The 57,671-nt window shown below is 60.7% G+C and carries 46 protein-coding genes and 1 riboswitch (1 of these 47 running past the window's edge); of the genes, 24 read left to right on the forward strand and 22 right to left on the reverse strand.

Annotation, left to right across the window (positions count from 1 at the left end):
- Positions 1 to 268: 268 nt before the first annotated feature.
- The 9 genes from M2416_RS21935 to yegS all read left to right on the forward strand — a co-directional run bounded on the left by M2416_RS21935 (position 269) and on the right by yegS (position 14,845).
- Entirely contained in the window at positions 269 to 1,516 is a 1,248-nt protein-coding gene (locus M2416_RS21935; protein WP_259226739.1) for an MdtA/MuxA family multidrug efflux RND transporter periplasmic adaptor subunit, read from the forward strand.
- Positions 1,516 to 4,638 (forward strand): MdtB/MuxB family multidrug efflux RND transporter permease subunit, encoded by a 3,123-nt coding sequence (locus M2416_RS21940; RefSeq protein WP_195710830.1) that lies wholly within the window; start codon positions 1,516 to 1,518, stop codon positions 4,636 to 4,638. Before M2416_RS21935 ends, M2416_RS21940 begins: the two co-directional genes overlap by 1 nt.
- Positions 4,639 to 7,716, forward strand: coding sequence for a multidrug efflux RND transporter permease subunit MdtC (gene mdtC, locus M2416_RS21945; RefSeq protein ID WP_259226742.1), 3,078 nt, complete (start codon positions 4,639 to 4,641; stop codon positions 7,714 to 7,716).
- A 1-nt stretch (position 7,717) separates the two neighbouring features.
- Positions 7,718 to 9,133, forward strand: a complete 1,416-nt coding sequence (gene mdtD / locus M2416_RS21950) for an MFS transporter (RefSeq protein WP_259226743.1) — start codon at positions 7,718 to 7,720, stop codon at positions 9,131 to 9,133.
- Entirely contained in the window at positions 9,130 to 10,629 is a 1,500-nt protein-coding gene (gene baeS / locus M2416_RS21955) for an envelope stress sensor histidine kinase BaeS (RefSeq protein ID WP_259226745.1), read from the forward strand. The genes mdtD and baeS overlap by 4 nt, the downstream gene beginning before the upstream one ends.
- Positions 10,626 to 11,348, forward strand: a complete 723-nt coding sequence (gene baeR, locus M2416_RS21960; RefSeq protein ID WP_045855766.1) for an envelope stress response regulator BaeR — start codon at positions 10,626 to 10,628, stop codon at positions 11,346 to 11,348. The genes baeS and baeR overlap by 4 nt, the downstream gene beginning before the upstream one ends.
- 391 nt (positions 11,349 to 11,739) lie before the next feature.
- Positions 11,740 to 12,162, forward strand: coding sequence for a hypothetical protein (locus M2416_RS21965; protein WP_195710824.1), 423 nt, complete (start codon positions 11,740 to 11,742; stop codon positions 12,160 to 12,162).
- Positions 12,163 to 12,315: 153 nt separating this feature from the next.
- The gene (trhP, locus tag M2416_RS21970; RefSeq protein WP_259226754.1) at positions 12,316 to 13,677 is read left to right on the forward strand and encodes a prephenate-dependent tRNA uridine(34) hydroxylase TrhP; all 1,362 of its coding nucleotides are present in this window, start codon (positions 12,316 to 12,318) and stop codon (positions 13,675 to 13,677) included.
- Positions 13,678 to 13,951: 274 nt separating this feature from the next.
- Positions 13,952 to 14,845, forward strand: coding sequence for a lipid kinase YegS (yegS, locus tag M2416_RS21975; protein ID WP_041146411.1), 894 nt, complete (start codon positions 13,952 to 13,954; stop codon positions 14,843 to 14,845).
- A gap of 38 nt (positions 14,846 to 14,883) precedes the next feature.
- On the opposite strand, the gene M2416_RS21980 is transcribed toward yegS, so the two are convergent.
- From M2416_RS21980 to dalD, 10 genes are all read right to left on the reverse strand, one after another.
- Positions 14,884 to 15,657 (reverse strand): ABC transporter ATP-binding protein, encoded by a 774-nt coding sequence (locus M2416_RS21980; protein WP_041146412.1) that lies wholly within the window; start codon positions 15,655 to 15,657, stop codon positions 14,884 to 14,886.
- 10 nt (positions 15,658 to 15,667) lie between these two features.
- Positions 15,668 to 16,531, reverse strand: coding sequence for an ABC transporter ATP-binding protein (locus M2416_RS21985; protein WP_259226757.1), 864 nt, complete (start codon positions 16,529 to 16,531; stop codon positions 15,668 to 15,670).
- Positions 16,503 to 17,408, reverse strand: a complete 906-nt coding sequence (locus tag M2416_RS21990; RefSeq protein WP_041146413.1) for an ABC transporter permease — start codon at positions 17,406 to 17,408, stop codon at positions 16,503 to 16,505. The genes M2416_RS21985 and M2416_RS21990 overlap by 29 nt, the downstream gene beginning before the upstream one ends.
- Positions 17,405 to 18,442 (reverse strand): ABC transporter permease, encoded by a 1,038-nt coding sequence (locus M2416_RS21995; protein ID WP_041146414.1) that lies wholly within the window; start codon positions 18,440 to 18,442, stop codon positions 17,405 to 17,407. The genes M2416_RS21990 and M2416_RS21995 overlap by 4 nt, the downstream gene beginning before the upstream one ends.
- The gene (locus M2416_RS22000) at positions 18,439 to 20,061 is read right to left on the reverse strand and encodes an ABC transporter substrate-binding protein (RefSeq protein ID WP_259226758.1); all 1,623 of its coding nucleotides are present in this window, start codon (positions 20,059 to 20,061) and stop codon (positions 18,439 to 18,441) included. Before M2416_RS22000 ends, M2416_RS21995 begins: the two co-directional genes overlap by 4 nt.
- 128 nt (positions 20,062 to 20,189) lie before the next feature.
- Positions 20,190 to 21,344 (reverse strand): mandelate racemase family protein, encoded by a 1,155-nt coding sequence (locus M2416_RS22005; RefSeq protein WP_041146416.1) that lies wholly within the window; start codon positions 21,342 to 21,344, stop codon positions 20,190 to 20,192.
- Between the two features lie 316 nt (positions 21,345 to 21,660).
- Positions 21,661 to 22,323 (reverse strand): hexitol phosphatase HxpB, encoded by a 663-nt coding sequence (hxpB, locus tag M2416_RS22010; RefSeq protein WP_259226760.1) that lies wholly within the window; start codon positions 22,321 to 22,323, stop codon positions 21,661 to 21,663.
- Positions 22,324 to 22,374: 51 nt separating this feature from the next.
- Complete coding sequence (locus M2416_RS22015) at positions 22,375 to 23,652, reverse strand: RbtT/DalT/CsbX family MFS transporter (protein ID WP_041146418.1); 1,278 nt, start codon at positions 23,650 to 23,652, stop codon at positions 22,375 to 22,377.
- A 133-nt stretch (positions 23,653 to 23,785) separates the two neighbouring features.
- Entirely contained in the window at positions 23,786 to 25,249 is a 1,464-nt protein-coding gene (xylB, locus tag M2416_RS22020; protein ID WP_259226764.1) for a xylulokinase, read from the reverse strand.
- A 9-nt stretch (positions 25,250 to 25,258) separates the two neighbouring features.
- The gene (gene dalD / locus M2416_RS22025; RefSeq protein ID WP_076945697.1) at positions 25,259 to 26,626 is read right to left on the reverse strand and encodes a D-arabinitol 4-dehydrogenase; all 1,368 of its coding nucleotides are present in this window, start codon (positions 26,624 to 26,626) and stop codon (positions 25,259 to 25,261) included.
- Positions 26,627 to 26,853: 227 nt separating this feature from the next.
- Between dalD and M2416_RS22030 the strand changes: the two genes are divergently transcribed.
- Positions 26,854 to 27,795 carry a sugar-binding transcriptional regulator gene (locus tag M2416_RS22030; protein WP_076945698.1) on the forward strand — a complete coding sequence of 314 codons (942 nt, stop codon included), beginning with the start codon at positions 26,854 to 26,856 and terminating at the stop codon, positions 27,793 to 27,795.
- Positions 27,796 to 27,809: 14 nt separating this feature from the next.
- Here M2416_RS22030 and M2416_RS22035 read toward each other — a convergent pair whose 3' ends face one another.
- Positions 27,810 to 28,820 (reverse strand): LacI family DNA-binding transcriptional regulator, encoded by a 1,011-nt coding sequence (locus M2416_RS22035; RefSeq protein WP_076945699.1) that lies wholly within the window; start codon positions 28,818 to 28,820, stop codon positions 27,810 to 27,812.
- Between the two features lie 267 nt (positions 28,821 to 29,087).
- On the opposite strand from M2416_RS22035, the gene M2416_RS22040 reads away from it, so the two are divergent.
- Together M2416_RS22040 and M2416_RS22045 are read left to right on the forward strand one after the other, a co-directional pair.
- Positions 29,088 to 29,837, forward strand: a complete 750-nt coding sequence (locus M2416_RS22040) for an SDR family oxidoreductase (protein ID WP_041146423.1) — start codon at positions 29,088 to 29,090, stop codon at positions 29,835 to 29,837.
- Positions 29,838 to 29,869: 32 nt separating this feature from the next.
- Positions 29,870 to 31,477: an FGGY-family carbohydrate kinase gene (locus tag M2416_RS22045; protein WP_259226772.1), complete on the forward strand. Its 1,608-nt coding sequence runs from the start codon at positions 29,870 to 29,872 to the stop codon at positions 31,475 to 31,477.
- Positions 31,478 to 32,167: 690 nt separating this feature from the next.
- On the opposite strand, the gene fbaB is transcribed toward M2416_RS22045, so the two are convergent.
- Entirely contained in the window at positions 32,168 to 33,220 is a 1,053-nt protein-coding gene (fbaB, locus tag M2416_RS22050; protein ID WP_259226774.1) for a class I fructose-bisphosphate aldolase, read from the reverse strand.
- 250 nt (positions 33,221 to 33,470) lie between these two features.
- Between fbaB and M2416_RS22055 the strand changes: the two genes are divergently transcribed.
- The 3 genes from M2416_RS22055 to M2416_RS22065 are packed head-to-tail and all read left to right on the forward strand — an operon-like array spanning position 33,471 to position 36,711.
- The gene (locus M2416_RS22055) at positions 33,471 to 34,748 is read left to right on the forward strand and encodes a nucleoside permease (protein ID WP_259226776.1); all 1,278 of its coding nucleotides are present in this window, start codon (positions 33,471 to 33,473) and stop codon (positions 34,746 to 34,748) included.
- On the forward strand, positions 34,745 to 35,749 hold the full coding sequence (locus tag M2416_RS22060) for an ADP-ribosylglycohydrolase family protein (protein WP_259226778.1): 1,005 nt from the start codon (positions 34,745 to 34,747) through the stop codon (positions 35,747 to 35,749). Before M2416_RS22055 ends, M2416_RS22060 begins: the two co-directional genes overlap by 4 nt.
- Complete coding sequence (locus M2416_RS22065; RefSeq protein WP_259226781.1) at positions 35,746 to 36,711, forward strand: PfkB family carbohydrate kinase; 966 nt, start codon at positions 35,746 to 35,748, stop codon at positions 36,709 to 36,711. Before M2416_RS22060 ends, M2416_RS22065 begins: the two co-directional genes overlap by 4 nt.
- On the opposite strand, the gene M2416_RS22070 is transcribed toward M2416_RS22065, so the two are convergent.
- The 4 genes from M2416_RS22070 to M2416_RS22085 all read right to left on the reverse strand — a co-directional run bounded on the left by M2416_RS22070 (position 36,685) and on the right by M2416_RS22085 (position 39,905).
- On the reverse strand, positions 36,685 to 37,431 hold the full coding sequence (locus M2416_RS22070; protein ID WP_195710807.1) for a GntR family transcriptional regulator: 747 nt from the start codon (positions 37,429 to 37,431) through the stop codon (positions 36,685 to 36,687). The genes M2416_RS22065 and M2416_RS22070 overlap by 27 nt on opposite strands.
- 41 nt (positions 37,432 to 37,472) lie before the next feature.
- Positions 37,473 to 38,273, reverse strand: a complete 801-nt coding sequence (gene thiD / locus M2416_RS22075) for a bifunctional hydroxymethylpyrimidine kinase/phosphomethylpyrimidine kinase (protein ID WP_259226784.1) — start codon at positions 38,271 to 38,273, stop codon at positions 37,473 to 37,475.
- Positions 38,270 to 39,046, reverse strand: a complete 777-nt coding sequence (thiM, locus tag M2416_RS22080; protein ID WP_259226785.1) for a hydroxyethylthiazole kinase — start codon at positions 39,044 to 39,046, stop codon at positions 38,270 to 38,272. The genes thiD and thiM overlap by 4 nt, the downstream gene beginning before the upstream one ends.
- Positions 39,047 to 39,080: 34 nt before the next feature.
- A riboswitch (TPP riboswitch) is annotated at positions 39,081 to 39,177 on the reverse strand.
- Positions 39,178 to 39,563: 386 nt separating this feature from the next.
- A complete protein-coding gene (locus M2416_RS22085; protein ID WP_259226787.1) occupies positions 39,564 to 39,905 on the reverse strand; it encodes a putative T6SS immunity periplasmic lipoprotein in 342 nt (113 codons plus the stop codon).
- Positions 39,906 to 40,543: 638 nt separating this feature from the next.
- Between M2416_RS22085 and M2416_RS22090 the strand changes: the two genes are divergently transcribed.
- Complete coding sequence (locus M2416_RS22090) at positions 40,544 to 40,984, forward strand: Shiga toxin A subunit (protein WP_259226947.1); 441 nt, start codon at positions 40,544 to 40,546, stop codon at positions 40,982 to 40,984.
- A gap of 468 nt (positions 40,985 to 41,452) precedes the next feature.
- On the forward strand, positions 41,453 to 43,429 hold the full coding sequence (locus tag M2416_RS22095) for an alkyl/aryl-sulfatase (protein ID WP_195710771.1): 1,977 nt from the start codon (positions 41,453 to 41,455) through the stop codon (positions 43,427 to 43,429).
- A gap of 39 nt (positions 43,430 to 43,468) precedes the next feature.
- On the opposite strand, the gene M2416_RS22100 is transcribed toward M2416_RS22095, so the two are convergent.
- A complete protein-coding gene (locus M2416_RS22100) occupies positions 43,469 to 44,104 on the reverse strand; it encodes a helix-turn-helix domain-containing protein (protein ID WP_259226790.1) in 636 nt (211 codons plus the stop codon).
- Between the two features lie 211 nt (positions 44,105 to 44,315).
- Between M2416_RS22100 and M2416_RS22105 the strand changes: the two genes are divergently transcribed.
- Both M2416_RS22105 and M2416_RS22110 read left to right on the forward strand, forming a co-directional pair.
- Positions 44,316 to 46,292: an alkyl/aryl-sulfatase gene (locus M2416_RS22105; protein ID WP_076945711.1), complete on the forward strand. Its 1,977-nt coding sequence runs from the start codon at positions 44,316 to 44,318 to the stop codon at positions 46,290 to 46,292.
- 195 nt (positions 46,293 to 46,487) lie between these two features.
- Positions 46,488 to 46,910 carry a universal stress protein gene (locus M2416_RS22110; protein ID WP_259226794.1) on the forward strand — a complete coding sequence of 141 codons (423 nt, stop codon included), beginning with the start codon at positions 46,488 to 46,490 and terminating at the stop codon, positions 46,908 to 46,910.
- A gap of 28 nt (positions 46,911 to 46,938) precedes the next feature.
- Here M2416_RS22110 and M2416_RS22115 read toward each other — a convergent pair whose 3' ends face one another.
- Positions 46,939 to 47,862 carry a LysR family transcriptional regulator gene (locus M2416_RS22115; protein WP_076945712.1) on the reverse strand — a complete coding sequence of 308 codons (924 nt, stop codon included), beginning with the start codon at positions 47,860 to 47,862 and terminating at the stop codon, positions 46,939 to 46,941.
- Between the two features lie 124 nt (positions 47,863 to 47,986).
- On the opposite strand from M2416_RS22115, the gene M2416_RS22120 reads away from it, so the two are divergent.
- A complete protein-coding gene (locus tag M2416_RS22120; protein WP_259226799.1) occupies positions 47,987 to 49,792 on the forward strand; it encodes an adenine deaminase in 1,806 nt (601 codons plus the stop codon).
- 2 nt (positions 49,793 to 49,794) lie between these two features.
- Positions 49,795 to 51,138 carry an NCS2 family permease gene (locus M2416_RS22125; RefSeq protein ID WP_041146443.1) on the forward strand — a complete coding sequence of 448 codons (1,344 nt, stop codon included), beginning with the start codon at positions 49,795 to 49,797 and terminating at the stop codon, positions 51,136 to 51,138.
- Here the strand turns inward: M2416_RS22125 and M2416_RS22130 are convergent.
- Complete coding sequence (locus M2416_RS22130; protein WP_259226948.1) at positions 51,128 to 52,042, reverse strand: LysR family transcriptional regulator; 915 nt, start codon at positions 52,040 to 52,042, stop codon at positions 51,128 to 51,130. The two genes, M2416_RS22125 and M2416_RS22130, sit on opposite strands and share 11 nt — an antisense overlap.
- Before the next feature lie 176 nt (positions 52,043 to 52,218).
- Between M2416_RS22130 and M2416_RS22135 the strand changes: the two genes are divergently transcribed.
- Positions 52,219 to 52,536: an RcnB family protein gene (locus M2416_RS22135; protein ID WP_259226801.1), complete on the forward strand. Its 318-nt coding sequence runs from the start codon at positions 52,219 to 52,221 to the stop codon at positions 52,534 to 52,536.
- Between the two features lie 99 nt (positions 52,537 to 52,635).
- On the opposite strand, the gene apbC is transcribed toward M2416_RS22135, so the two are convergent.
- Complete coding sequence (gene apbC, locus M2416_RS22140) at positions 52,636 to 53,745, reverse strand: iron-sulfur cluster carrier protein ApbC (protein WP_041146445.1); 1,110 nt, start codon at positions 53,743 to 53,745, stop codon at positions 52,636 to 52,638.
- 153 nt (positions 53,746 to 53,898) lie between these two features.
- Between apbC and metG the strand changes: the two genes are divergently transcribed.
- Together metG and M2416_RS22150 are read left to right on the forward strand one after the other, a co-directional pair.
- Complete coding sequence (gene metG / locus M2416_RS22145; RefSeq protein WP_259226950.1) at positions 53,899 to 55,932, forward strand: methionine--tRNA ligase; 2,034 nt, start codon at positions 53,899 to 53,901, stop codon at positions 55,930 to 55,932.
- Positions 55,933 to 56,083: 151 nt separating this feature from the next.
- On the forward strand, positions 56,084 to 56,545 hold the full coding sequence (locus M2416_RS22150; RefSeq protein ID WP_259226802.1) for a YehR family lipoprotein: 462 nt from the start codon (positions 56,084 to 56,086) through the stop codon (positions 56,543 to 56,545).
- Positions 56,546 to 56,595: 50 nt separating this feature from the next.
- On the opposite strand, the gene M2416_RS22155 is transcribed toward M2416_RS22150, so the two are convergent.
- Both M2416_RS22155 and btsR read right to left on the reverse strand, forming a co-directional pair.
- Complete coding sequence (locus tag M2416_RS22155; protein WP_045855829.1) at positions 56,596 to 57,066, reverse strand: YehS family protein; 471 nt, start codon at positions 57,064 to 57,066, stop codon at positions 56,596 to 56,598.
- A 53-nt stretch (positions 57,067 to 57,119) separates the two neighbouring features.
- On the reverse strand, positions 57,120 to 57,671 hold the 3' portion of the coding sequence (gene btsR / locus M2416_RS22160; RefSeq protein ID WP_259226807.1) for a two-component system response regulator BtsR. 168 nt of this gene lie beyond the right edge of the window; the window shows 552 of its 720 coding nt (coding positions 169-720); its start codon lies beyond the right edge, outside the window — the gene reads right to left on this strand; its stop codon occupies positions 57,120 to 57,122.

The raw sequence follows: 57,671 nt of genomic DNA on the forward strand, positions 1-57,671 counted from the left end.
TCATGTGGACGCTCCTCATTTTCAGGACGTATTGCAACGATCCAGTCTGGTACTTTGATGCCGCAAAATCTGGAGCGTCCATCTCATTATCCCTGGTGATGGAGTACGCATCACCGAGGCCTGCACTTACACTAGCCAGCGAGTCCACTTTTGGAGTCAATCCAGACATATCTCAACAGTCTTTTCATAATTCCTCCATTTTTGCGAGGCGTTCCCTCACTAAACTAGTATCATTTCGCGAAACGTTTCAGGATGAGATAGCAAAATAATGAAAGGCAGTCACACACTTCGTTGGGCAACCGCCCTGGCGGTCGTCATCGTTGCCGGCACCGCATACTGGTTTTGGCAGGGTCGTGATACGGCGGGTGAAGCGGCTCCGGCGGCGGCAGGACAAGGTGCGCCCGCTGCGGGCGGCCGTCACGGCCGCTTCGGCGCGCCCCTGGCACCGGTCCAGGCGGCTACGGCCACCAGCGAATCGGTGCCGCGCTATCTCAGCGGCCTCGGCACGGTCACCGCGGCCAATACGGTCACCGTGCGCAGCCGCGTCGACGGCCAGCTGCTGGCGATCCACTTCCAGGAAGGCCAGCAGGTAAAAGCCGGCGATCTGCTGGCGGAAATCGACCCCAGCCAGTTCAAAGTCGCGCTGGCACAGGCCCAGGGCCAGCTAGCCAAAGATAAGGCGACCCTTGCCAACGCCAGGCGCGACCTCGCCCGCTATCAGCAGCTGGTCAAGAGCAACCTCGTTTCGCGTCAGGAGCTGGATACCCAGCAGTCGCTGGTCAGCGAAACCAACGGCACGATTAAAGCCGACGAAGCGGCGGTGGCCAGCGCCCAGCTGCAGCTCAACTGGAGCCGCATCGTCGCGCCCATCGACGGGCGCATCGGCTTAAAGCAGGTAGATATCGGCAACCAGATCTCCAGCGGCGATACCACCGGCATTGTGGTATTAACGCAAACCCAGCCGATCGATCTAGTTTTCACGCTGCCGGAAAATGACATCGCGGCGGTGGTTCAGGCGCAGAAGGCGGGTAAAGCCCTGCCGGTTGAGGCTTGGGACCGCACCAACAAGCAGAAAATCGCCAGCGGCGCGCTGCTCAGCCTGGATAACCAGATTGACGCCACCACCGGCACCATCAAGCTGAAAGCCCGCTTCAGCAACCAGGACGATGCGCTGTTCCCCAACCAGTTCGTTAATGCCCGCATGCTGGTGGATACCGAGCACAATGCGGTGGTGATCCCTGCCGCCGCCCTGCAGATGGGCAACGAGGGTCACTTCGTGTGGGTGCTGAACGCCGACAATAAGGTCAGCAAACATACGGTGACGCCGGGTATTCAGGATAGCCTGAAGGTGGTCATTAGCGCCGGGCTTTCCGCCGGCGATCGCGTGGTCACCGACGGTATCGACCGCCTGACCGAAGGCGCGAAGGTTGAGGTCGTCGAGCCGCACAGCGCATCCGCCGCCGCGCCGGAAAAAGCCACCAGCCGCGAATACGGTAAAAAAGGAGCGCGCTCCTGATGCAAGTCCTACCGCCGAGCAGTACGGGCGGCCCTTCCCGTCTCTTTATCATGCGCCCGGTGGCCACCACGCTGCTGATGGTGGCTATCCTGCTGGCCGGGATTATCGGCTACCGCTTCCTGCCGGTCTCGGCGCTGCCGGAAGTGGATTATCCGACCATTCAGGTAATCACCCTCTACCCTGGCGCCAGCCCTGACGTGGTGACCTCCGCGATCACCGCGCCGCTGGAGCGCCAGTTTGGCCAAATGTCCGGCCTCAAGCAGATGTCGTCGCAAAGTTCGGGCGGCGCCTCGGTGGTGACCCTGCAGTTCCAGCTGACGCTGCCGCTGGACGTCGCCGAGCAGGAGGTGCAGGCGGCGATTAACGCGGCCACCAACCTGCTCCCCTCAGACCTGCCTAATCCACCGGTCTACAGCAAGGTGAACCCGGCCGATCCGCCGATTATGACCCTCGCGGTCACCTCTTCCGCCATTCCGATGACCCAGGTGGAGGATATGGTGGAAACCCGCGTGGCGCAGAAAATCTCCCAGGTCTCCGGCGTCGGCCTGGTGACCCTCGCCGGCGGCCAGCGTCCGGCGGTGCGCGTGAAGCTCAACGCGCAGGCGATTGCCGCCCTCGGCTTGACCAGTGAAACCATCCGCACCGCGATTACCAGCGCCAACGTCAACTCGGCGAAAGGCAGCCTCGACGGCCCTTCGCGGGCGGTGACGCTCTCCGCGAACGACCAGATGCAGTCGGCGGAAGAGTATCGCCGGCTGATCGTCGCTTACCAGAACGGCGCGCCGATTCGTCTCGGTGACGTCGCTACCATCGAGCAGGGCGCGGAAAACAGCTGGCTGGGCGCGTGGGCGAACAACCAGCGGGCGATCGTCATGAACGTTCAGCGCCAGCCGGGAGCGAATATTATCGCCACCGCCGACAGCGTGCGCCAGATGCTGCCCCAGCTGACCGAAAGCCTGCCGAAGTCGGTCAAGGTGCAGGTCCTTTCCGATCGCACCAACAACATTCGCGCCTCGGTGAGCGATACGCAGTTTGAGCTGATGCTGGCGATTGCCCTGGTGGTGATGATCATCTACCTGTTCCTGCGCAACGTCCCGGCGACCATTATCCCCGGCGTCGCCGTGCCGCTCTCGCTGGTAGGCACCTTTGCGGTGATGGTGTTTCTCGACTTCTCGATTAACAACCTGACGCTGATGGCCCTGACCATCGCCACCGGCTTCGTGGTCGATGATGCCATCGTGGTTATCGAAAACATCTCGCGCTATATCGAAAAGGGCGAAAAGCCGCTGACCGCCGCGCTCAAGGGCGCCGGCGAGATCGGCTTTACCATCATCTCGCTGACCTTCTCGCTGATCGCGGTGCTGATCCCGCTGCTGTTTATGGGCGATATCGTCGGCAGATTATTCCGCGAATTTGCCGTCACCCTGGCGGTGGCGATCCTGATCTCCGCCGTGGTGTCGCTGACCCTGACGCCGATGATGTGCGCGCGGATGCTGAGCCACGAATCGCTGCGCAAGCAAAACCGCTTCTCTCGCGCCAGCGAACGCTTCTTCGAGCGGGTGATTGCCGCCTACGGCCGCCTGCTGAGCCGGGTGCTGAACCACCCGTGGCTGACCCTCAGCGTGGCGCTGGGCACCCTGGCGCTGTCGATTATGCTGTGGGTGTTTATCCCAAAAGGCTTCTTCCCGATCCAGGACAACGGCATTATTCAGGGCACGCTGCAGGCCCCGCAGTCGGCCTCTTTTGCCAGCATGGCCCAGCGCCAGCAGCAGGTCTCGGCGCTGATCCTCAAGGACCCGGCCGTGGAGAGCCTGACGTCGTTCGTGGGCGTCGACGGCACCAACCCAGCGCTGAACAGCGCCCGGCTGCAGATCAACCTCAAGCCGCTGAGCGAGCGCGACGACCGCGTCCAGACGGTTATATCTCGCCTGCAGCGCTCGGTGGACGGCATTCCGGGCATCGCGCTCTATCTCCAGCCCACCCAGGATTTGACCATCGATACCACCGTCAGCCGCACGCAGTACCAGTTCACGCTGCAGGCCAACTCGCTGGATGCGCTCAGCAACTGGGTTCCGCAGCTGCTGACCCGCCTGCAGGCGCTGCCGCAGCTCTCCGACGTCAGCAGCGACTGGCAGGATAAGGGCCTGGCGGCCTACATCAACGTCGACCGCGACAGCGCCAGCCGCCTTGGGATCAGCATGGCCGATGTCGACAATGCGCTGTACAACGCCTTTGGCCAGCGCCTGATCTCAACCATCTATACCCAGGCCAACCAGTACCGGGTAGTGCTGGAGCATGACACCCAGGCCACGCCGGGGCTCGCCGCGCTCGACGGCATTCGCCTCACCAGCAGCGATGGCGGCATCGTGCCGCTGAAGTCAATCGCCACCGTTGAGCAGCGCTTTGCCCCGCTGTCAATCAACCACCTCGACCAGTTCCCGGTGACTACCATCTCCTTTAACGTCCCGAACGGCTATTCCCTCGGCGATGCGGTGGAGGCGATTCAGGCCGCCGAACAGGCGCTGGATTTACCCACCGATATTCGCACCGAGTTCCAGGGCAGCACCCTTGCCTTCCAGTCGGCGCTGGGGAATACCGTCTGGCTGGTAGTCGCCGCGGTGGTGGCGATGTATATCGTCCTCGGCGTGCTGTATGAGAGCTTTATCCATCCGATCACCATTCTCTCCACCCTGCCGACCGCCGGCGTCGGCGCCCTGCTGGCTCTGTGGCTCGCCGGCAGCGAGCTGGACGTGATCGCCATTATCGGCATCATCCTGCTGATTGGCATCGTCAAGAAAAACGCCATCATGATGATCGACTTTGCCCTCGCCGCCGAGCGCGAACAGGGCATGCCGCCGCGCGAGGCCATTTATCAGGCCTGCCTGCTGCGTTTTCGCCCCATTCTGATGACCACCCTGGCGGCGCTGCTCGGCGCGCTGCCGCTGATGCTGAGCACCGGCGTCGGCGCGGAGCTGCGGCGTCCGCTGGGGATCGGCATGGTCGGGGGCCTGATGCTCAGCCAGGTGCTGACGCTGTTTACCACCCCGGTCATCTATCTGCTGTTCGACCGCCTGTCGCTGTACCTCAAAAGCCGCTTCCCACGGCGTGAGGAGGAGGCGTAAATGAAGTTTTTCGCTCTCTTCATTTACCGCCCGGTGGCGACGATTTTGATTTCGCTGGCCATCACCCTGTGCGGCATTCTCGGCTTCCGCCTGCTGCCGGTCGCCCCGCTGCCGCAGGTGGATTTCCCGGTGATAATGATCAGCGCCTCGCTGCCCGGCGCCTCACCGGAAACCATGGCTTCGTCGGTGGCCACGCCGCTGGAGCGCTCCCTCGGGCGCATTGCCGGGGTCAATGAGATGACCTCCTCCAGCTCGCTGGGCAGCACGCGCATTATTATGGAGTTCAACTTCGACCGCGATATCAACGGCGCCGCCCGCGACGTGCAGGCGGCGATCAATGCCGCGCAAAGCCTGCTGCCCAGCGGCATGCCGAGCCGTCCAACCTATCGCAAGGCCAATCCGTCCGATTCGCCAATCATGATCCTGACGCTCACCTCGGATACCTACTCCCAGGGCGAGCTGTACGATTTTGCCTCCACCCAGCTGGCGCAAACGATCGCCCAGATTGACGGCGTCGGCGACGTTGACGTCGGCGGCAGCTCCCTGCCCGCGGTGCGCGTGGACCTCAATCCGCAGGCGCTGTTTAACCAGGGCGTGTCGCTGGACGCCGTGCGCACGGCGATTGATAACGCCAACGTGCGCAGGCCGCAGGGGGCGCTGGAGGACGGCAGCCATCGCTGGCAGATCCACACCAACGATGAGCTGAAAACCGCCGCGGAGTATCAGCCCGTCATCGTGCACTACAGCAACGGCGCGGCGGTGCGTCTCGGCGACGTTGCCAACATCAGCGATTCGGTACAGGACGTGCGCAACGCCGGGATGACCAATGCCAAACCGGCAATTCTGCTGATGATCCGCAAGCTGCCGGAAGCCAATATCATCCAGACGGTGGACAGCATTCGCGCGCGCCTGCCGGATCTGCAAAAAACCATCCCGGCGGCGATCGATCTGCAAATCGCCCAGGACCGCTCCCCGACGATCCGCGCCTCGCTGGAGGAGGTCGAGCAGACGCTGGTGATTTCGGTGGCGCTGGTGATCCTCGTGGTGTTCCTGTTCCTGCGCTCCGGCAGAGCCACGCTGATCCCGGCGGTGGCGGTACCGGTGTCGCTGATCGGCACCTTTGCCGCCATGTACCTCTGCGATTTTAGCCTCAACAACCTGTCGCTGATGGCGCTGACCATCGCCACCGGCTTCGTGGTGGATGACGCCATCGTGGTGCTGGAGAATATCTCCCGCCACCTTGAGGCGGGGATGAAGCCGCTGCAGGCGGCGCTGCAGGGAAGCCGGGAGGTAGGCTTTACGGTGCTGTCGATGAGCCTGTCGCTGGTGGCGGTCTTTTTACCGCTGCTGCTGATGGGCGGCCTGCCGGGGCGTCTGCTGCGCGAGTTCGCGGTCACCCTGTCGGTGGCGATTGGTATATCGCTGGCGGTGTCATTAACCCTGACGCCGATGATGTGCGGCTGGCTGCTGAAGAGCGGCAAGCCGCACGAGCCTACGCGCAACCGCGGCTTTGGCCGCCTGCTAATCGCCGTTCAGGGCGGCTACGGCAAATCGCTGAAGTGGGTGCTGAGGCACAGCAGAATGACCGGCCTCGTCCTGCTGGGCACGATTGCCCTTAGCATCTGGCTCTATATCTCGATTCCGAAAACCTTCTTCCCGGAGCAGGATACCGGCGTGCTGATGGGCGGCATTCAGGCGGACCAGAGCATCTCCTTCCAGGCGATGCGCGGCAAGCTGCAGGACTTTATGAAAATCATTCGGGAAGACCCGGCGGTGGATAACGTTACCGGGTTCACCGGCGGCTCGCGGGTCAACAGCGGGATGATGTTTATCACCCTTAAATCCCGCGACCAGCGCCACGAAACGGCGCAGCAGATCATTGACCGGCTGCGGAAAAAGCTGGCGAAGGAGCCGGGGGCAAACCTGTTCCTGATGGCGGTGCAGGATATCCGCGTCGGCGGACGCCAGGCCAACGCCAGCTACCAGTACACCCTGCTGTCGGACGACCTGGCGGCGCTGCGCGAGTGGGAGCCCAAAATTCGCAAAGCGCTGGCGGCGCTGCCCGAGCTGGCTGACGTCAACTCAGACCAGCAGGACAACGGCGCGGAGATGGACCTGCTCTACGATCGCGATACCATGTCGCGCCTCGGCATCAGCGTGCAGGACGCCAACAGCCTGCTCAACAACGCCTTCGGCCAGCGGCAGATCTCCACCATCTACCAGCCCCTCAACCAGTACAAGGTGGTGATGGAGGTTGACCCGGTCTATACCCAGGACGTCAGCGCGCTGGATAAGATGTTTGTTATCAACAGCGAAGGCAAACCGATCCCGCTCTCCTACTTCGCCAAATGGCAGCCGGCTAACGCCCCGCTGTCGGTGAACCATCAGGGACTTTCGGCGGCTTCCACCATCTCCTTTAACCTGCCGACCGGTAAATCCCTGTCGGAGGCCAGCGAGGCCATCAACCGTGCTATGACCCAGCTCGGGGTGCCCTCCAGCGTGCGCGGCTCGTTTGCCGGAACCGCGCAGGTTTTCCAGCAGACCATGAATTCGCAGATCGTGTTGATTCTGGCGGCGATTGCAACGGTCTATATCGTGCTGGGGATCCTCTACGAAAGCTACGTGCATCCGCTGACGATCCTCTCCACCCTCCCCTCGGCGGGAGTCGGGGCGCTGCTGGCGCTGGAGCTGTTCGGCGCGCCGTTCAGCCTCATCGCGCTGATCGGAATTATGCTATTAATTGGAATAGTGAAGAAAAACGCCATCATGATGGTCGACTTCGCGCTGGAGGCGCAGCGTAACGGCAACCTGCCGCCGGAAGAGGCCATTTTCCAGGCCTGCCTGCTGCGTTTTCGCCCGATTATGATGACCACCCTCGCGGCGCTGTTCGGCGCGCTGCCGCTGGTGCTATCCGGCGGCGACGGCTCGGAGCTGCGCCAGCCGCTGGGGATTACCATCGTCGGCGGCCTGGTGGTGAGCCAGCTGCTGACGCTGTACACCACGCCGGTGGTGTATCTGTTCTTCGATCGTCTGCGGCTGCGTTTTTCCCGAAAAGCCCGGCAACCGGTAAGCGAATAACATGACCGATCTCCCGTCCAGCGTACGCTGGCAGCTATGGATAGTGGCATTCGGCTTCTTTATGCAGTCGCTGGATACCACTATCGTCAATACCGCCCTCCCCTCGATGGCCAAAAGCCTCGGGGAGAGCCCGCTGCATATGCATATGGTTATCGTCTCCTACGTGCTGACGGTGGCGATTATGCTGCCCGCCAGCGGCTGGCTGGCGGACCGGTTGGGAGTGCGCAATATCTTTTTCAGCGCCATTATCCTCTTCACCCTCGGATCGCTGTTTTGCGCCCAGGCCAATACCCTCGACCAGCTGGTGCTGGCCCGGGTGCTGCAGGGCGTCGGCGGCGCCATGATGGTGCCGGTTGGCCGCCTGACGGTGATGAAAATCGTCCCCCGCGCGCAGTATATGGCGGCGATGACCTTCGTCACCCTTCCCGGCCAGGTCGGGCCGCTGCTGGGCCCGGCGCTCGGCGGCGTGCTGGTGGAATATGCCTCCTGGCACTGGATTTTCTTAATCAATATTCCGGTCGGCATTATCGGCGCTATCGCCACGCTCTCGCTGATGCCGAACTACACCCTGCAGACGCGGCGCTTTGACATGCTCGGTTTTATCCTGCTCGCCGCCGGCATGGCGACGCTGACCCTCGCCCTCGACGGCAAAAAGGGCCTCGGCATCTCTCCGCTGCTGCTGGCGGCGCTGGTGGCCATCGGCATCGCCTCCATCGGGCTCTATCTGTGGCACGCGCGGGGCAACGACGGGGCGCTGTTCAGCCTCGATCTGTTCCGCAACCGCACCTTCTCCCTCGGGCTCGGCGGCAGCTTTGCCGGGCGCATCGGCAGCGGCATGCTGCCGTTTATGACCCCGGTATTCCTGCAGATTGGCCTCGGCTTCACCCCGTTCCACGCCGGCCTGATGATGATCCCGATGGTGCTCGGCAGCATGGGCATGAAGCGCATCGTGGTGCAGGTGGTGAACCGCTTTGGCTACCGCCGGGTGCTGATCGTCGCTACCCTCGGCCTCGCGCTGGTCAGCCTGCTGTTTATGGCCGTTGCGCTAGCGGGCTGGTACTGGCTGCTGCCGGTGGTGCTGTTTTTACAAGGCATGATCAACTCCAGCCGCTTCTCGTCAATGAACACCCTGACGCTGAAGGATTTGCCGGATCCGTTGGCCAGCAGCGGCAACAGCATGCTGTCGATGGTGATGCAGCTGGCGATGAGCATTGGCGTGACCATCGCCGGCATGCTGCTGGGGATGTTCGGCCAGCAGCACCTCAGCGCCGATGCGGCGACCGCGCATCAGGTCTTTCTCTACACCTATCTGAGCATGGCGGTCATTATTGCGCTGCCGGCGCTTATTTTTTCCCGCGTGCCGGATGACATCGAAGGCAATACCGTCATCGCCCGCCGCAAAAGGAGTGAACCGTGAAGTTTTGGCGTCCCGGCATTACCGGCAAACTGTTTCTCGCCATCTTCGCCACCTGTATCGTGCTGCTGATCAGCATGCACTGGGCGGTGCGGATCAGCTTTGAGCGCGGATTTATCGACTACATTAAGCGCGGCAACGAGCAGCGGCTGACGATGCTCGGCGACGCCCTCAGCGAGCAGTATGCCCAGCACGGCAGCTGGAAGTTCCTGCGCAACAACGACCGCTTTATTTTCCAGCTGCTGCGCACCTTTGAACGCGACAACGACGACCGCTCCCCCGCCGGCCACGGCCAGGGACCCGGGCCTGACGGAGCGCGCGGGCCAGGCCCCGGCTCGGACCGCGGACCGCCGCCGGATGACGGGCCGCGCGGTCCCGGGCCGGATATTCCGCCGCACGGCTGGCGGACGATGTTCTGGGTGGTGGATCAGAATGGCCGGGTGCTGGTCGGCCCGCGCGAACCGGTGCCCGAAGACGGCACCCGCCGCGAGATCCTCGTTAACGGCGCCGCGGTGGGGGCGGTCATCGCCTCGCCGGTGGAGCGCTTAACCCGCAATACCGATATCAACTTCGATCGTCAGCAGAAGCGCACCAGCTGGCTGATTGTGGCCCTGGCAACCATCCTCGCGGCGCTGGCCACCTTCCCGCTGGCGCGCGGCCTGCTGGCGCCGGTCAAGCGGCTGGTTGAGGGCACCCATCGCCTCGCGGCGGGGGATTTCTCCACCCGCGTCACCGCCAGCGGCGGCGACGAGCTTGGCCGCCTGGCGCAGGACTTTAACCAGCTCGCCAGCACCCTTGAGCGCAACCAGCAGATGCGCCGCGACCTGATGGCGGACATTTCCCACGAGCTGCGCACGCCGCTGGCGGTTCTGCGCGGCGAGCTGGAGGCCATTCAGGACGGAGTGCGCAAATTCACCCCGGACTCGATCCCCTCCCTGCAGGCGGAGGTCGCCACCCTGACCAAGCTGGTTGACGATCTGCACCAGCTGTCGATGTCGGACGAGGGCGCGCTGGCCTATCAGAAAACCTCCGTGGATATCATCACCCTGCTGGAAGTCGCAGCGGGAGCCTTCCGCGAGCGCTTCGCCAGCCGTGGGCTGGAGATCGGCGTATCGCTGCCGGAAAGCGCGATGATTTTCGGCGACGGCGATCGCCTGATGCAGCTTTTCAACAACCTGCTGGAAAACAGCCTTCGCTACACCGACAGCGGCGGCAAGCTGCTGATTAGCGCCGCGCAAAGCGGCCGGATGCTGATCGTCGACTTCGCCGATAGCGCCCCTGGCGTCAGCGACGCCCAGCTGGAGCGCCTCTGCGAACGCTTCTACCGCGCGGAAGGCTCGCGCAATCGCGCCAGCGGCGGCTCCGGCCTCGGGCTGGCTATCTGCGTGAATATCGTCGCCGCCCACGGCGGCACCTTACGGGCCGGCCATTCGCCTTTTGGCGGGGTTAGCATTAAAGTAGAGTTACCTCTGGAACGCGATTTACCGAGAGACGTATGACTGAATTACCTGTTGATGAAAACACTCCGCGTATTCTTATCGTGGAAGATGAACCCAAGCTCGGCCAGCTGCTGATCGACTATCTGCTTGCCGCAGGCTACGCGCCGACGCTGATTAACCACGGCGATCGGGTGCTGCCCTACGTGCGCCAGACGCCGCCGCACCTGATCCTGCTGGATCTGATGCTGCCGGGCACCGACGGCCTGACGCTGTGCCGCGAAATTCGCCGTTTCTCCGACGTTCCGGTGGTGATGGTGACGGCCAAAATTGAGGAGATCGACCGCCTGCTGGGGCTGGAGATCGGTGCCGACGACTATATCTGCAAGCCCTACAGCCCGCGCGAAGTCGTGGCGAGGGTGAAAACCATCCTCCGCCGCTGCCGGCCGCGCCCGGAGCTGCAGGCGCTGGATGCCGACAGCCCGCTGATCGTCGATGAAGGGCGCTTTCAGGCCTCGTGGCGCGACAAGCTGCTGGACCTCACCCCCGCGGAGTTTCGCCTGCTGAAAACGCTCTCCCAGGAGCCGGGCAAAGTGTTCTCGCGCGAGCAGCTGCTGAATCATCTCTACGATGATTATCGCGTGGTCACCGACCGCACCATCGACAGCCACATTAAAAACCTGCGCCGCAAGCTGGAGTCGCTGGACGCCGAGCAGTCGTTTATCCGCGCCGTCTACGGCGTCGGCTACCGCTGGGAGGCGGACGCCTGCCGGCTGGCATAGCCCCGCCGTTTATACGCTTGCCATCACCCGCCTGCCGGCGGGTTTTTTATGCGCAGAACGCCCTCAGCGCTAAGCCCAATATAACGCCTGAATCATCCGCCCGGCAGAAAAGGTTACGCCGGCCTGAAATAGCGCGGCGATATCAGGAAAATAAAGAAGTAGCGTGATTAATACCAACAGAGTAGGGCACCGATAATATAGCCGAGGCTTTATTAAGCCATTGCCAATAATAAAACTTCCGCACTAGTTCGGTGCCCCTTCGGGAGTATATTAAGATCGTTAGTAAATAGAATATCATCGAGGCGCTTGCGTCATTCCCTGAGCTTAACACCCGCATACTATGCTACCACTCACCCGCCGCAGATGGCCCTCAGCATAAAAGTAATACGTGATGAATAATAATACTGATTTAGATACACAAGCTGCGCTTATTTACCAAAGAAAAGTCCACATGGATAAACTGTGGAATACCTACACGATGGATTTGATTCAGACTATCACCGCCAGCGAACGGCGCTATCACCATCAGGTTATTCCTTACCAACAGAATCGGCTGGTGGTAAAGCTGTTTGGCAAAATAAATATAGAGATCGTCCGCGAGGAGTGTTTCGGCCCGATCCAGATTGCCTATCATGTTTATCCCCAGGATTTCGCCAGCGCCGCCGTTCCGCCCTCTTCTATCGACCGCCACGGCATGCTGGACGGCACGACGCCGGTCGGCGACAGGCAGCAGGTCTTTGCCCATTATCTGACGAAGCTGCGGCTTATCTACGATCGGATTATCGAGGTCTCGTTTGCCGACGAGCAGCCGTAATCGCCGTCATTGACCCGCCGACCGGCGCAGGCGGCGGGAAAGGGTTTACCTGCCTGCCCCACGGCGCTACAATGCCCGCCCTTAATGTGGGGACACTCCCCAACTCGCCCACCAGCTGCGGCGAATCTGACCTGTCATCAGAACGAGAAAATCATGTTTAAACCGGAACTCCTTTCCCCGGCGGGAACGCTGAAAAATATGCGTTACGCTTTCGCCTACGGCGCAGATGCCGTTTATGCTGGCCAGCCGCGCTACTCTCTGCGCGTGCGCAACAACGAATTCAACCACGAAAACCTGCAGCTCGGCATCAACGAAGCCCATGCGCTGGGGAAAAAATTCTACGTGGTGGTGAATATCGCGCCGCATAACGCCAAGCTGAAGACCTTCATTCGCGATCTGCAGCCGGTAGTGGAAATGGGACCGGATGCGCTGATCATGTCCGATCCGGGCTTAATCATGCTGGTACGGGAAAACTTCCCCGAGATGCAGATCCACCTCTCGGTCCAGGCCAACGCCGTCAACTGGGCAACGGTAAAATTCTGGCAGCAGATGGGGCTCAGCCGGGTCATTCTCTCGCGCGAGCTGTCGCTGGAAGAGATTGCCGAAATTCGCCGCCAGGTGCCGGAGATGGAGCTCGAGATTTTCGTTCACGGCGCGCTGTGCATGGCCTACTCCGGCCGCTGCCTGCTCTCCGGCTATATCAACAAACGCGACCCGAACCAGGGCACCTGCACCAACGCCTGCCGCTGGGAATATAACGTCCAGGAAGGCAAGCAGGACGACGTCGGCAATATCGTCCACAAGCATGAGCCAATCCCGGTACAGAACGTTGAGCCCACTCTTGGGATTGGTGAGCCGACCGATCGGGTATTTATGATTGAAGAAGCCAAGCGTCCGGGCGAATATATGACCGCCTTCGAAGACGAGCACGGCACCTACATCATGAACTCGAAGGATCTGCGCGCCATCGCTCACGTTGAGCGCCTGAGCAAGATGGGCGTGCATTCGCTGAAAATCGAAGGCCGCACCAAGTCCTTCTACTACTGCGCCCGTACCGCGCAGGTCTACCGCAAGGCGATCGACGACGCTGCCGCCGGCAAACCGTTCGACGAAAGCCTGCTGGAAACCCTCGAAGGGCTGGCCCACCGCGGCTATACCGAAGGCTTCCTGCGTCGCCATACCCACGATGACTATCAGAACTACGAGTACGGCTACTCGCTGTCAGAGCGCCAGCAGTTTGTCGGGGAGTTTACCGGCGAACGTAACGGCCAGCTGGCGGCGGTGGCGGTGAAGAACAAATTCACCCTCGGCGACAGCCTTGAGCTGATGACGCCGCAGGGCAACGTCAACTTCACCCTCGAGCATATGGAAAATGCCAAAGGCGAAGTGATGCCGGTCGCCCCCGGCGATGGCTACACGGTCTGGCTGCCGGTACCGGAAGATATGGTGCTGCAGTACGCCCTGCTGATGCGCAACTTCACCGGCCAGAGCACCCGAAACCCGCACGGCAGCTAGTTTATCAGGGTTATTTTTTCAGGATGCACGGATATTAGAAACGGATCACATACCGTTTCGCTTAAAGTCGTTATCATCCATTTCGCTGAAAAACATAACCCATAAATGCTAGCTGTACCAGGAACCACCTCCTTAGCCTGCGTAATCTCCCTTACGCGGGCTTATTTTTTTAATCCCGCCGCCCGCGCGCTATCCCCACGATTTTTCGCGTAAAATTTTCATCGCCGCCAACCTGAGATACACTGTCTGCATCTTGTGCAATGAGGCAACCATCATGTCAACGTTTCCGTCCAGCTTACTGATCCTGAATGGCAAAGGCGCTAATGAGCCGCAGCTGCGCGAAGCGATAACGCTGTTACGCGACGAAGGCGTCGATATTCACGTCCGCGTCACCTGGGAAAAAGGCGACGCCGAGCGCTTCGTCGATGAGGCCGAACGGCTTAACGTCGGCACGGTGATTGCCGGCGGCGGCGACGGCACCATCAATGAAGTCGCCACCGCGCTGGTGCAGAGTGGCAGCAAGGCGGCGCTGGGGATCATCCCCCTCGGCACCGCCAACGACTTCGCCACCAGCGTCGGCATCCCGCAGGATCTTGCCAGTGCCCTCAAGCTGGCGATCGTCGGGCGCGATATCGCGATTGACGTCGCGCGGGTCAACGATAAAACCGGCTTTATCAATATGGCCACCGGCGGCTTTGGCACCCGAATCACCACCGAAACGCCGGAAAAACTCAAGGCCGCGCTGGGCGGCGTCTCCTACCTGATCCACGGCCTGATGCGCATGGATACCCTTAAGCCCGACCGCTGTGAAATTCGCGGGGAAAACTTCTCCTGGCAAGGGGACGCGCTGGTGATCGGCATCGGCAACGGACGTCAGGCCGGCGGCGGCCAGCAGCTGTGCCCGCAGGCGTTAATCAACGACGGGCTGCTGCATCTGCGCATCTTTACCGGCCAGGAGCTGCTGCCGGCGCTGTTCAGCACGCTGGCCAATCCCGACAACTCCCCTAACCTGGTGGACGGCGTGTCGTCGTGGTTTGAAATTACCGCCGCCCACGAGATGACCTTTAACCTCGACGGCGAGCCGCTGAGCGGCAAAACCTTCCGCATGGAAATTCTGCCCGGCGCCCTGCGCTGCCGGCTGCCGCCGGACTGCGCGCTGCTGAAATAATCCCCGACGCCCGGCGGCGACAGTCCGCCGGGCATCATTCAGTACGCGGCCACCTCCCGCGCCATCTCCCGGGTATACTGCCGGCTGGCATTGACCAACATTTGCGTGTAGGCCGCCTGCGCCTCGCCGTTGACCAGCGCATCCACCGTCAGGGTTTCGAGGATCTGCCCGTGCTGCATCACCGCCACCTTATGACAGAGATGGGCAATCACCCCAAGGTCATGGGTGACCATTAAATAGGTGAGCTTCGCCTCCCGCTGCAGCTCTGCCAGCAGGTTGAGGATCTCGGCCTGCACCGAAACGTCCAGCGCCGAGGTGGGCTCATCCAGCAGCAGCACCTGAGGTTCGAGGATCAGCGCCCGGGCGATCGCCACCCGCTGGCGCTGGCCGCCGGAAAGCTGGTGCGGATAGCGGTCGCGAAAGGCGCGATTTAGCCCCACCCTGTCCAGCAGCGTATTGACCCGCCGATCGCGATCGCCGATACCGTGGATCTGCAGCGGCTCCTCAAGAATATCGCCCACGGTATGCCGCGGGTGCAGCGAGCCGTAGGGATCCTGAAAGACCATTTGCACCTGGCGACAGCGCTGGCGGCTGATTTTATGCTCCAGCGCGCGGCCGTCGATCGCCAGCGCCCCCTGCCAGTGGGTGAATAGCCCCGCCAGGCACTTCAGCACCGTGGTTTTGCCGGAGCCGGACTCCCCCACCAGGCCGTAGATCTCGCCGGGACGGACGTGAAAACTCACGTCGTGCAGGACCTGGCTACGCTTGCTGCCCTCGCCAAAGGCAAGGTTGAGGTTTTGTACGTCAATCATCAGGCTCTCCTTATTCCGTCAGCCAGCTGGCCTGGCGCTGTAGGACCGGCAGCACCGGGCGGCGACGCTGCATATCCGGCAGGGAGTTAATCAGCCCCTGCGTGTAGGGATGGCGGGCGTTATCAAGGTCTTTGGCGGCAATGGACTCCACTACCCGCCCGGCGTACATCACCAGCACCCGATCGCAGAAGCTGCGCACCAGGTTGATATCGTGACTGATAAATATCAGCCCCAGCCCGCGCGACTGCACCAGATCGTCGAGCAGGCCGAGGACCTGCAGGCGCACCGAGACGTCCAGCGCCGAGGTGGGCTCATCGGCAATCACCAGCTCCGGGTCGACAATCAGCATCATGGCGATCATGATGCGCTGCCCCTGGCCGCCGGAAATTTCATGCGGATAGAGCCGATAGACGCGCTGCGGGTCGCGAATGCGCACCACCTCCAGCATCTCCAGCGCTTTGCTTCTGGCCTCGTTTTTACGCCCGGGATGGTGGGTGAGCCAGGCTTCAGCCACCTGATCGCCGACGCACACCACCGGATTGAGCGAGTATTTCGGGTCCTGCATAATCATGGAGATGCGCTTGCCGCGCACGGCGCGCATCTGCGCCTCGCTGAGATGCTGTAAATCAAGGTCGGCGAACTGCATCCGGCTGGCGCTAACTCGCGCCTTTTTCGGATGCAGCTGCAGCAGTGCCCGCCCGACGGTGGATTTGCCCGAGCCGGACTCGCCGACAATCGCCAGCTTCTCCCGCCCCAGCTGGAAGGAGACGCCGCGCACCGCATGGGTGACCACACCGCCGTTAACAAAGTCGACGCACAGGTCGCGCACGTCGAGCAGCGGTGCGCTATTCGCTACGAGGATCGAGGATGTCACGTAGGCCATCTCCTAAGAAGTTGAATGCCAGACTGTTAATCAGGATTGCCAGCCCCGGGATCGTTACTACCCACCAGCACTCCATCATGTAGGTGCGACCGCTGGAGATCATCGCCCCCCACTCCGGATCCGGCGGCTGGGCGCCGAGGCCGAGAAACCCCAGCCCGGCGGCGGTCAGGATAATTCCCGCCATATTCATGGTGATGCGGATGATCACCGACGGCAGGCACAGCGGCACAATGTGCCGCCACAGCACGCGGGTCGCAGAAGCGCCCTGTAAACGCACCGCCGAGATAAAATCTGCCTGCCGCAAAGAGAGCGTTTCCGCGCGGGCCAGACGCGCAATCGGCGGCCAGGCGGTCAGCGTAATCGCAATCACCACGTGCTCAAGGCCGGGGCCCAGCGCGGCCACAAAGGCCAGCGCCAGCACCAGGCTCGGGAAGGAGATAAAGATATCGGTGACGCGCATCAGCACCATATCCACCCTGCCGCCAAAGTAGCCGGCGCTCACCCCCAGCAGCAGCCCCAGCGGCCCAACGGTCACCGACACCAGCAGCACGATATAGAGCGTGATGCGCGAGCCGTAGACCAGCCGGCTAAAGATATCGCGGCCAAACTCGTCGGTGCCGAACCAGTGCTGCGCATTGGGCGCCGCCAGCGCGTTGTTGAGGTCCTGCACCAGCGGGTGATAGGGAGCAATCTGCGGCGCAAAAATCGCCACCACCAGCAGCAGGCCGATAATCCCGCCGCCGATCGCGGTGAGGGGATTGCGCGCCATCCTGCCGATAAACCCGGCGCCGCGCCTCAGCCCGCGAACTATCCGCTGGCGGCCCTCGTTCGTTCCGCCTCGCAGCGGGGTATCCAGCGAAACCGTCATGATTTGGTCCTCGGGTCAAAGAATTGGTACAGCATGTCGGAAAGCAGATTGAGCATCACGAAGATAACCCCCACCAGCAGCACGCAGCCCATCACAGCATTCATATCCCCGAGCAGCAGGCTGCCGGTGAGATAGGAGCCAAAGCCGGGCCACGAGAAGACCGTCTCGATCAGCACCGCCCCTTCCAGCAGCGCGCCGTAGGCCAGCGCCACGACCGTCAGCAGCTGCACCAGTATGTTGCGAAAGGCGTGATGCCAGATAACCTGCCGCTCGGTGAGCCCCTTCACCCTGGCGGTGATAATGAACTCCTGCGACAGCTGGGCCAGCATAAAGCTGCGGGTCATGCGGCTGATGTAGGCCAGCGAGTGAAAGCCGAGCAGCGAAGCGGGTAAAATCAGGTGATTGATGGCGTTCCAGAATACCCGGCCATTCCCCGCCAGCAGCGCGTCAACGGTCATCAGGCCGGTGCGCCGCGGCACGATCCCGTCGAGGCCGAGATCCACCCGCCCGGCGCCGCCCACCCAGCCGAGCCAGGCGTAGAACACCAGCAGCCCGATCATCCCGACCCAGAAGATCGGCGTCGAGTAGCCGGCGAGGCTAATAATACGCACCACGTAGTCGCTGAGGCTGTTACGCCGCGCCGCGGCCAGCACTCCAAGCGGAATACCGAGCCCGGCGCCAACGATAATCGCCATCGTCGCCAGCTCCATGGTCGCCGGGAAGACGCGAATAATATCGTCCATCACCGGTTTCCCGGTCAGCAGGGCGTTGCCCAGATCCCCGTGCAGCAGGTTGACGAAATAGATGGCAAACTGAGTGACCAGCGACTGGTCAAACCCCAGCTGGTGGTACACCTGCTGATAGGTGCCGTGGTCGGCATCCGGGCCAACAATCGCCAGCACCGGGTCGATGGGCATCACCCGTCCGATGGTGAAGGTGAGCAGCAGCAGACCGAACAGCGTGATCGCCACCTGCAGCAGCCGTTTAGCCAAACGCCGGGCGCGGGAGCCGGGCGCGAAAAGGCGTGTACTCATCCTTTCTCTCCTTCGCTGACTTTATAGACTTCGCGTAAAAAGGTGGTGGCGGACGGATGCGGCCGATAGTCGTGCACCTCCCGACGGACCACCACCGAATCAACCATCTGTGAAAGCGGGATCAGGGCCGGGATCAGCTGGTCGTAGCGGGCCTGAATCGCCCGGTAGTCGGCAACCTGCTTCTGCGGGTCGCGTTCGAGCAGCGCGCCGTCGATCATCGCGTTGAGCTGCGGGTCGTAAAAACCGGTCCGCCAGCCCTGGAAGTTGGTCAGCCGCGCGGCGTCGCTGTTATCCGGGTTATAGACCAGCGCCCGCAGGCTGGAGTGAGGATGCGGCTCCATCCCGCTGCCGCCGCGGCCCACCAGCAGGTCGAACTGACGCTCGCGCATCGCCCCGTAGATCTGGTTGCCGGTACCGGTAATAATTTTGGCGTTAATGCCCGCCTGCATCAGCGTGGACTGCACGGCAATGGCGATATTGAGGAACGGCTGGTCGGAGAGCACCCGCAGCGTGGTAGTGAAGCCGTCGGGATAGCCCGCCTCCGCCAGCAGCTTTTTCGCCCGCGCAATATCCAGCCGGTAGCCCGGGTCCGGCAGCGTCGAGGGCATGCCGGCTTTGATCGGTCGCTGGTGCAGCACGCCGTAGCCCGGCATCAGCGCCCGGTTAATCCCCTGATAGTCAATCAGGTAGCGCAGGGCCTCGCGCACCTTAGGGTTGGCGAAGTGCGCCTCCTTCATGCTCATCGCCACGTAGTACATCGTTCCGCGCTGCACCGCATCGACGCTCAGCTGCGGGTTGCTGCGCAGGGCGTTGATATCCGATACCGCCATATTGTTGGCGATGTCGAGATCGCCCTTCTCAATCATCAGGCGCAGCGTTTGCGACTCCTGAAAATGGCGCAACACCACCCGGCTCATCTTCGCCTCCCCGCGCCAGTAGTTCGGGTTGCGCTGCATGCGCAGCACCTCCTTCGCCTGCCAGGTTTCCAGCATAAACGGCCCCGACCCGGCTTCGTGGGTGGTCAGCCAGCGGTTGCCCCAGTCGTTATCCTGCGCGTGACTTTGCACCGTTTTGCTGTCGATCACGCCAAGGTTGCCAAGCGCGCCGAGGGAGTAGAGCACCAGCTGCGGATCGTTGGCCTTCGGCAGGGTGATTTGCACCGTCACGTCGTCCAGCGCCGTCACCTGCCTATCGATATTACTTTTGCTGAAGCCGTAGGATTTCCACACCGAGGCCTGGGCGAGATTAAGGTGCAGGATCCGCCGCATCGACCACACCACGTCGGCCGCGGTCAGCGGATTGCCGGAGTGAAACGTCACGTTGTCGTGCAGATGGAAGGTCAGCGTCGCGCCGTCCGGGCTTATCTCCCAGGATTTAGCCAGCGCCGGACGCACGTTGGTGAGCTGCTCGGGGTCCAGTTCAACCAGTGAATCGTAAAGATTGACCACTACCCCCACCACCTCGTTGCCGGTCATGGCCGCCGGGTCGAGTGTCAGCAGGTTATTCATATTCATACCGACGATCAGCTGGTCGGGCGGCGTTTTGGCGTAGCTCGCCCCGCTCCCCAGCGTCACGGCGAGCGCGAGCAGGCACGCTCCCAGTAAGGAGGATTTCTTCATCTATCTTTCGCCTGTAGGGTACACGCCCGTCATCATTGGCGCCGCAGCGGCTGACTCAGGGCCTGTTTTATCATTGTTATCCGTTCGGCCATATCCGCTATGCCTTCGGCATGCGGACTTTTTATTAATCAGTCGTGGCTAACGGTATTGGCTTCGATATACGCAAAGTTGATGTCTTCCCCGAGGCCCGGGCGCTGTGACAAATGCACAAAGCCCTGCTCATCCATCGGGTCAACGATGCTGTTGAGATAGGCGGCCGGCGCGTCGTAATCGAGGAACGGGTGCAGCAGACCGCGCTCGTACCAGCGGCAGTTGCGGATCGCGCCCACCACCGCCAGGCTCGCCGCCCCGTTGCCATGAACCTCACAGTCCATGCCGAAAGACTCCGCCAGCGCCGCCACCTTCATGGTGGGCGTAATCCCGCCGACGCCGTTGGCCCCGGCGCGTAAAATATCGCAGGCTCCGGCCTTCACCCATTCAGCGCGCATATGATGCTTGCCGCCGAAGCTCTCCGGGCCGACGATCGGAATGGTCAGGTTTTCCGCCAGCCAGGCGTAGGACGACATCGAATCCTCCTCCATCGGCTCTTCAAACCAGGCGAAGTCGAGCTTTTCCAGCTCTTTGCCAATCCACAGCGCCTCGGCGCGGCTGTACCAGTGGTAGCCGTCAATCATCAGCTCAACGTCCGGGCCAACCGCCTCACGTACCGCGGCGCAGGCTTTGATATCCATCTTCGGATTCGGCGCAAAGGCGATCGGCGGCATCCAGGTGTGCAGCTTGATGGCCCTGTAGCCGCGCGCCACCAGCTTTTCGGCAAACGCCGCGAACTCGTCCGGCGTCGACAGGCCGCCGGGCAGATCGTCCCCGCACATGGTGCTGCCGTAGGCCGGCACCTTATCGCGATAGCCGCCCAGCAGCTTATAGACCGGCATATTGAGCCTGCGGCCCAGCAGATCCCACAGCGCCTGCTCGACAAACGACAGCGCGCGCTCGGTCAGCTGGTGGGCGCTGCCGCGCTGCCAGTGGTTAAGATCCTGCCAGATGCGCTCGCGATTAAAGGGATCCTGACCTACCAGTACCTTGCGGAAAAAAGTGTCCACCACAAACGGGCGCACCACTTCCGGCGGCGCGAAGGCATAGCCCTGGGTGCCGTCATCGGCGGTGATGGTCAGCATCGCCATTTTCGCCAGCCCTTCCGCTCCCGGGTGAGAGTGCCCGGCGCTATCAGCAACCCGCCGGGTGGGATAGTGAAAAACGGTGACGTTTACAGATTCAATTTTCATTCTTTGTCCTTAGTACGATGCACCTGAACCCATATGGCCAAAATTCGCCCAACTGTTAAGCATGGTGAATGAGTTCACATAATTGAAAAAGCGTTTCAATTATTAATCTAAGCACAAATCATTAACACTGCCTCGGACAAATTCCGCTATGCAACGGCCGAATTTTGGGCATCGGCACGACAGGACGTGATTGTTTTCACAAAAGGGAGGGGAAATGTGAGGGCGATCGCCAGGGGAAAAGCGTGAAAAATGAGCGCAGAAAAGAGATAAACCGACCGTTTACACCTCCAGGGATCCTGCGCTCACCGGTTCGGAACTATCCGGCCGCCTTAACGCGTTCGTCGCGCGACAGCAGCAGCTCGGTGAGGGAGTGATGGCGGGCAACCGCACCCTGGAACTGCGGATGCTGGCAATCCTCAGTCACCGCTATCGTCGGAATACCCGCGGCCCGGGCGGCCTGAAAGCCGCTGGCGCTATCTTCGATAACCAGGCACTGCTCCGCGCGGAGGTTGAGCTTGCGCAGGGTTGAGAGGTAGACCGCCGGGTGCGGCTTGCCCCACGCTTCGTCGTCGGCGCTGGAGATTGCATCGAACCAGGGGCGCAGGGTGAGTTTATCCAGCACGGCGGCAATCACCTGATGGGACGAGGAGGTCGCCAGCGCAATCTTATAGCCGCAGCGGCGGAAATGGGCTAAGGCGTCATTGACCCCCTCCATCGCCTCGCCGCTGGCGGTAATCAGGCCGGTGACCCGCTGCAGGATAGTCTGCTGCAGGCGCTGCGGCGCGACGCTGAGCCGGCAGTGGCGGCACCAGATGCGCGCAATGTCGTCCAGCCGTTTGCCTTTGGTCAAGGTTTCGCACTCCTCGACGCTGACCGTCACGCCCAGCGATGCCAGGGCCTCCATCTGCGCCTGGCGCCACAGGCCTTCCGAGTCAATCAGCACGCCGTCCATGTCAAAAATTACCGCTTTAATACTCATCATCCACCTCAGGCGGACCGCGATATTGCTCACGCGGCCCGTAGACTCTCATCAGGAAAATTCGACGCTTTTACCGCTGCCGGCCGGCTGCTGGCTAAAGCCCGGCTGCTCGACGCGGATAAACGCGCAGAGGAAGAACGCCAGCACGTACAGCGCGGTGTAGGCGATGACCACCCCGATGGTGCTGTAGTACGGCAGCAGGACCACCGCTATCGCCGGGGCGAGGAAGTTGGAGAGCCCCGCCGACAGGTTATAGACCGAAATGGCCGCCCCTTTATGCTTTGGCTCAAGCGCCGGGAACACGGCGGCCATCGGCACGAAGGCGGCAACAAAGATCCCCAGCGCAACCGCCGGGATCAGCGCCATGGCGAAGTTATGCCCGAAGTGCTGCGGAATGTAGTAGAAGGCGAGGCTCGACAGCGCCATGCCGACGCAGCCAAACCAGCGTACCACTTTGATCCAGCCCAGCTTCTCGCCGAGGATCCCCCACAGCACGTTGGAGAAAATGGTGGTGAAGAAGAACACCGCCCACACCTGCAGCCACTCCGAGGTGGTGAAGCCCAGCTCGTCAACAAACATCAGCGGCATAATGACCGCAAAGCCGAATAGCGACAGGGTGTTGATAATACGCACCATGCTGGAGAGCAGAATATTGCGATTGCTGTAGAGCAGCGTGACCGCGCGGCCCAGCTCGGCAAACTTCTCGCGGGTGGTCAGGTTTTGCATATGCCGCGGCGTTTCGATTTTGCGCAGCGCGACCATCGCGATGACGCCGCCGGTGATGCAGAACGCCAGCGCCAGCCACAGCGTGCCGAGCTCGCCGATATGCGGGATGGTAAAGCTCGGGATGTAGCTGCCGAATACGCCGATGCCGATGGAATAGACTGCCCAGAACCAGCCCAGCGCCGAGCTGGCGCTGTCGCTTTTGACGTTGTGAATAATCGCCACGATGAACGAGTAGAGGAACAGCGGATAGGCAAAGCCGCGAATGCCGTAGAACAGCAGGATCAGCGGATAGTTAGCGTGTCCGAGGCCAAAAATCAGGAACAGAACGTGGAACACACACCACAGCACGAAGCCGATCATCATCGTTTTCTGCGGGGTGATGATCTCCGCCACCACGCCGGAAATCCACGCCGAGAGCGCGGCGGCCAGGCCGTACAGCGTAAAGGCGAAAGAGGCCTGCGCCGGGGTGAAGCCCAGCTCTTTGATATAGTGCGAGAGAAAAGCCAGCTCGAAACCGTCGCCGGTCATAAACACGGCGATAGCAATGTATCCCCATATCAGATTCAGGGGCAGACCGAGCCACTGTTTATTGGTTGCGGACATAATGACCTCGTTTGCAGGGTACAGGAGTTCGCTCCGATGACGCCACCGGAGCGGTTGTTCTACCCCTCATCGTTCAGGCCGCAGGCGCGTTGCCTTCCCGCGGCCCGAACTCGTTAGGGTATGTTATTTATATTTAGCTCTGACGGTAATTCAGGTCGTTGAGATATAAGGCTTTAAACTGCGCATAGCGCTGCATCAGTGCCTGATGGCGGGCCGGCGTCGTGCGCCAGGTCTGCCAGACTTCCGGCTTTTCGCACACCGCGGCCAGCGGTTTCCCTGCCGCCAGGCAGGCCAGCCGCGCCGCCCCCAGCGCGCCGCCGGTTTCGCCCCCTTTGTGGGTGACTACCGGCATCGCGAGAATATCCGCCAGCAGCTGGGCCCAGAACGGGCTTCGGGCGCCGCCGCCGACCAGCGAGCACTGCTCAATCCGCGTGCCGCTCTCCTTCAGCACCTGCAGGCCGTCGTTGATGCCAAAGCTCACGCCCTCCAGCACCGCGTAGCCCAGCTGCGCACGCAGGCTGGAGTGCGTCATCCCCCAAAACATCCCGCGAGCGTCGGGGTCGTTATGCGGGGTGCGTTCGCCGGAAAGGTACGGCAGGAAGAACGGCGCACTGGCTTTCTCCTCCTCGCTGAGCTGGGCAATCTCCTCCAGCAGAGCGACCTCGGTGGTGCTGGTGAGACGGCAGAACCACTGCAGGCAGCTGGCGGCGCTGAGCATCACGCTCATCTGATGCCACAGGTTCGGCAGCACGTGGCAGAAGGCGTGAACCGCCGACTGCGGCGCCGGACGATAGGCGTCGGTGACCACGAACAGCACGCCGGAGGTCCCGAGAGAGATAAAGGCATCCCCCGGCGAGACCGCCCCAACGCCAATGGCGCTGACCGCGTTATCGCCCCCGCCGCCGGCCACCACCACCGACGCGTTCAGCCCCCAGCGCCCCGCCACCTGCGGATCGAGGGTTGCTGAGACCTCGCAGCCTTCGACCAGCGTCGGCATATGGCTGCGCGACAGGCCGCACTTGTCCAGCAGCGCATCGGACCAGTCGCGCTTCGCCACGTCCAGCCACAGCGTCCCGGCGGCATCCGACATGTCGGAGATTTTGCGGCCGGTCATCCGGTAGCGCAGATAGTCCTTCGGCAGCATCACCGTCGCCGTGCGCTGGAAGTTGGCCGGCTCGTGGCGGCGCACCCACAACAGCTTTGGCGCGGTAAACCCCGGCATCGCCAGGTTTCCCGCCACCTGGTGCAGCTCGGGGGCCATCTCCTCCAACTCGCGGCACTCGTCGGCGCAGCGGGTGTCGTTCCACAGGATGGCCGGGCGGATCACCTCCCCGCGCTCGTCCAGCAGCACCGCGCCGTGCATCTGCCCCGAAAGGCCAATCGCCTTGATGGCCGACCAGTGAGGGCCGCACTTTTCCCGCAGGGTGGTCATCAGATATTCCGTGGCTTCCCACCACGCCTGCGGCGCCTGTTCTGACCAGTGAGGATGGGGCCGCTGAATGCTCAGCGGTGCGCTATGGCTGGCGACGACGTCGTTGTTCTCGTCAATGACCAGCGCTTTCACTTCCGACGTGCCAAGATCGATCCCTAAGTACATAGCCACCTCTTACTTAATCAGCGTATAAACTGCGGCAATCTTCTCGCGCAGCAGCGCCAGGAAGTCCTCGTTCTCCGCCAGCGCGCCAAATAGCGCCCGGTCTTTGGCGTAGACGGCGATCGGGTCGCTGGCCTCAAACATCTCGTGCACCGCCTGCGCGTCGAGGATCCCGTCCTGGTATTGATACGGCAGCGTTCCCTTATGCCACTGCTCCATAAAGACGAAGAACAGCGCCGGGAGCATCGCCGTCGCCTCCGGACGCGCGCCGCGCTGGTAGCACTCCTGCAGGGTCGGGGCGATCATCGCCGGGATTTTAGAGAAGCCGTCCGCCGCCACCCGCTGGTTGGTGTCCTGGATGTAGGGGTTGGTAAAGCGCTTGAGCACCACGTCGCGATAGGTCGCGAGGTCGATACCGTTATCGCCGAGGCACGGGATCACGTCTTCGGTGACGTAGCGATCGGCAATGGCGTAGATGAACCCGGTGAGCGTGCTTTCGTGGATATAGCGCTGGCCGATCAGGGTGCCCGCCCAGGCGATGCAGCTGTGCGAGGCGTTGAGAACGCGGATTTTCGCCTCTTCGTAAGGGATAACCGAGTCCACCATCTCAACGCCAACGGCTTCCAGATTCGGCCGTTCGGCGCGGAAATTATCCTCCACCACCCACTGAATGAAGCTTTCGCCCATCACCGGTGCCCGATCGTCAATGCCGGTTTGCGCTTTGATGCGCGCCGGCAGATCCGCCGCCGGGCGCGGCGTGATGCGGTCAACCATGGTGTTCGGGCAGCTGGCGTTCGCCGCCAGCCACTCGACCAGCGCCTGCCTGCCGGTTAGCTGCAGGAACTCCACCAGCCCGTCGTGAAAGCGCTCGCCGTTGTGGCGGACGTTATCGCAGTTCAGCAGGGTCAGCGGCCCGGCGTTATCCGCCATGCGCTTTTCCAGAATACGCGCGATGGTGCCGTAAATGGTCTTGCAGTCGCCCTGCAGGTCGGCGAGCAGATCGGGGTTGCTGGTCTCCAGGCGATGGCCGGTATTGAGGTAGTAGCCCCCTTCGGTCACGGTGAAGGCAATCACCTTAGTCTGCGGGTTGGCCCCTTCGTCAATCAGCGGCTGCAGCCCCTTCTGCCACGCCAGCAGCTTCTGAATTGAGGTGATTTCTTCATATTCGCGCTCGCCTTCCGGGCTGACGGTCTCCAGCACGTAGCGCCCGCCCTGCGCGGCCAGCGCCTGCACCACCTGCTCGGCATCGTCGCGAATGTTGCCAGCGGCGATATGCCAGCGCTTATCGCCGCTGGCGATCAGGCGATGCAGGTACCACGCCTGATGCGCACGGTGAAAAGAACCCAAACCGATGTGAAGCCATGTGTATTGCTGATTCATATTCTGATCTCCTTGAGTGATGTGGCCCACTGTAGATGATCATTTGACCCAATTAAGAGCCATAGATCACAAAAGAGCAATTACCCAAAGAAATTACAAATGACCAAAAGCGAGCAAAAGCTTGCCTGTTTTCTGAGCCGCGGCCAAAATGCTGCTAACAGTCAACATCAGCGGGCCTGCAGAAAGACGAACGTCTCGCCGTGGCCGCAAACTTAAGGCAGGGAACCGTGAGTAAAGAAGATGACATCAGGCTGGACCAGAAGGTCCGCGCCGCGTGGATGTACTACATTGCCGGCCAGAATCAGAGCGAGATCGCCAGCCAGCTCGGCACCTCAAGGCCGGTAGTCCAGCGGCTGATTGCCGCGGCGAAAGAGGAAGGTATCGTCTCGATTGGGCTACATCATCCGGTAGCAAACTGCCTCGACTACGCCCAGCTGCTGCAGGAAAAATATCGGCTTATCGACTGCAATATCGTCCCGGCCTACAGCGAGGAGAGCACCCTCGACAGCGTGTCGTTCGGCTGCTACCAGCTGATGGCCCGCTATCTGCAGGACGATAAGGCCAAAATCATCGGCATTGGCTCCGGGCTGACGCTGAAGAAAACCATGCAGCGCATCGATTTCGACAGCTTCAACACCCGCTGCGTGGCGCTGATAAGCGCGATGGATGCCGACGGACAGTGCAACTACTACGACGACGTTCCCCTGCTGCTGGCGCGGAAAATTCAGGCCAAGTATTACCAGTGGCCGGCGCCGCGCTACGCGCAAACGGCGGACGAGCACCGGATGTGGTGCACCAGCCGGCTGTTTCAGAGCGTGTCGGGCGTCGCGCAGCAGGCGGACGTGATTTTCGTCGGCATCGGCCCGCTGGGCACGCAGAGCCCGATCTTCAAGGACGGATTTATTAATCAGGCGCAGCTGGACGAGCTGACGGCGCAGGGCGGGATCGGCGAGATCCTCGGCCGCTTTATTGATGCCGAAGGCGGCGTGGTGGAGAGCAATATCAACCAGATGATCACCAGCTACGATATCCGCCACAACCGCTGCCCGCGCATTGCGGTGGCCTGCGGCGAATACAAGCGTCCGGCGATTCTGGCCGCGCTGAAAGGCGGCTGGATCAACGGCCTGGTGACCGATGAACACACCGCCCGCTGGCTGCTAACGCGCTAGCGCCCGCGCGGCGCTCAGATAAGCTCCCGGCTGCCGATCAGCAGCGGCGGAATTTCGACCAGCTGCTTAGCGGCATCGCCGGAATCGATAATGGCGAACACCGCCTCCAGCATCGCCGGCACGTTCTGCTGAACCATATCGATATCGTGCCCCAGCAGATAGACGAAGGGATCCCAGTCAAAGCAGCCCATCGGCGGCTGCCCGGTGCCGGTCAGGCCCCGCTGGGCCAGCCAGCGGACGACCCCTTCAAGCGAGATGGTGGAGTTGACGAAGAAGCCCTGCAGATGCTCATCCGGCGCGCCGAAGCGGGCCTGCATGCTGGCCTCAACTTTGCCTTTCGAGTAGCCGGGGGCGAGAATATTTTCCGCCGGTACGCTCAGGCCGCGCGCCCGATGCGCGTCGTGAAAGCCGCGCAGGCGCTCAAGGGTGTTGTGGTCGCTGCTGCGTCCGCCGACGAAGGTCAGCGGTGCGAGGCTGCCGTGCCGGCGCAGGCTGTTGTCGAGGATTTTATCGGTCAGCGCCCGCGCCCCGGCGTAGTTATCGGAAATCACCGACGGCGCAATGGTGCCCGGCAGGTCAAGGTTGACGGTGGGCACGCCCGCCTGCTGGCACAGCTCGGTAATTTTGTCCGGGTTGGTCGCCCCGGTCGCCACCACCCAGTCCACCTGCCATGAGAGCATCGCCTTCACGGCTTCAATCTCCAGCTCCGGGCGTCGACGGGTACAGGTAATAATCGGCAGCAGGCCGCGCTCGCGCGCCATCTCTTCAAAGCTTTCGGCCACCGATCCGAAGTAGCGGTTATCATATTTAGGGACGATCATGCCGATCACGTGGGATTTTTTACTGCGCAGCATGCTGGCCTGGCGGTTGATCGCATAGCCCTGCTCTTCGGCAATCCGGGTAACCTTCTCCGCCAGCTTCGCGCTGATACGGCGCTTTTTCCAGTTGCCGTTGAGGATCGCGCTGACCGCGCTTGCCGAGACGCCGGATAATTCCGCCAGATCGTAGATAGTGATTTTTTTCATTTTCCCAACTTGCGTCACAAATTCATTTCGCTGTTAATTTACCCACTTGCTCAATCGATGAAGCTGGCGCACATTAGCTTCATCGATTGAGCTACCACTATGCTCCCCGGCGCGCCAGGTCGCACGCCGCTCAGTATCCAGCGTATATAAATAAATGATGCTGATATTCAAAATCTTAGCAAGTTTTAGTGCCTGACTCCAACGCTGGTCCCGGCTTATTGCGGGCCAGATCGATTTACCAAAATAGACTCGGTGAAGGATTATAAAATGAACCACTCTGTATCCTCTATGAATACTTCTCTCAATGGTAAAGTCGCTGCGGTGACCGGCGCGGCTTCCGGTATCGGCCTTGAATGCGCCAAAACCCTGCTCTCGGCGGGCGCGAAGGTGGTGCTGATCGACCGCGAAGGCGAAAAGCTCAATAAGATTGTGGCCGAACTGGGCGAAAACGCCTTTGCCCTGCAGGTGGATCTGATGCAGGGCGAACAGGTCGATAATATTCTGCCCGGCATTCTTAAGCTGGCGGGCGGGCTGGATATCTTCCACGCCAACGCCGGCGCCTATATCGGCGGGCCGGTGGCCGAAGGCGATCCGGACGTGTGGGATCGCGTGCTGCATCTCAACACCAACGCCGCCTTCCGCTGCGTGCGCAGCGTACTGCCGCACCTGATCGCACAGAAGTCCGGCGATATCATCTTCACCAGCTCCATCGCCGGGGTGGTGCCGGTTATCTGGGAGCCTATCTACACCGCCTCGAAATTTGCGGTTCAAGCCTTCGTGCACACCACCCGCCGTCAGGTGTCGCAGTACGGCGTACGCGTCGGCGCGGTCCTGCCTGGCCCGGTGGTGACCGCCCTGCTCGACGACTGGCCGAAAGAAAAAATGGAGGAGGCGCTGGCCAACGGCAGCCTGATGCAGCCGATTGAGGTGGCTGAATCCGTGCTGTTTATGGTGACCCGCTCGAAGAACGTCACCGTGCGCGACCTCGTTATCCTGCCTAACAGCGTGGATCTCTAACTCTTCAATCAGGCTGGCTAAAGGATGGCTCTATGAACTGCGATACACCAACCATTATTGGCGTCGATGTCGGCTCGGGCAGCGTGCGGGCGGGCATTTTCAACCTCAATGGTGAACTGCTCGCCCACGCGACGCGGGAGATTACCCTCTTTCGCAGCGCGGGCAGCATGGTTGAACAATCCAGCAGCGAGATTTGGCAGGCGGTGTGCGATTGTATTAAAACCGCGATCGCGCGCGCCGGCGCCGCGCCGGGCTCGGTGGCGGGCATTGGCTTCGACGCCACCTGTTCACTGGTGGTGGTCGGTGAAAACGACGCGCCGCTGGCGGTGGGTCCTTCAGAAGACCCCAACCGCGACATTATCGTCTGGATGGATCACCGCGCGACCGGGCAGGCGGAAAAGATTAACGCCACCCGTCATCCGGTGCTGCAGTACGTCGGCGGCATTATCTCGCCGGAGATGGAGACGCCGAAGATACTGTGGCTGAAAGAGAACCGCCCGCAGACCTATCGGCAGGCGCGACACTTTTTTGACCTCGCAGACTACCTCACCTGGCGCGCCACCGGCGACGAAGCCCGCTCGGTCTGTACCGTCACCTGTAAATGGACCTATCTGGCCCACGAGCAGCGCTGGGATGCCGACTACTTCCGCCAGATTGGGCTCGCCGAGCTGGCGGATGAAGACTTTGCGCGCATCGGCCAGCGCATTGTCGATCCGGGAACGCCCTGCGGCAGCGGCCTTACCGCCGTCGCCGCTCAGCAGATGGGCCTGCCCGTCGGAACGCCGGTGGCGGTTGGCATGATTGACGCCCACGCCGGCGGCATTGGCACCGTTGGGGTGCTCGACGGCGCGCTCAGCAATATGGCCTACGTGTTCGGCACCTCCTCCTGCACCATGACCACCTCGCAGGAGGCCATCTTCGTACCCGGCGTCTGGGGTCCGTACTACTCGGCGATGGTGCCGGGCTTCTGGCTTAATGAAGGCGGCCAGAGCGCGGCCGGCGCCGCTATCGACCGGCTGCTGAGCTTCCATCCGGCGGCGCACGAGGCCCGCCAGTTGGCGCAGGAGGCCGGGCTGCCGCTGCCGGTCTATCTCGCGGACCGGGTGCTGGCCCGCCTGGAGAACCCCTCCGAGGCGGTACACCTCGCCGCCGGCCTGCACGTGGTGCCCGAATTCTTAGGCAACCGCGCCCCGCTGGCGGATCCTGGCGCCAGGGCGATCGTTGCCGGGCTGGGAATGGAAGGGGATATCGATAATCTGCTGGCGCTGTACGTGGCCGGGCTGTGCGGTATCGGCTACGGCCTGCGGCAGATCCTTGATGCCCAGGAGGCCTGCGGCGTGCGCAGCGAGAATATCGTGATTAGCGGCGGCGCGGGGCAGCATCCGCTGGTTCGCCAGATGCTGGCCGATACCTGCGGGATCCCGGTGATGAGCACGGAGTGCAGCGAGCCGGTGCTGCTGGGTTCGGCGATTCTTGGCGCCGTCGCCGGCGGGGTTTGCGCGTCGCTGCCGGAGGCGATGACGCGGTTTACCCGGGTGGACAGGACCTATGGTAGCGCGACGCAGTATCAGGGGGTTCACCAGCGTAGGTATGAGGCTTATTTGGCTCTGCAGAAGACGGCAAGGCTGATAAGGGAGTAGCGGCGGGTGGCGTTCGGTGGGTTTAAGGAGGAGCCGGTCTGGCTCCCTGAGGTTTGCCGGTAGCCGCGGCGGAGGATATTTTCCTGCTGCGCAGGATGTTGCAGCCCGTTGCCGTCACATAAGGTTTGGTGGTCGCCACGGTGGAGGATATTTTCTTGCTCCGCAGGATATTGCGCTCCCCGGCGGTTTCCCTGCTCCATGTTTCCCGAAGCGCAGGGAGCGCACAGGGGGCGGCCCATCGCCGCCGCCCCCTGTGCCCCCGGGCTCCGGCCTGCCAGCAGCGTCTCAGCGATTTTGAGGCCGACAACACCCGCAGTTTCAGCCAGTATCGTTGCGGTGGCGGAGGATATTTTCTTGCTCCGCAGGATGTTGCGCTCCCCGGCGGTTTCCCTGCTCCATGTTTCCCGAAGCGCAGGGAGCGCACAGGGGGCGGCCCATCGCCGCCGCCCCCTGTACCCCCGGGCTCCGGCCAGCCAAAATCGCCGCTGCGCGGTCCCTTCGACCGATGCCGTCAGGCTGTCGGGTCGGGCCGAGGAAACGTCCTTGTAAATCACGGCCCTCAGCCCGCATCCATGCGGGCTGCCCCGGCCTGTCGGCAGCGTCTCAGCGATTTTGAGGCCGACAACACCCGCCGTTTCAGCTGGCTTCAGAGCATTCGATAAACGACATTCAAAGACATAAAAGACATGCCTAGGCTATGGTTACCTTGCCGTCGAGATAGACGTCCTGCACGGCGTTGATCAGCTTCACGCCGTCGGCCATCGATTTTTTGAAGGCTTTACGTCCGAGGATCAGCCCCATGCCGCCGGCGCGCTTGTTGATGACCGCCGTACGGACGGCATCGGTCAGGTCTGTTTCGCCCCCTGCTGCGCCGCCGGAGTTAATCAGCCCCGCCCGCCCCATATAGCAGTTCGCCAGCTGGTAGCGAACCAGGTCGATCGGGTTGTCGGTGGTCAGCTTGCTGTAGACGCGGTCGTCGGTATAGCCGAAGTTAACCGCCTTATAGCCGCCGTTATTTTCCGCCATTTTCTGCTTCACGATATCCGCGCCAATGGTCGCCGCGAGGTGGTTAGCCTGCCCGGTTAGATCGGCGGAGACGTGGTAATCAACGCCATCTTTCTTAAATGCCGGATTGCGCAGATAGGCCCACAGCACGGTGACCAGCCCCAGCTCATGCGCGCGTTCGAACGCCGCGGAGATCTCTTCTATCTGGCGCCGCGACTCTTCGGAACCGAAATAGATAGTTGCCCCCACCGCCACCGCGCCCATATTAAAGGCCTGCTCAACGCTGGCGTACAGCGTCTGGTCAAAGGTGTTCGGGTAGCTCAGGGTCTCGTTGTGATTGAGCTTAACGAGGAACGGAATGCGGTGCGCGTAGCGGCGCGATACCGAGGCCAGCACGCCGTAGGTTGACGCCACGCAGTTACAGCCGGCCTCAATCGCCAGCTCGACGATATTTTTCGGATCGAAGTACAGCGGGTTGGCGGCAAAAGAGGCGCCGGCCGAGTGCTCCACGCCCTGGTCAACCGGCAGGATCGACAGGTAGCCGGTGCCGGCCAGGCGCCCCGTGTTGTACAGGGTTTGCATATTACGCAGCACCGCCGGCGGACGATTGTTATCAACCATCACCCGGTCGACGTAATCCGATCCCGGTAAATAGAGCTGATCGGCTGGAATAGTCATACAACGGTGCTGTAACAGGCTGTCGGCATCTTTGCCAAGCAACTGCGTAATATCAGTCATAGCAATAACTCCCGTAAGGCCGGCCGCGGCCGGCGTCAATGTTCCTGACCCAACTTTTTTGGGCAGGTTAAGCCTGGTACCGACTTAGCAGATTTTCCAGCCGGGATCGCATTTTTTCAGCAACATCTGCTGGCACGATTCAGATACGAAAAAGTGTTAGCTTGCTCAAACAATCAGCGCAATGGTATTTCAAAGGTATTATCAAGTGGTACTCTCAATGCGTACCTTACTTGTCATGAAGGATCTCCAAATGAAAACTACAGCAAAGCTGTCGTTCATGATGTTCGTTGAGTGGTTTATCTGGGGAGCGTGGTTTGTTCCCCTGTGGCTGTGGCTGAGCAAAAGCGGCTTCAGCGCCGGCGAAATTGGCTGGTCCTATGCCTGTACCGCCATCGCCGCTATTCTCTCCCCGGTGCTGGTCGGCTCGCTGACGGACCGCTTCTTCTCGGCGCAAAAAGTACTGGCGATTCTGATGTTCGCCGGGGCAATACTGATGTACTTCGCCGCGCAGCAGACCACCTTCAGCGGCTTCTTCCCGCTGCTGCTGGCCTACTCGCTCACCTACATGCCGACCATCGCCCTAACCAACAGCATCGCCTTTTCCAACGTTGCCGACGTCGAGCGCGATTTCCCGCGCATTCGGGTCATGGGGACCATCGGCTGGATCGGCTCCGGCCTGGTATGCGGCTTCCTGCCGGGAATGCTCGGCCTGAGCGATATCTCACCCACCAACGTACCGTTGCTGATCGCCGCGGGGAGCTCACTGGTGCTGGGGATTTTTGCGCTGTGCCTGCCGGATACGCCGCCGAAGAGCACCGGCAAGCTGAACCTGAAGGTGATGCTGGGGCTGGACGCGCTGATCATGCTGCGCGACCGCAACTTCCTCGTCTTTTTCTTCTGCTCGTTCCTCTTCGCCATGCCGCTGGCCTTCTACTACATCTTTGCCAACGGCTATCTCAGCGAATCGGGAATGAATAATGCCACCGGCTGGATGACTCTCGGCCAGTTCTCTGAAATCTTCTTTATGCTGGCGCTGCCGTTCTTCACCCGGCGCTTTGGTATTAAAAAGGTTCTATTGTTTGGTCTTATTACCGCCGCCATCCGCTACGGCTTTTTCGTCTACGGCGCGGCAGATAACTATTTCACCTATACGCTGATGTTCCTCGGTATTCTGCTGCACGGCGTCAGCTACGACTTCTATTACGTCACCGCCTATATCTACGTCGATAAAAAGGCGCCGGTGGCGATGCGCAACGCCGCTCAGGGGCTAATCACCCTCTGCTGTCAGGGATTCGGCAGCCTGCTGGGCTACCGCCTCGGCGGGGTGATGATGGAGAAAATGTTTGCCTACCCGACGCCGGTTAACGGCCATACCTTTAACTGGGCTGGGATGTGGACGTTCGGCGCCATAATGATTGCCGTTATCGCCGTCCTGTTCATGGTGTTCTTCCGCGAGTCGGATAAGGAGATCACCACCATTGACATCGATACGCAGGATGCTGCGCTTACACAAGAGGAAGTCAAATGAAAGCAGAACGTATTCTCGGAGCCCTTTACGGGCAGGCGTTAGGGGATGCGATGGGCATGCCGTCGGAGCTATGGCCAAGATCGCGGGTGAAGGCCCATTTCGGCTGGATCGACCGTTTCCTGCCCGGTCCGGCGGAAAACAATGCCGCCTGTTACTTTGCCGAGGCCGAGTTCACCGACGACACCTCGATGGCCCTGTGCCTCGCCGATGCCATCATCGAGTGCGACGGGCGGATTGTTCCCGATACCATCGGTCGCCACATCCTGCGCTGGGCGGAGGAGTTTGACGCCTTTAATAAAAACGTCCTCGGGCCGACGTCGAAAATCGCCCTCAAGGCCATTCGCCGCGGCACGCCGGTGAGCGAGCTGGAGAATAACGGGGTGACCAACGGCGCGGCCATGCGCGCCTCGCCGCTGGGATGCCTGCTGCCGACCGGCGACCTCGACGCCTTTATTCACGAGGTCGCCGCCGCCTCCAGCCCGACGCATAAATCTGATTTAGCCATCGCCGGCGCGACGGTCATCGCCTGGGCCATCTCGCGCGCCGTTGACGGCGCAAGCTGGTCCGCCATCGCCGACGCGCTACCGGCCATCGCCGGGCACGCCCAGCAGCAGCGCACCACCACCTTTAGCGCCTCGCTGGCCCTGCGCATTGAGCTGGCGCTGCGCACCGTTCGCGGCGCGGGTGGAGTCGAGTCCGCCTGCGAGCAGCTTTATCAGCTGGTGGGGGCCGGAACCAGCACTATCGAATCCGTGCCCTGCGCCGTGGCGATGGTGGAGCTTGCCGGCACCGACCCTAACCGCTGCGCGGTACTTTGCGCCAACCTTGGCGGCGATACCGATACCATCGGCGCGATGGCCACCGCCATCTGCGGGGCGCTCAACGGCATAGCGGCCATCGATAGCCGGCTCAAAGCGCGTCTGGACGAGGTCAACAGACTCGACTTCACGCGCTACGCCGACGCTCTCGGCCGCTACCGCCGGCAGCGGGAGGCGCAATGAATAGCCGCCAGCTGAGCGATAAGCTCGCCACCCTCAGCGCCGTCAGGCCGGTGACGGTTATCGGGGCCGCGGTGATCGACGTCATTGCGGACGCCTACGCCCTGCCGTGGCGCGGTTGCGATATCGAGCTGCGGCAGCAGAGCGTCAACGTTGGCGGCTGCGCCCTGAATATTGCGGTGGCGCTAAAAAGGCTGGGTATCGCGGCGCAAAACGCCCTGCCGGTCGGCGAAGGGGTGTGGGCAGACATCATCCGCAATCGCCTGGCGCAGGAGGGGATAACCAGCGTTATCACCCGCGCCAGCGGCGACAACGGCTGGTGCCTGGCGCTGGTGGAGCCGGACGGGGAGCGCACGTTTATGTCGTTCAGCGGCGTCGAAAACCAGTGGCGCGACGACTGGCTCACGCCGCTCAGCGCCGGGCCCAGCGGCCTGGTCTATCTTTCCGGCTACCAGCTGGCCTCCCCCAGCGGCGAGCGGCTGGTGGCGTGGCTGGAGAAGCAGCGTGACGTCACGCCGTTTATCGACTTTGGTCCGCGCATTGCCGATATCCCCGAGGCATTCATGGCGCGCCTGATGGCGCTGAAGCCACTGATTTCCGTTAACCGTCAGGAGGCGCTGATTGCCGCCGAGGCCAACGGCTTCTCCGCCGAGGTGAGCGAGTTCGGCGCCGCGTGGCTGAAGAAGTATGGCGCTCCGCTGATCGTCCGCCTGGATAAAGAAGGCGCGTGGTATTTCAGCCCGCAGGGCTGCGGTGAGGTCGCGGCCTTCCCGGCGACGGTGGTCGATACCATCGGCGCCGGGGACAGCCACGCGGGCGGCACTCTGGCCGGACTTGCCGCCGGCTGGAGCCTGCAGGAGGCGGTGACGCTGGGGAATGCGGTGGCGGCATGGGTGGTCAGCCACCGTGGCGGCGACTGCGCCCCGGATCGCGAAACCCTACTCCTCGCACACAAAGACGTATAGATCGCTGCGGCAGTAGCTAATGCTGTATTCGATAGGGTGCTGGTGCTGATCGAGGGCAACCTGCTTGATCACCAGCACAGGGATCGCGCTATCCATCTGAATATGCGACTGAAACTCGGCATCCGGCATGCGGGCGCTGACCCGGGAGCGGGTGCGCTGGGGGAGGATCTGCTGGCTGCGGAAGTAGTCGTACAGCGAGACGCTGATCGCCTCGACGTCGTGGATAAGGTGCGCGGGCACCCACGACTCTTCGAGCGATACCGCCGCGTCATCCACGTAGCGAATGCGCTTGAGCATAAACACGTCGCTGCCGGCGGCAATCGCCAGCTGCTGCGCGACCTCCTCCGGACATTTGACGATCCGCTTGTTGACCCACAGGGTGTCGGGCTTTTTGCCGCGCAGCACAACCTGCTGGGTAAAGCCGCGCGCCTCCTTCAGCGAATACTCGAAAATATTGTTAACCCGGGTGCCGTAGCCCTGGGCGCGGGTGACCACGCCCTCATCTTCCAGCGTCCTCAGCGCCTTGCGCACGGTGATGCGCGACACGCCGGTGAGCTGGCTCAGATCGCGCTCGCCGGGCAGGATATTGCCGTTTTCCAGCCAGCCGCTGCGCACGGCGTCTTTGATGGTGTCGGCAAACCTGATGTACAGCGGCGCGTTATCCTCCGCGGCCATGCGTTCAACGAGCTGGTGAATCAACCGGGTATGCGCCTGTTCCATTTGTCTTTTCCTGACTGAAATCTGGCGTCAGTATATCAGGCTTACCACCAGGCGTGGAAATGATGCACCGGGCCAATCCCCTGCCCCACCTCCAGCGAATCCGCCTGCGCCAGCGCCGCCGAGAGCCAGCCTTTGGCCTCGGCGACCGTTTGCCCCCAGTCGCCGTAGCGCGGGCGCAGCGCGGCCAGCGCGGCGGAGAGCGTACAGCCGGTGCCGTGGGTATTTTTGGTGAGGATCCGCGGGGCAGTGAAGCGCTGCTCGCCTTCGGCGCTAAAGAGCCAGTCCGGGCTTTCGGCATCATCGAGATGACCGCCCTTCATCAGCACCGCGCCGCAGCCCAGCGCCAGCAGCGCCCGGCCCTGCTCGAGCATCTCTTTTTCATTGCGCGCGTGCGGCGCATCCAGCAGCGCCGCGGCCTCCGGCAGGTTGGGCGTTATCAGCGAAACCTGCGGCAGCAGCCGGGTGCGCAGCGTCGCCACCGCCGACGCTGACAGCAGCGGATCGCCGCTTTTCGCCAGCATCACCGTATCCAGCACCACGTTGGCGATCCGATAGCGCGCCAGCCGCTCCGCCACGGCCTCGACGATATCCGTCTCCGCCAGCATGCCAATCTTGGTGGTATCGATACGGACGTCGCTGAACACCGAGTCCAGCTGGGCGGCAACAAAGTCAGGCTCGATGCGGTACACCGACTGCACGCCGCGGGTATTCTGCGCCACCAGCGCGGTGATCACCGAGCAGCCGTAGGCCCCGAGGGCGGAGAAGGTTTTAAGATCGGCCTGAATGCCCGCGCCGCCGCTGGGATCGGTGCCGGCAATCGTTAAGGCATTGATTCGCTTCATTGCAGCTCCTCCCCGTACAGCGCATCAAGGAACGCCGGGGTAAAGCTGCCCGGACCGCCCTGACGAGCAGCCCGCCCGCCCGCCAGCTTCATCAGGCCACAGGCCGCCGCGACGTTTTCCAGTCGGTCGCCGGGCAGCGCCGTACTGGCGGCAACCACCGCAGACAGGGCGCAGCCGGTGCCAACAACCCGGGTCATCAGGGGATCCCCGCCGCTGACGGCGCACGTGCGCTGGCCGTCGGTGACGTAATCCACCTCACCGGTCACCGCCACCACCGTATTCAGCTGACGCGCCAGCGCCCGGGCGGCCGGCAGCGCCGCCGCCGCGGTATCAGTGGTATCGACCCCGCGCCCGCCGCCGCTCATCCCCGCGAGGGCCATAATTTCCGAGGCGTTGCCGCGAACGGCAGCCGGCTGCAGGGTTAGCAGGTCGCGACAGAATTCGCTGCGCAGCGTGAGCGCCCCGACCGCAACCGGGTCCAGCACCCACGGCTTGCCCGCCCGCTGCGCGCTGGAGACGGCCGCGCGCATGGCGTCGGCGCGGTCGACGGTTAAGGTGCCGACGTTAATCAGCAGCGCATCGGCGATGGCGGCAAACTGGCTGGCCTCCTGCGGGTCAATCACCATCGCCGGGGAAGCGCCAATCGCCAGCAGAACGTTGGCGGTGAACGTCTGCACCACGTCGTTGGTCATGCAGTGAATAAGGGGGGAGTGGCGGCGAAAAAGATGTTGCAGATGCGCGATATGCGCGGGGTTCAGTGGCTCAGCTTGCATCGTTTGCTCCAGCCAGGCGATGAAGAAGCAACGACCTTGTGGTCTCTGACTTCCCTACGCTGGCATTATCCAGATCAGGTGGTACGGGTTTTTCTCAGCCTTCACAAGGAAGGGCACCCCGAGTCATGTAGATTGAATCTCTATACTTTTTGCCAGATTAGGGGAAGTGGCTGGCTGATGCAAGCGCGCCCTTGTGGTTATCGCTTCTTCGCCTTAGAAAGGTATCTGACCCTTTTTGCCCCCACCGAACTGGAAAAAGCAGCCGAAGCGCCTTTATCTTATCCACCCGGTGAAGATTGAGCGCGTGAATCGCTGGCGATGGTGTGTGGTAAGAATGTATCAAGTCTCAGATTGAATATAGGATGCAACGTGTACGCTGGCGCATTGCCGCTACTGGACGGCATTGCAGAACTACGTAGCGAATTACCGTTAAGGGTTATTTTATTGTGTCTTCTATCCTTCTTTCTTCGGTTTCATCCATGCATCATCCTAAGCTGGCAATGACATTCCACTCTCCTTATTTGGTTAACTTTCCATTGCCATCAATAAAAAATTCATGAGCGTACTTTTTATTATTTAACCCATAATTGATCGCATAGGTGTGATTATTCTTCCATTTCACATTTATGCAATTATCCGGATAAGAAGAATTTGATTTATTATAACCTGAGCTAACCACTGTTTCTATTTTACCGTTTTCCCTTGTATCAACAGTGTAATAGTTCAATACATCTTTATCATCTTCACTGAAACAAAGATGTTCGCCCTTGATAAATGTCGTTCTTGGGTGTGGCGCAGGATTACCGCCAGGGCAACCGGAAAGAAGGAAAACTAAAAGTAGAATAGTTAATCTCTTCATGCCGGAAATCCCTTCATCACACTTCCGTATCTTAGGAGCAATGAGTAATCAGACTCTTTAGGCTCATAGTCTCATCTACAGGCATTCAAAATCCCTCTACTCTGCAATGGCATTGGTCATTTATCGTACTACCATGCAATCAAATAGAGGAAATATTTTTTCCGGGAAAGTTCTGATTATCAGCTGGTCAATGCAACTCCGGATGACAAAAGATATTGTCCTGATGCGCTTCTGATGGCCGTGGATTTAGATCCGCTTAATAGGCCATACAAGTTAACTTAAGCCCTTCGATTTTAAGCGCTGCCCCGGAGCGAGAGTCCAGACTTTCAGAGCTTTCCCTGAAATCTCCATTCCTGATAACGGCCGCACACGTGTACGATTGACACTCAAAACAACACAAAATATGAGGATTAATAGAGTGGCAATAATGGTCATAAGGGAGCGACGAATGACAGGGTTTTATAAAGTAAACTCGCATAGCATTTATAGCGTTTATCTGAATACGGCTGACCCATTGAATGATAAAGATTGTGACCAACCGGCCTTTAATCGTCTTTCCGCTAACGTGGGGAATAGTCCTGGAGTCAGATCGTTGCGGCCAGTAGCGACAAAACTCTGCTAGTGGAAGATTAAAAATGATGAAAAAAGCACTCATTTTCACCCTGGCTGCGGTTCACCCCGCTTCTTATGCTGACGGTCTCGGCTGCGCTTCCGTGGGTGCGTCAATGGAATTATCCCTGTTTGACGCTATCTCAAAGGATTTAAAAATCGATCCAGCCGCGATTCAAAGAGATAAAACGACGGTAGAGATAATCAATACGGCAACCGTATCAGAACTCTATGCAGAATCGCTGGCTAAAAGGGACCATAAAGAAAGCATTGATAAAGGCCTGGCGACAATTCCCGTGAGGGATTATTTCTCCAGCTACTATGAGAACAACGCTCAGTCCATTACCGCAAAATATACCTACACCAACGTCCGGGGCATGAAAGATATATTCATTGCCTCCAGCCTTATGAATAAAGATGAGTGTTCCATCAGATTTAATGGCTACCTTACCCTCGGCAGAGAGTTTTAATAGTTAACGGGGCTTAGGGATCTATAAAACCCTTTATTTCTTAATTAATTTTAGCGTTATCACTATATCTTGCCTGGTCACTATGTGAACCTCAGCTAATCCCCCAGACAAAAAGCGTGTCCTTTGGAGCAGCAGGCTCATGCTGTTTCCCAGCGGCCGCAGCAGCGGCCCTTTCCCGCGCTTCCTGCACGCCAATCGTCTGTTTTTTTCGATCGCGCTGCGGCTCCTTAGCACATTGTTGGGCCAGACGGCCTTCGTTCTGCTGCCTGAACCATGTCCCATGCCATAGAAACGCCCGGCAACAAATCTAGTACTAAAGTAGTAATTTATTAACTAAATGAAGATTTATGTAACCAAAAATTCGCCCTTTTTAAACAAGTAGTTATAGTTTTAGCAAGCGTTACAAGGTGTGACCCGTTGTCACATCGATATTACCGAGTGAATCACCGAAAAATCATGAGGATTCCAATGAAATTGACACCAATAGTAAAGGGAATGGCGTTAGCCGGGGTGCTATCGACCTTTGCCCTTTCCGCCTGGGCAGACACTTCCCCCAAAGAAGCGACCGCCGCCACCAAACAGGCAAACGATGCCCTTTACAACCAGCTGCCCTTCTCCGACAACACCGATTTTAGTAACGCGCATAAAGGCTTTATTGCCGCTCTGCCTGGCGATGTCATCAAAGGCGAGCAGGGCAACGTCGTCTGGGATCCTCAGCAGTACGCCTTCATCAAAGAAGGGGAAAAGGCGCCGGATACCGTCAACCCGAGCCTGTGGCGTCAGTCTCAGCTGATTAACATCAGCGGCCTGTTTGAAGTGACCGAAGGCGTCTATCAGATCCGCAACCTCGATCTCTCCAACATGACCATCATCGAAGGTAAAGAAGGCATTACCGTCGTTGACCCGCTGGTATCCGCTGAAACCGCGAAAGTGGGCATGGACCTGTACTACAAAAACCGCGGCAAGAAGCCGGTGGTGGCCGTTATCTACACCCACAGCCACGTTGACCACTACGGCGGCGTGCGCGGCGTCATTGATGAAGCCGACGTGAAGTCGGGCAAAGTGAAAGTCTATGCGCCGGCCGGCTTTATGGAAGCCGCCGTGGCGGAAAACATCATGGCCGGTAACGTCATGAGCCGTCGCGCCAGCTATATGTACGGCAACCTGCTGAAGCCGGAAGCCACCGGCCAGGTCGGCGCAGGGCTGGGTACCACCACCTCTGCCGGCACCGTGACCCTGATTGCTCCGACCAACATCATTGAAAAAGACGGCCAGAAAGAGGTTATCGACGGCCTGACCTATGATTTCATGCTGGCGCCGGGCTCTGAAGCACCGTCTGAAATGCTGTGGTATATCGAAGAGAAGAAGCTCATCGAAGCGGCGGAAGACGTCACCCATACCCTGCACAACACCTACTCCCTGCGCGGGGCCAAAATCCGCGAGCCGCTGCCGTGGTCGAAATATATCAACGAAGCGATCGTTCGCTGGGGCGACAAAGCTGAGATCATCATGGCTCAGCACCACTGGCCGACCTGGGGCAACGAAAACGTCGTCACCCTGCTGAAGAGCCAGCGTGACCTCTATCGTTACATCAACGACCAGACCCTGCGCATGGCTAACGAAGGGCTGACCCGCGACGAAATTGCCGCCAAATTCAAGCTGCCGGACAGCCTGGCGCACACCTGGGCCAACCGCGGCTACTACGGTTCCGTCAGCCACGACGTGAAGGCCACCTACGTGCTGTACCTCGGCTGGTTCGACGGCAACCCGGCCACCCTCGACGAGCTGCCGCCGGAAGAAGCGGCTAAAAAGTTTGTTGATTACATGGGCGGCGCCGACGCCATCATGAAGAAGGCCAAAGAGGACTATGACCAGGGTAACTACCGCTGGGTAGCCCAGGTGGTGAGCAAAATCGTCTTCGCCGACCCGAAAAACCAGGCGGCGCGTAATCTGGAAGCGGATGCCCTGGAGCAGCTGGGTTACCAGGCTGAATCCGGTCCGTGGCGCAACTTCTACCTCACCGGCGCGCAGGAGCTGCGCAACGGCGTGGTGAAAGGCCCGACGCCGAACACCGCCAGCCCGGATACCGTCCGCGCGATGACCCCGGAAATGTTCTTTGACTATCTGGCGGTACACATCAACGGTGAGAAAGCCGGTAAAGCCAAAGCGGTCTTCAACATCGACCTCGGCAACGACGGCGGCAAGTATAAGCTGGAGCTGGAAAACGGCGTGCTGAACCACACCGCGAAGGCCGAAGCGAAAGATGCGGATGCCACTATCGTGCTGGACCGTGCGACCCTGAACAAAATCATCCTGAAAGAAGAAACGCTGAAACAGGCTGAAGATAAGGGTGAAGTGAAGGTCACCGGTAACGGGACGAAGCTGGATGAGATGCTGGGCTACATGGACAAGTTCGAGTTCTGGTTCAACATTGTGACGCCGTAAACCTCCCCCCGCGGCCTCCGGTCGCGGGATTTCTCTGCGCTAATACTCCTCGGGCAGCGCCGGGTCGATAGACACCAGCTTTCCTCTTGCCATCGTGATGTAGCCCCCGGCCTTGAGGTCGGCAAGCACCCGGAAAACGTGGGTCCGCGAAAGATTGGTTCGCTTGATGATAAACAGCGCCAGGCCTTCATTTTCACCCTCATGCGTATTCTGCCGGTAGAGATAGCGAAACAGCATCGGCCGGATGGTCTGGTAGCTGGTCAGCTGCCGACGCTCGTTATGCAGGTCGATGGTGAAAATAGTCATATACACCAGAATCGTCGCCAGCTCCTGCACGCGCTGCGGATTATTTTGGATAAAGATACGGTCAAACGCCTCATAGGATATTTTAATAAGCCTGACCGGCGCGCTCCCCATATATTCAAACTTTGCCAGCGGGCAGTATCTTTCCATTAGGCCAATCGGCATATGCTCAATGCTATTCCCGATATTAAGACCGTCCTCCGGCATTAATATTGATAAAGAACCGCCGGTACAAAAATAAATATAGCCGGCCTTGACTTCTAATTTTTTATTGGCAGGCAACAACACGTCCTCGCCTTCCTGAATGATTTCATCCAGATAGCTATCAATCTCTAACGTGCTGTAATAACCGTGTATTTCCTGAAAATTCACCGCATGCCCTTACTCCATTCTGCCGTAAGCTCAGTATAGCAGCGAGTCCGGCGTGGATTCGAGGCCTACCGTTGTTATTTTCCAGGCAGTCCCATATGGGACTATTAACGCCATCTATTCCACTTACAATAGCCGGTAATGAGTCCGCATTTGCATTAGCCGTATCATATTTATTATTGATTTCGGCACAAATAATCTAAGAGGTCATTGAATGAAATTAAATCAGATTGCTAAACACCTGGCGATGGCCGGTGTTCTGGTTTCGCTGTCCGCTTCCGCTTTTGCGCAGGTTCAGCCGAACGATGCGACGCCTGCCACCCGCCAGGCCAATAGCGCGCTGTACAACAAGCTGCCGTTTGCCGATAAAACCGATTTTGCAAACGCGCATAAAGGCTTCATCGCCGCGCTGCCGTCGAGCATGATTAAAGGCGAACAGGGCAACGTTATTTGGGATCCGGCGAAATACGACTTCGTTAAAGAAGGCCAAAAATCTCCGGATAGCGTTAACCCTAGCCTGTGGCGCCAGTCCCAGCTGATTAATATCGGCGGTCTGTTCAAGGTCACCGACGGCGTTTACCAGATTCGCAACCTCGACCTCTCCAACATGACCATTATCGAAGGTGATAAAGGCATTACCATCATCGATCCGCTGCTGAGCGCCGAACCGGCCAAAGAGGGGCTGGACCTCTACTACGCCAATCGCGGCAAGAAGCCGGTGGTCGCGGTACTGTTCACCCACAGCCATGTTGACCACTACGGCGGCATTCGCGGCGTGGTTGACGAAGCCGACGTTAAGTCAGGCAAAGTCAAAATCTACGCGCCGGACGGCTTTATGAAAGAAGCGGTTTCGGAAAATATCATGGCCGGTACGGCGATGAGCCGCCGCGCCAGCTATATGTACGGCAACCTGCTCAAGCCCGACGCGAAAGGTCAGGTTGGCGCGGGTCTGGGGACCACCACCTCCGCCGGTACCGTTACGCTGATCCAGCCGACAAACTACATCACCAAAACCGGGCAGGAAGAGGTGATTGATGGCCTGACCTACGATTTCATGATGGCGCCGGGCTCTGAGGCCCCGTCGGAAATGCTGTGGTACGTCAAAGAGAAGAAAATGATCGAAGCGGCGGAGGACGTGACCCACACGCTGCACAACACCTACTCCCTGCGCGGCGCAAAAATCCGCGATCCGCTGGCGTGGTCGAAATACATCAACGCCGCCATCGATCGCTGGGGCAGCGACGCCGACGTGATTATCGCGCAGCACCACTGGCCGACCTGGGGCAACGACAACATTGTTAAGCTGATGAAAGGCCAGCGCGACATGTATCGCTATATCAACGACCAGACCCTGCGCATGGCTAACGAAGGCCTGACCCGCGACGAAATTGCCGCGAACTTCAAGCTGCCGGAAGCGCTGGAGAAGCAGTGGTCAAGCCGGGGCTACTACGGTTCCGTCAGCCACAACGTCAAGGCCACCTACGTGTACTATCTCGGCTGGTTCGACGGCAACCCGGCCACCCTCGACGAGCTGCCGCCCGAGCAGGCTGCGAAGAAGTTTGTCGAATATATGGGCGGCGCCGGCAATATCCTGAGCAAAGCCAAAGAGGATTACCGCCAGGGTAACTATCGCTGGGTGGCGCAGGTCACCAGCAAAGTGGTGTTCGCCGACCCGCAAAACCAGGACGCGCGGAACCTCGAAGCGGATGCTCTGGAGCAGCTGGGCTACCAGGCGGAAGCCGGCACCTGGCGTAACTTCTACCTCACCGGCGCGCAGGAGCTGCGTAACGGCGTGCAGAAGCTGCCAACGCCGAACACCGCCAGCCCGGATACCGTCCGCGCGATGACCCCGGAAATGTTCTTCGACTACCTGGGCGTGCATATTAACGGCGAAAAAGCCGGCGCGGCGAAGGCGATTCTCAACGTCGATCTGGGTAAAGACGGCGGCAAGTACAAGCTGGAGCTGGAAAACGGCGTTCTGAACCACACCGCCAACGCGGTCGCCGACAACGCGGATGCCAACATCACCCTCGATCGCGATACGCTGAACAAGATTATCCTCAAGCAAGAGACCCTGAAGCAGGCGGTTGATCAAGGTGAGGTGAAAATTACCGGTAATGCTGCGAAGCTGGACGAAATGCTGAGCTACATGGACAAGTTTGAGTTCTGGTTCAATATCGTTACTCCGTAACTGAGCCGATTATCATCCCCCGAGGCCGCCGGTCGCGGGGGATTTTTTTGGCTATTTCCCGCGACCGCCCCCCTGCACTTCCCGCCCTTATTCCCCTGCCCTTGCGCGCACATCTCGATTTGCTTTCCCCACCGCCCGGGCACAAGATTAGCAGTGGGAATAATGATTTTCGCAGATAACCAACCGAGGTGGGCTATGTCCGTTTATCACCATGCGCTGGTGCTGATTAACAGCAGCATTGACGGGATTCCGCTGCTTCAGCACGCGGCTAAAATGGCCGAAGAGAGCGCCATGAAGATAACCATCGCCCACATCAGCACCGACTATCGGGCGCTGAACTACGTTTCCGACTGCCTGATGGATGATGACGTCTCGCAGGAGGTCATCCAGGCCAAAGCCCTGCTCAACGAACTGGCGACCACCGTCGCCCTGCCGGTGCAGACGCTGGCGCTGGTCACCGCCCGCCGCTTTGCCGACGTCGAAGCGTGCGTGCAACAGCGCAGTATCGATTTGATTATTGCCGGGCACCGCAACCGGCTGCTGGGGGTGATGGCTTCCCACTCCCTCGAGTACATTAACCATCTCAGCGTCGACGTGCTGATTAAGCACCTGCCGTAGCTCGCTCGCGCTGGCACCGTCCGGCCGATTAGGGATTCACTTCCCGCAGCGAACTCAGCAGCAACGCGAAGCTCGACTCAATCAGCGGCGGCAGCGTCTGCGGCCCGCGCATCAGCGCCACGGTGCGGCTCAGCGCCGGCTGCTGCAGCTGGGCTATCTTCAGCTGCGGATCGCATAGGTGGGTGGTATAGAGCTCGGGAAGAATGGCTATCGCCAGCCGCGAGCGCACCAGGCCATACAGCGTTTCGATATAGTCCACCTGATAGCGCGTATTCAGCGTCAGGCGATGGCTCTCCGCCAGCGCCCCCACCAGCCGCTGGATATTGCCCTTCGAGAACACCGCGATATCGCGGCCGGCCAGCAGCTTCCACGGCAGATGCGGCTGACCGGCGAGCGGATCGTCGCCGTGCAGCACCGCCACAAACGGGTCCTCGCGCAGCGGATAGACCTGCAGCTCTGCGGGGATCGAACTGTCGATGGCGCCCACGGCGAAATCAATCCGCCCGCTCAGCAGCTCGCGCACCAGCGCGTCGTTGGCCCGATCGTGAAACTCGACCCGCAGGCGCGGAAAGGTTTCGGCCAGGGTCTGCGGCAGCAGGGGAAAAAGCAGCGAGCTGACCGACGGCATCAGGCCGATGCGCACCGTGCCGTCGCCGCCGGCTTCAACAATCTGCTGCATATCCTGAAACGCCAACTGGGCCACGCTCAGCACGCGCTGCGCGTGGGGCAGGATCGCCGCGCCCAGTTCGGTCAGCGTGACCGAAGAGGCGGTGCGGTTCACCAGCCTGCCGCCGAGCACCGCTTCAACCTGGCGCAGCGCGCTGCTCAGCGCCGGTTGGCTGATGGCCAGCCGGTTGGCGGTATCGGTAAAGTGACGCAGCTGCGCCAGGGTAACAAAATACTGGAGCTGCTTGAGAGAAAGCGCGGGCAGCCGCTGCCAGGGTTCGGTCATGTTATCCATCGCTGAGGGTGAGTAGGCAGAATAACCCGAGCTTATCGGGCGATAAATTTATTCATCTGGGCAAACGTTTGCTGTGCCCCTAGAGTAGCGCCATTATCCTTGTGCCGGAGTTGTTATGTCCAGCAGTGCTGAAAACCGCCGCCGCGCCGTCCAGGCCGCCCGGGGCGAATTGCCGTTCGACCTGTTACTCACCGGGGGGCAGATCGTTGATATGGTCACCGGGGAACTCCGCGCCGCCGACGTTGGCATCGTCGGCGAGATGATTGCCAGCGTCCATCCGCGCGGCAGCCGCAGCGACGCCGCTGAAGCCCGCGACCTGCAGGGCGCCTACCTCTCCCCGGGGTTGATGGATACCCACGTCCATCTCGAAAGCTCCCATCTCCCCCCCGAGCGCTACGCGGAAATCGTCCTCGCCCAGGGCACCACGGCGGTATTTTGGGATCCGCACGAGCTGGCCAACGTGCTCGGCGTGGAGGGCGTGCGCTACGCCGTTGCCGCCAGCCGCAATCTGCCGCTGGAGGTGATGGTCGCCGCCCCTTCCAGCGTCCCGTCCACGCCCGGTCTGGAGATGTCCGGCGCCGATTTTGCCGGAGAAGAGATGACCACCATGCTGGCGTGGCCGGAGGTGCGCGGCGTGGCGGAAGTGATGGACATGCACGGCGTGCTGCACGCCAGCGAGCGGATGCAGGAGATAGTCCAGGCGGGCCTGGACAGCGGCAAGCTGATTGAAGGCCACGCCCGCGGGCTGAACGGCGCGGACCTGCAGGCCTATCTGGCCGCCGGCGTCACCTCCGATCATGAACTCACCTCGGCGGAGGATGCGCTGGAAAAGCTGCGCGCCGGCCTGACGCTGCAGATTCGTGGCTCGCACCCCTATCTGCTGGAGGATATCGTCAAGGCGCTGAAAACCCTGCCGCACCTCTCCTCGCAGATCACCGTCTGCACCGACGACGTGCCGCCGGATATGCTGCTGGAAAAAGGCGGCATTATCGCCCTGCTCAACCTGCTGATCGGGCACGGCCTGCCGGCCACCGATGCCCTGCGCTTCGCCACGCTGAACGCAGCGATTCGCCTACAGCGCCATGACTTAGGCCTGATTGCCGCCGGCCGCCGCGCGGACCTGGTGGTGTTCCCTGACCTGGATAAGCTGCAGGCGCGCGAGGTCTACGTTGCCGGGAAGCTGATTGCCCGGGACGGGCGGCTGTGCCGGCCAATCCCTGCGGCCACCGGCGTCGCGCCGCCGCGCGATACCCTGCAGCTTGCGCCGCTGAGCGCCGACGACTTTATCCTTAAGGTGGGCGGTATTCACCACGGCGTTGCCCGCCTGCGGCATATTCGCGGCGCGCGCTTTACGCAGTGGGGAGAAGTCGAGGTGCAGATCCGCGACGGCAAAGTCCAGCTGCCCGACGGCTTCAGCCTGATTTGGGTCAAGCACCGCCACGGTCGCCATCAGGCGACGCCGCAGATTGCCCTGCTTGAGGGCTGGGGCGAGCTGCGCGGGGCGATTGCCACCAGCTACTCCCACGACTCGCACAACCTCGTGGTGCTCGGCCGAGACGCCGAAGAGATGGCACGGGCCGCCAACCGGCTGATCGCCTCCGGCGGCGGCATGGCGCTGGCGCAGCGGGGGGAGATTCTGGCCCACGTCGCCATGCCGATTGCCGGAATGCTTTCCGACCTGCCGGCGACGGAGCTGGCGCGCCAGTTCCGCGAGCTGCGCGACCTGAGCGCCGAAATTGCCGACTGGGAGCCGCCGTACCGGGTGTTTAAGGCCATCGAGGGGACCTGCCTCGCCTGCAACGCCGGGCCGCATTTGACCGATTTGGGCTTGACCGACGGCACCACCCGCCGGATCGTCGACCCGCTGATAGCCTGCCGGGAAACCCCGGAGCATACCCACAACAATAATCACGGAGCCTGATAATGGCTGACAACACGCTTCCTGCATCAACCCGGGGCCGCTGGCTGGAACGGCGATTTGCCCTCTACTCCCGCGGCAGCACGCTGCGCACCGAGTGCCTGGCGGGGGTCACCGGCTTTCTCGCCGCCGCCTATCTGCTGGTGGTGATCCCCGGCCTGCTGGCGGTCGGCGGAATGGATAAAGGCGCGGTCACTACCGGAACCATTCTGGTCTTCGTCGCCGGCACGCTGCTGATGGCGTTCTACGCGAACCTGCCGTTTATCGTCGGCCCCGGCATCGGCGGGTCGGTGCTGGTGGGCGTCACCCTCGCCGGGAGCGAAGGCATCGGCTGGCAAATCGGCCTCGGCATCGCCTGCTGGTCCGGGATTCTGTTCTTCCTGTTGACCAAATTCGGCCTGCGCGAGGTGGTGACCCGCTCGGTGCCGCAGTCGATCAAGCTGGGGCTCACCGCCTCCATCGGGCTGTTCGTGGCGGTTCTCGGCTTTCGCAACGCCGGCCTGGTGCTGGCGAATGCGAAAACCAACGCCCTGATGCTCGGCGACTTCCTCTCCCCCGGCGCGCTGGTAGCGCTGTGCGGCCTGTTTCTCGCCATTGCGCTGCAGGCGCGGCGCATTCCGGGCGCGATCCTGTGGGCGATCCTCGTTGCCACCCTTGTCGGGATCCCGTTCGGCGTCACCCGGCTGCCGACCAGCTTTATCGCCATGCCGCACTCGCTGACGCCGGTCCTCGGCCACGTCGATATGCTCGGCGCGCTGAATATCGCCTTTCTGCCGTTTCTGTTTATCTTTTTCGCCTCCGAGTTTTTCTCCACCATGGGAACCACTTTGGCGGTAGGCGGCGAGGCGGGACTGCTGGATGAAGAGGGCAATATGGTGCACATCAACCGGCCGTTTATGGTTGACTCCATTGCTGCGGCCATCGGGCCGTGGGTCGGCATTCCGGCGGCCACCGCGCTGATTGAGTCCTCCGCGGCGGCCGAAGCCGGCGGTAAAACCGGGCTGACGGCGCTGGCGGCGGCGGTGATGTTCCTGCTGATGCTGCTGTTTACCCCGATTGCGCTGATGATCCCCAAAGAGGCCACTGCGCCGGCGCTGATCCTGATTGGCCTGAATATGTTCAGCGGCCTGCGCAAGGTCGATTTAGCCAACTTTACCGACGGGCTGCCGGTGCTGATGATGGTGATGATCACCCTGATTGCCAACAGCTTCGGTACCGGCATCGCCGGTGGGCTGCTGTTCTACGTGGTGATTAAGAGCGTGGCCGGAAAGTGGCGCGAGATCCCGTTAGGGCTGTGGATCCTCGCGATTCCGCTGGTCTACTACTTCGCGACCCTGGTCAGGCACTAGGGCGCTGGTTGTGCAGCGCCTCGCAGCGGGCCTTCACCTCTTCATACAGCAAACGCACCGCGGCAGAGAGCTGCTTGCGGTGCGGGCAAATCATATTCAGCGGCACCCGGTCGCCCTGATACTGCGGCAGCAGGACCTGCAGCCGCCCGGCGCGAATATCGTCGCTGACGTCGAGCCAGGACTTGTAGGCAAACCCCTCCCCGGCAATTGCCAGGCGGCGAATCACTTCCGCATCGTCGCTAACGATAACGCCAGAAACCTGCAGGTGCTGAACCTCGCCCGCCAGGCTTAACGGCCAGCGATCGAACTGCCTGCCGCGCAGCACGTACAGCAGAGCGTTACGCTGTGCCAGCTCCTCCAGGGTTTGCGGTTCGCCGTGTTCGGTGATCCACGCCGGGGAAGCCACCAGCACCCGGCGGTTTTCCGCCGCCACCGGCAGCGAGATAAACGACGCGTCGTCGTTATCGCCGTAGCGAAAGGCCACGTCGACCGGATCTTTAAACACGTCGGTGCGGTGATCGGAGAACAGGATACGCAGCCTGAGCTCCGGGTAGCGCTGGCGGAATCCGCGAAACACGGTCAGCAGCAGGTTGCGCCCGAGGTCGGAGGGCACCGCAATTTGCAGCGTGCCGCGGATTTGGTCATCCGGCAGCTGAATCTTTTGCAGCCCGGCGTGCAGGGTATCGAGCATCTGCGTGGCATAGGGCAGCCAGGTCTCCCCTTCGGGGGTCAGGCGCAGGCTGCGGGTTGAGCGGGCAAAAAGGCGGATATTCAGCGTGGTCTCCAGACGCTTAATCGCCGCGCTCACCTGCGCCGGCTGCTGCCCAACCTCCCGCGCCGCGTCGCTAAAGCTGCCCAACGCCGCCGCGCGGACAAATAACGTCAGATCTTCCAGCCTGAACATATTCACTCCCACCTCCGGAACCCCGGACTTTTCCTAAAACAGGCGCGGTTTGCTGAATCGCGTAATCGGCACCATCGTTTGCTTACATTTTTAATCAACCAGTACTTGCCATCGCCCTCACGCTTCGGAATGATACGAGGCTGCGATTTTGTGTCCAGGATAATAATGAGGAATTTATGCGTAAAACAAAAATGATGCTTCTGGGCGTACTGCTGGCCGGCACCTGCGCAGTTGGGTCGGTCTCCGCCGCCGATCTGCAGAAATATGAGCTGGACGGCGTGACCTCCGACTTCCAGCAGTTTCGCGTCGGCGATAGCGTACCGCCGCTGTATATGACCCCGGAGTACACCATTAAGCAGTGGCAGCAGCGCCACCTGCCGGCGCCAGACGCCAACACCCACTGGACCTATATGGGCGGCAGCTACGTGATGGTCACCGAGCCGGAAGGCAAAATTGTCAAAATTTACGACGGCGAGATTTTCTACCAGCACTGATTGTGCGTAGCGGCCGCTTGCCGCCACGAAAAACGCCCGGTCCTTCTGCTGCTCCCGCATGGCGCAGCGAAGTCCCGGGCGTTGTTTTATCCGCGACGCTTACACCGCGCGGAAGGCGATCTCGCTGGGGATAACCTCACCCTGCCAGTAGAGCTGGGCCGCTACGCGCCCTGCCAGCTGGCGATAGATATCGGTAAACTCGCTTTCCGGGCGAGCGATCACCGTCGGGGTGCCGTTATCCAGGTCCTCGCGCAGATGAATGTGCAGCGGCAGCTGGCCAAGCAGCTGGGTGTGATATTTTTCCGCCAGCTTCTGCGCACCGCCGGTGCCAAAGATAGCCTCATGGTGACCACAGTTGCTGCAAATATGCATGCTCATGTTCTCCACGATACCCAGCACCGGCACCTCCACTTTTTCGAACATCACGATGCCCTTTTTGGCATCGATCAGCGCGATGTCCTGCGGCGTGGTGACCACCAGTGCGCCGGTTACCGGGATGTTTTGCGCCAGCGTCAGCTGAATGTCGCCGGTGCCCGGCGGCATATCCAGCACCAGATAGTCGAGATCCGGCCACAGCGTCTCCTGCAGCATCTGCATCAGCGCTTTACTGGCCATCGGGCCGCGCCACACCATGGCGTTCTCGTCAGTCACCAGATAGCCGATGGAGTTAGTGGCGAGGCCGAATTTCATAATTGGCGCCATATGGGTGCCGTCCGGCGAGGTGGGACGCTGATCTTCAGCGCCCAGCATGGTAGGAATCGACGGGCCGTAAATATCGGCGTCGAGAATACCGACCTTCGCCCCTTCCGCCGCCAGCGCCAGCGCGAGGTTGACCGCCGTGGACGATTTGCCGACGCCGCCCTTGCCGGAGCTCACGGCAATAATATTCTTCACGCCGTTAACGCCCGGCTGGTTTTTCACCCGCTTCAGGGTGGCGATGCTGTGCGTCAGCTTCCAGTCGATAGCCTGCGCGCCGGTAATGCGCAGCAGCTCGGCGCTGCACTGCTCTTTCAGGGCTTCAAAAGCGCTGTGCCAGACGAACGGCATCTGAATCTCGATATGCACGGTGTCGTCCAGCCAGGCAACGTGGTGCAGCGCCTTCAGCGCGGTGAGATTATGCTTCAAAGTGGGGTGCTGAAAATTAGCCAGCGTTCCGGCGACCATCGCGCGTAGACGTTCGGGGGATTTGGCCTGGGATTGCGAATTCATCCCGACTCCTTTGTTGTTATGAGATGCTTTCAGTAATGATTGAGTTTATCACAGCTGAGGATTATCCATATATGGTCAGCCATTTATGGCGCACCCAGTGCCCTTTTGGTAATATCGGAAGCCCTTTTTACAACAGAAGATGTAATGCTCACTATGACTCAAGTCGCGAAGAAAATTCTGGTAACGTGCGCACTGCCGTACGCCAACGGCTCAATCCACCTCGGCCACATGCTGGAGCACATCCAGGCTGATGTCTGGGTCCGTTACCAGCGAATGCGCGGCCACGAGGTCAACTTCATCTGCGCCGACGACGCCCACGGCACGCCGATCATGCTGAAGGCTCAGCAGCTTGGCGTCTCTGCGGAGCAGATGATTGGCGAGATGAGTCAGGAGCACCAGACCGATTTTGCCGGTTTCGACATCAGCTACGATAACTACCACTCCACCCACAGCGACGAAAACCGCGAGCTGTCGGAGCTTATCTACTCGCGCCTGAAAGAGAACGGTTTTATTAAAAACCGCACCATCTCTCAGCTCTACGATCCGGAAAAAGGGATGTTCCTCCCCGACCGTTTCGTGAAGGGAACCTGTCCGAAATGCAAATCACCGGATCAGTACGGCGATAACTGCGAAGTGTGCGGCGCGACCTACAGCCCGACCGAGCTTATCGAGCCGAAATCGGTGGTTTCCGGCGCGACGCCGGTGATGCGTGAATCCGAGCACTTCTTCTTCGACCTGCCCTCCTTTAGCGAGATGCTGCAGGCGTGGACCCGCAGCGGCGCGCTGCAGGAGCAGGTGGCGAATAAGATGCAGGAGTGGTTCGAGTCGGGTCTGCAGCAGTGGGACATCTCCCGCGATGCGCCGTACTTCGGTTTCGAAATTCCCAACGCGCCGGGCAAATACTTCTACGTCTGGCTGGACGCGCCGATCGGCTACATGGGTTCATTCAAAAATCTGTGCGACAAGCGCGGCGACAGCGAAAGCTTTGACGCCTACTGGAAGAAAGACTCTGACGCCGAGCTGTATCACTTTATCGGCAAGGATATCGTCTACTTCCACAGCCTGTTCTGGCCGGCGATGCTGGAAGGCAGCGGCTTCCGCAAGCCAACCAACCTGTTCGTTCACGGCTACGTGACGGTCAACGGCGCGAAGATGTCTAAATCGCGCGGTACCTTCATCAAGGCCAGCACCTGGCTGAACCACTTTGATGCCGACAGCCTGCGCTACTACTACGCCGCCAAGCTCTCTTCGCGCATCGACGATATCGACCTGAACCTCGAAGACTTCATTCAGCGCGTGAATGCTGACATCGTCAACAAGCTGGTTAACCTCGCATCGCGCAACGCCGGCTTTATCGCCAAACGTTTCGACGGCATGCTGTCGGCAGAGCTTGCGGACCCGGCGCTGTATCAAACCTTCACCGATGCGGCAGCAAGCATTGGCGAAGCCTGGGACAGCCGCGAGTTCGGTAAGGCCATCCGTGAAATCATGGCGCTGGCCGACGTGGCCAACCGCTACGTTGACGAGCAGGCGCCGTGGGTCGTCGCCAAACAGGAGGGCCGCGATGGCGATCTGCAGGCAATCTGCACCATGGGCCTGAATATGTTCCGCGTGCTGATGACCTGGCTCAAGCCGGTGCTGCCGCAGCTGACCGCCCGCGCCGAAGCCTTCCTCAACGCCGAGCTGAGCTGGGATGCCGTTCAGCAGCCGCTGCTGGCGCATAAGGTCAACACCTTCAAAGCGCTGTATAACCGCATCGAAATGAAGCAGGTTGAGGCGCTGGTAGAGGCATCGAAGGAAGAGGTGAAGGCGCTCTCCGCACCGGTCAGCGGCCCGCTGGCGGACGATCCGCTGCAGGAAACCATCACCTTTGATGATTTTGCCAAAGTCGATATGCGCATCGCGCTGATTGAAAACGCCGAATTCGTCGACGGCTCCGACAAGCTGCTGCGCCTGACGCTGGATATCGGCGGCGAGAAGCGCAACGTCTTCTCCGGCATCCGCAGCGCCTACCCCGACCCGCAGGCGCTGATTGGCCGCCTGACGGTGATGGTAGCGAACCTCGCGCCGCGCAAGATGCGCTTCGGCATCTCCGAAGGGATGGTGATGGCGGCGGGCCCTGGCGGGAAAGATATCTTCCTGCTCAGCCCGGACAGCGGCGCCCAGCCAGGCCAACAGGTCAAATAATCTCCGCGAAAAACGCTGCCCCGGCAGCGTTTTTTTTTGCCCGCTGCCCGCCCGGACGGGCGCTTTTATTTGCACCCCTCGCGGATAAGAACAATACTCAATACGCTATTCTGACAACGGAACGGTATACATACCAACACAGGGAACCGGGATGAAATACACACACAGGCTGACCGCAATCGCCGTCGCCGCTCTGCTGACCACGGCGCTGGCCGGCTGCGACAACAAAAAAGAGCAGAGCAAAACCTTTAACCGCGCGGCCGAAGGCGTCGAGCTCAGCTTTACCTACTATTATGATGGCGATAAGGTGCTGCGCCAGGATGCCAACAACACCATCCCCTATAAAACCATCGGCGCCAGCAATAAAGAGCAGGCGCGGGCGATTATTGAACCGATGAGCAGCGTTTACCGCAGCATAAAGGGCGTGGAGCAGACCATCGACTATAAAGACAGCTATGCCCTGGAGCATCTGAGCGTCGATTTTAGCGAGGCGAAGATCGGCGAGCTGTGCAAGCTGCCGGGATCGATGTTTACCGACTGCTCGCGGCAGTTCGTGTCGATGTCGGTGTCGACAAAATTACTCGAAGAGCAGGGTTTTCAGGAAGTGAAGTAGGTCATCGCCCGGCTAAGCGTTGCGCCAGCCGGGCCGCCTGAGGCTGCAACTCAGGCTTTAGCGGCGTGAACGCGCTCGGTCAGACCGCGCAGGAAATAGCGCAGGAACTGGTCGCCGCACTCGCGGAAGTTTTTATGCTCCGGCGCGCGCATCATGGCGGTAATTTCCGGCATCGAGACGCGGAACTGCTGCTGGGTCAAAATGGCGAGAATATCGTCGGTCTTCAGGGAGAAGGCGATACGCAGCTTTTTCAACACGATATTGTTATTCACCCGACGCTCAACCGCCAGCGGCGGCGCGGACTCATCTTTACCGCGTTTATCGTAAATCAGACCGTTGAGGAAGATCGACAGGAGAATATCCGGGCAGCGCTGGAAGCCGTCCTCATCCTCTTTTTTCAGCCACGGTACCAGCTGCTCTGCGCTGACGACGGAATCGCCGAGGGCGAAAATACGCACCAGGCCATCATTATTGGTTTTCAAGGTGTAGCGCAGGCTACGTAGGATATCGTTGCTGATCATAATGCCTTCATGATGAAAAATACTGGCGCTAAGTCTACCACGATTCTGCCGTTTTACAGACCAATCGCCTCTTTCAGGCTTTTTAAGTAGCGGCGGCTGACCGGCACCGTATGCCCGGCGCGCATCAGCAGCTCGGCCTGGCCGTTCTCCTCGAGACGGATCTCCTTCAGGTGGGCCATATTGACCAGATACTGACGGTGGCAGCGCAGCAGCGGCGTTCGGCTCTCGAGGGTGCGCAGGGTCAGCTCGGTAAAGCCCTCCTTCCCTTCGCTGTCGGTGACGTAAATACCGCTCATCCGGCTGCTGACAAACGCCACGTCCTCCATCTGCAGCAGCCAGATCCGACTATGCCCGCTGCAGGGAATATACTTCAGCGCCTGCCGGGCATCGTCGAGCAGCGAGATATCCTGCAGGCTGCGCTCCTGGCGCAGGCGCGCGAGGGTTTTATCCAGCCTCGCGCCCTCAATCGGCTTGAGCAGATAGTCAAACGCGTGCTCCTCGAACGCCTTAACCGCATATTCGTCGAAGGCGGTCAGGAACACGATATAGGGCCGATGCTCCGGGTCGAGCATGCCGACCATCTCCAGCCCGCTGATGCGCGGCAT

It is taken from the genome of Klebsiella sp. BIGb0132 (assembly GCF_024810075.1).
Taxonomy (GTDB): domain Bacteria; phylum Pseudomonadota; class Gammaproteobacteria; order Enterobacterales; family Enterobacteriaceae; genus Klebsiella; species Klebsiella terrigena.

Bases quoted from the DNA above. Each gene is read 5' to 3' on its own strand.
- M2416_RS22015 (WP_041146418.1), bottom strand. From the start codon at position 23,652: ATGTCCGCAACCAATAAACAGTGGCTCGGTCTGCCCCTGAATCTGATA.
- M2416_RS21935 (WP_259226739.1), top strand. From the start codon at position 269: ATGAAAGGCAGTCACACACTTCGTTGGGCAACCGCCCTGGCGGTCGTC.
- M2416_RS21940 (WP_195710830.1), top strand. From the start codon at position 1,516: ATGCAAGTCCTACCGCCGAGCAGTACGGGCGGCCCTTCCCGTCTCTTT.
- baeR (WP_045855766.1), top strand. From the start codon at position 10,626: ATGACTGAATTACCTGTTGATGAAAACACTCCGCGTATTCTTATCGTG.
- thiD (WP_259226784.1), bottom strand. From the start codon at position 38,273: ATGAAGCGAATCAATGCCTTAACGATTGCCGGCACCGATCCCAGCGGC.
- M2416_RS22115 (WP_076945712.1), bottom strand. From the start codon at position 47,862: ATGACCGAACCCTGGCAGCGGCTGCCCGCGCTTTCTCTCAAGCAGCTC.
- M2416_RS22000 (WP_259226758.1), bottom strand. From the start codon at position 20,061: ATGAAGAAATCCTCCTTACTGGGAGCGTGCCTGCTCGCGCTCGCCGTG.
- M2416_RS22155 (WP_045855829.1), bottom strand. From the start codon at position 57,066: ATGATCAGCAACGATATCCTACGTAGCCTGCGCTACACCTTGAAAACC.
- dalD (WP_076945697.1), bottom strand. From the start codon at position 26,626: ATGAATCAGCAATACACATGGCTTCACATCGGTTTGGGTTCTTTTCAC.
- mdtC (WP_259226742.1), top strand. From the start codon at position 4,639: ATGAAGTTTTTCGCTCTCTTCATTTACCGCCCGGTGGCGACGATTTTG.
- hxpB (WP_259226760.1), bottom strand. From the start codon at position 22,323: ATGAGTATTAAAGCGGTAATTTTTGACATGGACGGCGTGCTGATTGAC.
- M2416_RS21965 (WP_195710824.1), top strand. From the start codon at position 11,740: ATGAATAATAATACTGATTTAGATACACAAGCTGCGCTTATTTACCAA.
- M2416_RS22060 (WP_259226778.1), top strand. From the start codon at position 34,745: ATGAAAGCAGAACGTATTCTCGGAGCCCTTTACGGGCAGGCGTTAGGG.
- M2416_RS21980 (WP_041146412.1), bottom strand. From the start codon at position 15,657: ATGATTGACGTACAAAACCTCAACCTTGCCTTTGGCGAGGGCAGCAAG.
- M2416_RS22095 (WP_195710771.1), top strand. From the start codon at position 41,453: ATGAAATTGACACCAATAGTAAAGGGAATGGCGTTAGCCGGGGTGCTA.
- M2416_RS22005 (WP_041146416.1), bottom strand. From the start codon at position 21,344: ATGAAAATTGAATCTGTAAACGTCACCGTTTTTCACTATCCCACCCGG.
- M2416_RS22110 (WP_259226794.1), top strand. From the start codon at position 46,488: ATGTCCGTTTATCACCATGCGCTGGTGCTGATTAACAGCAGCATTGAC.
- M2416_RS22055 (WP_259226776.1), top strand. From the start codon at position 33,471: ATGAAAACTACAGCAAAGCTGTCGTTCATGATGTTCGTTGAGTGGTTT.
- M2416_RS22130 (WP_259226948.1), bottom strand. From the start codon at position 52,042: ATGTTCAGGCTGGAAGATCTGACGTTATTTGTCCGCGCGGCGGCGTTG.
- fbaB (WP_259226774.1), bottom strand. From the start codon at position 33,220: ATGACTGATATTACGCAGTTGCTTGGCAAAGATGCCGACAGCCTGTTA.
- M2416_RS22120 (WP_259226799.1), top strand. From the start codon at position 47,987: ATGTCCAGCAGTGCTGAAAACCGCCGCCGCGCCGTCCAGGCCGCCCGG.
- M2416_RS22045 (WP_259226772.1), top strand. From the start codon at position 29,870: ATGAACTGCGATACACCAACCATTATTGGCGTCGATGTCGGCTCGGGC.
- M2416_RS22070 (WP_195710807.1), bottom strand. From the start codon at position 37,431: ATGGAACAGGCGCATACCCGGTTGATTCACCAGCTCGTTGAACGCATG.
- apbC (WP_041146445.1), bottom strand. From the start codon at position 53,745: ATGAATTCGCAATCCCAGGCCAAATCCCCCGAACGTCTACGCGCGATG.
- M2416_RS22105 (WP_076945711.1), top strand. From the start codon at position 44,316: ATGAAATTAAATCAGATTGCTAAACACCTGGCGATGGCCGGTGTTCTG.
- metG (WP_259226950.1), top strand. From the start codon at position 53,899: ATGACTCAAGTCGCGAAGAAAATTCTGGTAACGTGCGCACTGCCGTAC.
- xylB (WP_259226764.1), bottom strand. From the start codon at position 25,249: ATGTACTTAGGGATCGATCTTGGCACGTCGGAAGTGAAAGCGCTGGTC.
- M2416_RS22125 (WP_041146443.1), top strand. From the start codon at position 49,795: ATGGCTGACAACACGCTTCCTGCATCAACCCGGGGCCGCTGGCTGGAA.
- mdtD (WP_259226743.1), top strand. From the start codon at position 7,718: ATGACCGATCTCCCGTCCAGCGTACGCTGGCAGCTATGGATAGTGGCA.
- M2416_RS21995 (WP_041146414.1), bottom strand. From the start codon at position 18,442: ATGAGTACACGCCTTTTCGCGCCCGGCTCCCGCGCCCGGCGTTTGGCT.
- M2416_RS21990 (WP_041146413.1), bottom strand. From the start codon at position 17,408: ATGACGGTTTCGCTGGATACCCCGCTGCGAGGCGGAACGAACGAGGGC.
- M2416_RS22085 (WP_259226787.1), bottom strand. From the start codon at position 39,905: ATGAAGAGATTAACTATTCTACTTTTAGTTTTCCTTCTTTCCGGTTGC.
- thiM (WP_259226785.1), bottom strand. From the start codon at position 39,046: ATGCAAGCTGAGCCACTGAACCCCGCGCATATCGCGCATCTGCAACAT.
- yegS (WP_041146411.1), top strand. From the start codon at position 13,952: ATGTCAACGTTTCCGTCCAGCTTACTGATCCTGAATGGCAAAGGCGCT.
- trhP (WP_259226754.1), top strand. From the start codon at position 12,316: ATGTTTAAACCGGAACTCCTTTCCCCGGCGGGAACGCTGAAAAATATG.
- M2416_RS22090 (WP_259226947.1), top strand. From the start codon at position 40,544: ATGAAAAAAGCACTCATTTTCACCCTGGCTGCGGTTCACCCCGCTTCT.
- M2416_RS22150 (WP_259226802.1), top strand. From the start codon at position 56,084: ATGAAATACACACACAGGCTGACCGCAATCGCCGTCGCCGCTCTGCTG.
- M2416_RS22035 (WP_076945699.1), bottom strand. From the start codon at position 28,820: ATGAAAAAAATCACTATCTACGATCTGGCGGAATTATCCGGCGTCTCG.
- M2416_RS22065 (WP_259226781.1), top strand. From the start codon at position 35,746: ATGAATAGCCGCCAGCTGAGCGATAAGCTCGCCACCCTCAGCGCCGTC.
- M2416_RS22135 (WP_259226801.1), top strand. From the start codon at position 52,219: ATGCGTAAAACAAAAATGATGCTTCTGGGCGTACTGCTGGCCGGCACC.
- M2416_RS22040 (WP_041146423.1), top strand. From the start codon at position 29,088: ATGAACCACTCTGTATCCTCTATGAATACTTCTCTCAATGGTAAAGTC.